The sequence below is a fragment of the Actinomyces mediterranea genome, assembly GCF_900155595.1.
In the GTDB taxonomy this organism is placed as follows: Bacteria; Actinomycetota; Actinomycetes; order Actinomycetales; family Actinomycetaceae; genus Pauljensenia; species Pauljensenia mediterranea.
Window position 1 is genome coordinate 862,600 of the sequence record NZ_FTPB01000004.1, and the last position, 57,377, is coordinate 919,976.

Annotated in this window: 53 protein-coding genes and 2 pseudogenes (2 of these 55 only partly in view); 27 read left to right on the forward strand and 28 right to left on the reverse strand. The window is 64.5% G+C overall.

Features of this window, described 5'->3' with window-relative positions:
* Together BQ7471_RS07865 and BQ7471_RS07870 are read right to left on the reverse strand one after the other, a co-directional pair.
* On the reverse strand, positions 1-1,059 hold the start of the coding sequence (locus BQ7471_RS07865; protein WP_076465403.1) for a DUF6541 family protein. The gene continues 1,230 nt to the left of window position 1, outside the view; only the first 1,059 of its 2,289 coding nucleotides appear in the window; the start codon lies at positions 1,057-1,059; the stop codon falls past the left edge of the window.
* 6 nt (positions 1,060-1,065) lie between these two features.
* Positions 1,066-1,737 carry a DedA family protein gene (locus tag BQ7471_RS07870; RefSeq protein WP_076465405.1) on the reverse strand — a complete coding sequence of 224 codons (672 nt, stop codon included), beginning with the start codon at positions 1,735-1,737 and terminating at the stop codon, positions 1,066-1,068.
* Between the two features lie 96 nt (positions 1,738-1,833).
* On the opposite strand from BQ7471_RS07870, the gene BQ7471_RS07875 reads away from it, so the two are divergent.
* The 8 genes from BQ7471_RS07875 (at position 1,834) to BQ7471_RS07910 (ending at position 10,984) form a co-directional block, all read left to right on the forward strand.
* The gene (locus BQ7471_RS07875) at positions 1,834-4,431 is read left to right on the forward strand and encodes a lysylphosphatidylglycerol synthase transmembrane domain-containing protein (RefSeq protein WP_076465407.1); all 2,598 of its coding nucleotides are present in this window, start codon (positions 1,834-1,836) and stop codon (positions 4,429-4,431) included.
* A gap of 202 nt (positions 4,432-4,633) precedes the next feature.
* Positions 4,634-6,004 carry a uracil-xanthine permease family protein gene (locus BQ7471_RS07880; RefSeq protein ID WP_076465409.1) on the forward strand — a complete coding sequence of 457 codons (1,371 nt, stop codon included), beginning with the start codon at positions 4,634-4,636 and terminating at the stop codon, positions 6,002-6,004.
* Positions 6,005-6,210: 206 nt separating this feature from the next.
* Entirely contained in the window at positions 6,211-6,735 is a 525-nt protein-coding gene (locus tag BQ7471_RS07885) for a MarR family winged helix-turn-helix transcriptional regulator (RefSeq protein WP_076465410.1), read from the forward strand.
* A gap of 8 nt (positions 6,736-6,743) precedes the next feature.
* A complete protein-coding gene (locus BQ7471_RS07890) occupies positions 6,744-7,802 on the forward strand; it encodes a zinc-binding dehydrogenase (RefSeq protein WP_076465412.1) in 1,059 nt (352 codons plus the stop codon).
* On the forward strand, positions 7,799-8,674 hold the full coding sequence (locus BQ7471_RS07895) for an ABC transporter ATP-binding protein (RefSeq protein WP_076465413.1): 876 nt from the start codon (positions 7,799-7,801) through the stop codon (positions 8,672-8,674). The genes BQ7471_RS07890 and BQ7471_RS07895 overlap by 4 nt, the downstream gene beginning before the upstream one ends.
* Positions 8,671-9,354: an ABC transporter permease gene (locus BQ7471_RS07900; protein WP_076465415.1), complete on the forward strand. Its 684-nt coding sequence runs from the start codon at positions 8,671-8,673 to the stop codon at positions 9,352-9,354. Before BQ7471_RS07895 ends, BQ7471_RS07900 begins: the two co-directional genes overlap by 4 nt.
* Positions 9,351-10,073 (forward strand): ABC transporter permease, encoded by a 723-nt coding sequence (locus BQ7471_RS07905; protein ID WP_076465416.1) that lies wholly within the window; start codon positions 9,351-9,353, stop codon positions 10,071-10,073. Before BQ7471_RS07900 ends, BQ7471_RS07905 begins: the two co-directional genes overlap by 4 nt.
* On the forward strand, positions 10,070-10,984 hold the full coding sequence (locus BQ7471_RS07910) for a glycine betaine ABC transporter substrate-binding protein (protein WP_076465418.1): 915 nt from the start codon (positions 10,070-10,072) through the stop codon (positions 10,982-10,984). The genes BQ7471_RS07905 and BQ7471_RS07910 overlap by 4 nt, the downstream gene beginning before the upstream one ends.
* A gap of 80 nt (positions 10,985-11,064) precedes the next feature.
* On the opposite strand, the gene amrS is transcribed toward BQ7471_RS07910, so the two are convergent.
* From amrS to BQ7471_RS07975, 13 genes are all read right to left on the reverse strand, one after another.
* Positions 11,065-12,162 carry an AmmeMemoRadiSam system radical SAM enzyme gene (amrS, locus tag BQ7471_RS07915; protein WP_076465419.1) on the reverse strand — a complete coding sequence of 366 codons (1,098 nt, stop codon included), beginning with the start codon at positions 12,160-12,162 and terminating at the stop codon, positions 11,065-11,067.
* A complete protein-coding gene (gene amrA, locus BQ7471_RS07920) occupies positions 12,159-12,764 on the reverse strand; it encodes an AmmeMemoRadiSam system protein A (protein ID WP_076465421.1) in 606 nt (201 codons plus the stop codon). Before amrA ends, amrS begins: the two co-directional genes overlap by 4 nt.
* Positions 12,761-13,618 (reverse strand): AmmeMemoRadiSam system protein B, encoded by an 858-nt coding sequence (gene amrB / locus BQ7471_RS07925; RefSeq protein WP_076466285.1) that lies wholly within the window; start codon positions 13,616-13,618, stop codon positions 12,761-12,763. The genes amrA and amrB overlap by 4 nt, the downstream gene beginning before the upstream one ends.
* Positions 13,619-13,832: 214 nt before the next feature.
* Positions 13,833-15,752, reverse strand: a complete 1,920-nt coding sequence (locus BQ7471_RS07930; RefSeq protein WP_076465422.1) for a dipeptide ABC transporter ATP-binding protein — start codon at positions 15,750-15,752, stop codon at positions 13,833-13,835.
* Positions 15,749-16,717, reverse strand: a complete 969-nt coding sequence (locus tag BQ7471_RS07935) for an ABC transporter permease (RefSeq protein WP_076465424.1) — start codon at positions 16,715-16,717, stop codon at positions 15,749-15,751. The genes BQ7471_RS07930 and BQ7471_RS07935 overlap by 4 nt, the downstream gene beginning before the upstream one ends.
* Positions 16,710-17,636 carry an ABC transporter permease gene (locus BQ7471_RS07940; RefSeq protein ID WP_076465425.1) on the reverse strand — a complete coding sequence of 309 codons (927 nt, stop codon included), beginning with the start codon at positions 17,634-17,636 and terminating at the stop codon, positions 16,710-16,712. Before BQ7471_RS07940 ends, BQ7471_RS07935 begins: the two co-directional genes overlap by 8 nt.
* Before the next feature lie 267 nt (positions 17,637-17,903).
* Entirely contained in the window at positions 17,904-19,517 is a 1,614-nt protein-coding gene (locus tag BQ7471_RS07945; RefSeq protein WP_076465427.1) for a peptide ABC transporter substrate-binding protein, read from the reverse strand.
* A 184-nt stretch (positions 19,518-19,701) separates the two neighbouring features.
* Positions 19,702-20,436 (reverse strand): HNH endonuclease family protein, encoded by a 735-nt coding sequence (locus tag BQ7471_RS07950; protein ID WP_076465428.1) that lies wholly within the window; start codon positions 20,434-20,436, stop codon positions 19,702-19,704.
* Positions 20,437-20,566: 130 nt separating this feature from the next.
* Positions 20,567-21,550 carry an alpha/beta hydrolase fold domain-containing protein gene (locus BQ7471_RS07955; protein WP_076465430.1) on the reverse strand — a complete coding sequence of 328 codons (984 nt, stop codon included), beginning with the start codon at positions 21,548-21,550 and terminating at the stop codon, positions 20,567-20,569.
* 76 nt (positions 21,551-21,626) lie between these two features.
* Positions 21,627-23,129, reverse strand: a complete 1,503-nt coding sequence (locus tag BQ7471_RS07960; protein WP_076465432.1) for an amino acid permease — start codon at positions 23,127-23,129, stop codon at positions 21,627-21,629.
* An 85-nt stretch (positions 23,130-23,214) separates the two neighbouring features.
* Positions 23,215-23,985 (reverse strand): trimeric intracellular cation channel family protein, encoded by a 771-nt coding sequence (locus BQ7471_RS07965; protein WP_083663319.1) that lies wholly within the window; start codon positions 23,983-23,985, stop codon positions 23,215-23,217.
* Between the two features lie 47 nt (positions 23,986-24,032).
* Entirely contained in the window at positions 24,033-25,175 is a 1,143-nt protein-coding gene (locus tag BQ7471_RS07970; RefSeq protein WP_076465433.1) for a VIT1/CCC1 transporter family protein, read from the reverse strand.
* A gap of 5 nt (positions 25,176-25,180) precedes the next feature.
* On the reverse strand, positions 25,181-25,495 hold the full coding sequence (locus BQ7471_RS07975) for a YtxH domain-containing protein (RefSeq protein WP_076465435.1): 315 nt from the start codon (positions 25,493-25,495) through the stop codon (positions 25,181-25,183).
* Positions 25,496-25,645: 150 nt separating this feature from the next.
* On the opposite strand from BQ7471_RS07975, the gene BQ7471_RS07980 reads away from it, so the two are divergent.
* Positions 25,646-26,425, forward strand: a complete 780-nt coding sequence (locus BQ7471_RS07980) for an alpha/beta hydrolase (RefSeq protein WP_076465436.1) — start codon at positions 25,646-25,648, stop codon at positions 26,423-26,425.
* A 49-nt stretch (positions 26,426-26,474) separates the two neighbouring features.
* Here the strand turns inward: BQ7471_RS07980 and BQ7471_RS07985 are convergent, their stop codons facing one another.
* Positions 26,475-27,497: a carbohydrate kinase family protein gene (locus tag BQ7471_RS07985; protein WP_076466286.1), complete on the reverse strand. Its 1,023-nt coding sequence runs from the start codon at positions 27,495-27,497 to the stop codon at positions 26,475-26,477.
* Positions 27,498-27,668: 171 nt separating this feature from the next.
* On the opposite strand from BQ7471_RS07985, the gene BQ7471_RS07990 reads away from it, so the two are divergent.
* Both BQ7471_RS07990 and BQ7471_RS07995 read left to right on the forward strand, forming a co-directional pair.
* Positions 27,669-28,688 carry a WXG100 family type VII secretion target gene (locus BQ7471_RS07990; protein WP_076465438.1) on the forward strand — a complete coding sequence of 340 codons (1,020 nt, stop codon included), beginning with the start codon at positions 27,669-27,671 and terminating at the stop codon, positions 28,686-28,688.
* 16 nt (positions 28,689-28,704) lie between these two features.
* Complete coding sequence (locus tag BQ7471_RS07995) at positions 28,705-29,157, forward strand: hypothetical protein (RefSeq protein ID WP_076465439.1); 453 nt, start codon at positions 28,705-28,707, stop codon at positions 29,155-29,157.
* 230 nt (positions 29,158-29,387) lie between these two features.
* Here BQ7471_RS07995 and BQ7471_RS11360 read toward each other — a convergent pair whose 3' ends face one another.
* Entirely contained in the window at positions 29,388-29,681 is a 294-nt protein-coding gene (locus BQ7471_RS11360; protein WP_076465441.1) for a hypothetical protein, read from the reverse strand.
* Positions 29,682-29,990: 309 nt separating this feature from the next.
* A complete protein-coding gene (gene rhuM / locus BQ7471_RS08005; RefSeq protein ID WP_205408271.1) occupies positions 29,991-31,154 on the reverse strand; it encodes a RhuM family protein in 1,164 nt (387 codons plus the stop codon).
* Positions 31,155-31,517: 363 nt separating this feature from the next.
* Here rhuM and BQ7471_RS11915 point away from each other — a divergent pair.
* Positions 31,518-31,912, forward strand: a pseudogene (locus BQ7471_RS11915) (transposase).
* On the opposite strand, the gene BQ7471_RS08015 reads toward BQ7471_RS11915, so the two are convergent.
* From BQ7471_RS08015 to BQ7471_RS08025, 3 genes are read right to left on the reverse strand one after another with little or no spacing between them, the layout of a single operon-like run.
* On the reverse strand, positions 31,840-32,403 hold the full coding sequence (locus BQ7471_RS08015; RefSeq protein WP_076465443.1) for a recombinase family protein: 564 nt from the start codon (positions 32,401-32,403) through the stop codon (positions 31,840-31,842). The pseudogene BQ7471_RS11915 and the gene BQ7471_RS08015 sit on opposite strands and share 73 nt — an antisense overlap.
* A 2-nt stretch (positions 32,404-32,405) precedes the next feature.
* Positions 32,406-33,257, reverse strand: a complete 852-nt coding sequence (locus BQ7471_RS08020) for a Fic/DOC family protein (protein ID WP_076465445.1) — start codon at positions 33,255-33,257, stop codon at positions 32,406-32,408.
* Positions 33,257-33,460: an antitoxin VbhA family protein gene (locus BQ7471_RS08025; protein WP_076465446.1), complete on the reverse strand. Its 204-nt coding sequence runs from the start codon at positions 33,458-33,460 to the stop codon at positions 33,257-33,259. Before BQ7471_RS08025 ends, BQ7471_RS08020 begins: the two co-directional genes overlap by 1 nt.
* 307 nt (positions 33,461-33,767) lie before the next feature.
* Here BQ7471_RS08025 and BQ7471_RS08030 point away from each other — a divergent pair, with 307 nt between their 5' ends.
* The 8 genes and pseudogenes from BQ7471_RS08030 to BQ7471_RS08065 all read left to right on the forward strand — a co-directional run bounded on the left by BQ7471_RS08030 (position 33,768) and on the right by BQ7471_RS08065 (position 43,994).
* Positions 33,768-34,007 carry an antitoxin VbhA family protein gene (locus BQ7471_RS08030; RefSeq protein WP_076465448.1) on the forward strand — a complete coding sequence of 80 codons (240 nt, stop codon included), beginning with the start codon at positions 33,768-33,770 and terminating at the stop codon, positions 34,005-34,007.
* A gap of 4 nt (positions 34,008-34,011) precedes the next feature.
* Positions 34,012-34,809 carry a Fic/DOC family protein gene (locus BQ7471_RS08035; RefSeq protein ID WP_076465449.1) on the forward strand — a complete coding sequence of 266 codons (798 nt, stop codon included), beginning with the start codon at positions 34,012-34,014 and terminating at the stop codon, positions 34,807-34,809.
* A 270-nt stretch (positions 34,810-35,079) separates the two neighbouring features.
* Positions 35,080-35,947: pseudogene (locus BQ7471_RS08040) on the forward strand (ADP-ribosylglycohydrolase family protein).
* Between the two features lie 82 nt (positions 35,948-36,029).
* Entirely contained in the window at positions 36,030-41,036 is a 5,007-nt protein-coding gene (locus BQ7471_RS08045; protein WP_076465451.1) for a DUF3418 domain-containing protein, read from the forward strand.
* Between the two features lie 38 nt (positions 41,037-41,074).
* On the forward strand, positions 41,075-41,611 hold the full coding sequence (locus BQ7471_RS08050) for a SprT-like domain-containing protein (RefSeq protein WP_076465452.1): 537 nt from the start codon (positions 41,075-41,077) through the stop codon (positions 41,609-41,611).
* A 77-nt stretch (positions 41,612-41,688) separates the two neighbouring features.
* Positions 41,689-42,408, forward strand: coding sequence for a nitroreductase family protein (locus BQ7471_RS08055; protein ID WP_076466288.1), 720 nt, complete (start codon positions 41,689-41,691; stop codon positions 42,406-42,408).
* A gap of 283 nt (positions 42,409-42,691) precedes the next feature.
* Positions 42,692-43,246 carry a phosphoribosyltransferase gene (locus tag BQ7471_RS08060; RefSeq protein ID WP_076465454.1) on the forward strand — a complete coding sequence of 185 codons (555 nt, stop codon included), beginning with the start codon at positions 42,692-42,694 and terminating at the stop codon, positions 43,244-43,246.
* A gap of 10 nt (positions 43,247-43,256) precedes the next feature.
* A complete protein-coding gene (locus BQ7471_RS08065) occupies positions 43,257-43,994 on the forward strand; it encodes a nucleoside/nucleotide kinase family protein (protein ID WP_205408272.1) in 738 nt (245 codons plus the stop codon).
* Positions 43,995-44,113: 119 nt separating this feature from the next.
* On the opposite strand, the gene BQ7471_RS11920 is transcribed toward BQ7471_RS08065, so the two are convergent.
* Positions 44,114-44,350, reverse strand: coding sequence for a DUF559 domain-containing protein (locus tag BQ7471_RS11920; protein ID WP_407922695.1), 237 nt, complete (start codon positions 44,348-44,350; stop codon positions 44,114-44,116).
* Between BQ7471_RS11920 and BQ7471_RS11680 the strand changes: the two genes are divergently transcribed.
* Positions 44,294-44,437: a hypothetical protein gene (locus BQ7471_RS11680; RefSeq protein WP_235821272.1), complete on the forward strand. Its 144-nt coding sequence runs from the start codon at positions 44,294-44,296 to the stop codon at positions 44,435-44,437. The two genes, BQ7471_RS11920 and BQ7471_RS11680, sit on opposite strands and share 57 nt — an antisense overlap.
* 755 nt (positions 44,438-45,192) lie before the next feature.
* Here BQ7471_RS11680 and BQ7471_RS08075 read toward each other — a convergent pair.
* Genes BQ7471_RS08075 through BQ7471_RS08095 form a run of 5 tightly spaced genes read right to left on the reverse strand, consistent with a single transcriptional unit; the run spans position 45,193 to position 48,579 of the window.
* Positions 45,193-45,678 (reverse strand): low molecular weight protein-tyrosine-phosphatase, encoded by a 486-nt coding sequence (locus BQ7471_RS08075; RefSeq protein ID WP_205408273.1) that lies wholly within the window; start codon positions 45,676-45,678, stop codon positions 45,193-45,195.
* Between the two features lie 23 nt (positions 45,679-45,701).
* Complete coding sequence (mtnN, locus tag BQ7471_RS08080) at positions 45,702-46,463, reverse strand: 5'-methylthioadenosine/S-adenosylhomocysteine nucleosidase (protein WP_076465457.1); 762 nt, start codon at positions 46,461-46,463, stop codon at positions 45,702-45,704.
* 10 nt (positions 46,464-46,473) lie between these two features.
* Positions 46,474-46,755: a DUF6301 family protein gene (locus BQ7471_RS08085; protein ID WP_076465459.1), complete on the reverse strand. Its 282-nt coding sequence runs from the start codon at positions 46,753-46,755 to the stop codon at positions 46,474-46,476.
* A gap of 32 nt (positions 46,756-46,787) precedes the next feature.
* On the reverse strand, positions 46,788-48,197 hold the full coding sequence (locus BQ7471_RS08090; protein WP_129583389.1) for a hypothetical protein: 1,410 nt from the start codon (positions 48,195-48,197) through the stop codon (positions 46,788-46,790).
* Complete coding sequence (locus BQ7471_RS08095; RefSeq protein WP_129583390.1) at positions 48,154-48,579, reverse strand: putative T7SS-secreted protein; 426 nt, start codon at positions 48,577-48,579, stop codon at positions 48,154-48,156. The genes BQ7471_RS08090 and BQ7471_RS08095 overlap by 44 nt, the downstream gene beginning before the upstream one ends.
* Before the next feature lie 270 nt (positions 48,580-48,849).
* Between BQ7471_RS08095 and BQ7471_RS08100 the strand changes: the two genes are divergently transcribed.
* From BQ7471_RS08100 to BQ7471_RS08125, 6 genes are all read left to right on the forward strand, one after another.
* The gene (locus BQ7471_RS08100; RefSeq protein WP_076466293.1) at positions 48,850-50,520 is read left to right on the forward strand and encodes an L-serine ammonia-lyase, iron-sulfur-dependent, subunit alpha; all 1,671 of its coding nucleotides are present in this window, start codon (positions 48,850-48,852) and stop codon (positions 50,518-50,520) included.
* A 490-nt stretch (positions 50,521-51,010) separates the two neighbouring features.
* Positions 51,011-51,271: a glutaredoxin-like protein NrdH gene (gene nrdH / locus BQ7471_RS08105; RefSeq protein ID WP_076465463.1), complete on the forward strand. Its 261-nt coding sequence runs from the start codon at positions 51,011-51,013 to the stop codon at positions 51,269-51,271.
* Positions 51,272-51,356: 85 nt separating this feature from the next.
* A complete protein-coding gene (gene nrdI, locus BQ7471_RS08110; RefSeq protein ID WP_076465465.1) occupies positions 51,357-51,773 on the forward strand; it encodes a class Ib ribonucleoside-diphosphate reductase assembly flavoprotein NrdI in 417 nt (138 codons plus the stop codon).
* The gene (gene nrdE / locus BQ7471_RS08115; protein WP_076465466.1) at positions 51,743-53,899 is read left to right on the forward strand and encodes a class 1b ribonucleoside-diphosphate reductase subunit alpha; all 2,157 of its coding nucleotides are present in this window, start codon (positions 51,743-51,745) and stop codon (positions 53,897-53,899) included. Before nrdI ends, nrdE begins: the two co-directional genes overlap by 31 nt.
* A 412-nt stretch (positions 53,900-54,311) precedes the next feature.
* On the forward strand, positions 54,312-54,881 hold the full coding sequence (locus BQ7471_RS08120) for a hypothetical protein (protein WP_076465468.1): 570 nt from the start codon (positions 54,312-54,314) through the stop codon (positions 54,879-54,881).
* Positions 54,882-54,924: 43 nt separating this feature from the next.
* Positions 54,925-56,661, forward strand: coding sequence for an ABC-ATPase domain-containing protein (locus BQ7471_RS08125; protein WP_076465470.1), 1,737 nt, complete (start codon positions 54,925-54,927; stop codon positions 56,659-56,661).
* A 29-nt stretch (positions 56,662-56,690) separates the two neighbouring features.
* On the opposite strand, the gene BQ7471_RS08130 is transcribed toward BQ7471_RS08125, so the two are convergent.
* On the reverse strand, positions 56,691-57,377 hold the 3' portion of the coding sequence (locus BQ7471_RS08130) for a Fic family protein (protein ID WP_076466294.1). It continues 519 nt past the right edge of the window; only the last 687 of its 1,206 coding nucleotides appear in the window; its start codon lies beyond the right edge, outside the window; its stop codon occupies positions 56,691-56,693.

Genomic DNA, 57,377 nt, shown 5'->3' on the forward strand with positions numbered 1-57,377 from the left:
GGCGGCGATGAGGGCGGCAGCGCGGCGGCGCCTGAACGACGCCCACTCGACGAAACGAATAAGGGAGGCCAGAAGCGGTGCGATGAGCATCACCACGAGGGTGAAAGCAGAGGAGGGGTGTGCCGCCGTTGCGCCCGCAGCTGCGAAGAGGAGTGCGAGGATCGTCGGCGTGTGGCGCACGACTGCGACGGCGCTCCTCTTCCACGCGTCGAGGACGCGTCGGCCGACGATCACCGCGAACGCCGCCACCCCGGGCACTGCGGCGAGTCCCATGGCGAGCGGCCACTGATTGTACATCGTGAGATTGTCGGCGGGCATGTTGAGCAGAGTGCCCGCCAGCACCGGAGCCGCGAGGATCGCACCGCGCTTATCCGTCAGAACGGAGGTGAAGGCGGTCGCCCCGATGACCCACACCGCCATGAGGAGGATCGATGAGGCATTCGACACTTCGATGACGCTCGTCGGCGTGGCGAAGAGCGCCGCGAAGGCGTGCCAGGTCGTCGGGTAGAAGACCTCCCGACCGCCGTAGAGCTCCGACAATCCCCCGAAGGGGGAAGCGACCCGCGTCGACAGCATGGACCACACGCCGTTGAGGTGGAATGTCGAGTCCCACTGCTGTGCGGGCATGCGCGGATCGGCATTCGTGAGCATGGGGAGCGCAGCGAGGAGGGTGCCGACTGCGATCATCCCCCACGTCGATGCGCGCACGCGGCTCTGCAATTCCCCGAGAGGCCTGCGAGGGCCCAAAGAGGCGACGATCCCACCGGGCTGGAGACTCCCGCCACCGGACCTGCGAGCCTCGACGAATAGCCAGGTGATCGCTCCGAGGGCTGAGAGGAGACCGAGAATGGGGAAGACCTTCGCCTTTTCCCAGGGGACATTCGCCGCATCGAAGAGGACGGACAGGCCCATGATGATGGCGAATGTGATCGCCGGGGCGACACCCACTGCGACCACGGAGGACTTCACCCACGCGCGGACCCATAAGCAGGTCGGCAGGATCGCCACGATCGCCATCGCGCCGATGGTTGGAAGGAGGGTCCACCACAGGCCGAGCATGTCGGATCACTTCACCATGGTGGAGGATTCGTCGGAAGAATCCTGGTGCGCTGAGGAGCGTCTGTGGAGAAGGATCTCCACGAGCATCGGCACCAACGACACTGCGACGATGGCGAGGATAATGAGGGAGAGATGGTCGTGCACGAATTGCACGCCCCCGAGGACCGAACCCAACCATGTGATGCCCGCCCCCCACAGCAGTGATCCGAGGGAGTTGAAGAGGAGGAACTTCGGGTATGGATAGCGGGCGATGCCTGCGGCGAGGGGGATGAACGTGCGGACGAATGGGATGAACCGGCCGATGACGAGCGAGCGACCGCCATAATTCTCGAAGTAGTGCTCGGCCTTGTCCAGATGCTCCGTCTTGAGGAAACGCGCAGTGTCGGAGAAGAGGCGCCTGCCGAACTGCGCACCCAGCCAGTATCCGATCTGGGCGCCGATGAAAGCGGCGATGAATGTCAAGACAATGAGCGTCGGCAGGTGCAGGCCGAGGCGGTCGTGGAGGAGGCCCGCCGTGAACAGGAGGGAGTCGCCGGGAAGGACCGGGAAGAGGACTCCCGACTCGACGAGGACGATTGCGAGGGTCCCCCACAGCACCCACGGCCCCATGGCGAGAAGCAGGGACTCCGGATCGTGGAACCATCCGATGAAGGTCTCCAGCCAAGAAGTGTCGGCCATCGGGGCCAGGGTCGGCACACTCACGCATACTCCATTCACATGACGAGCAATCATCTCAACCCTACCCGTCAATAGTGCGCAGTTAGGATTAAGAACATGGAGCAACGCGAGGACGATGTCACATCGGCGACTGAAGACACCGCTCTCGGACCCCTTCCAACTGATGAAAGACCCGATGGCGCCGCAGTCGCAGAACCGAGAAGGCGCGCGACCTGCGTCCACTTCGCGGACCGGGAGCGGCCCCGGCAGCGCCGCCGCGAGGATGTGCTCGATGTCGTCGTCTCCGCCCTTGGCATCATCGTCGTGTGGATCATCGGCGTCTTCGCCAACGCCACAACTCAGGGCGTCACCGAAGACGTTCTGCGCTTCCGCTTCATCAGGGAAGTGCTCCTCCTGCCCGTCACTCTCGCCGAGGGGATGGTCGTCCTCGTCGCGCCGATCGCAATCGTCGTCGCCCTCGCACTGAGACGACGGCTCAACGCCATCATCCAGGCGGTCGGCACCGGCATCGCAGCCGCCCTCGTCGGCTGGGCGATCCTTGTCGGAGCTTCACTCCTCCCCCCCGACATCACCGCTCCCCTGCGCGTCGCAAAGGCCGTCGCCGTTCAGGGCAACACGACCTCCACCGCGATCGGCATCAACCTCGTCATCGTGACCCTGTGCGCTTTTGTCACCGCCGCCGGCGAAGCGCAGAATATGAAGACCGTGCGATGGTCGTGGGGGGGCCTGTGGGCGATCGTGTTCCTCGGCGTCATGCGCTCGTCCATGACACTGCCAGGGGCTTTCATCTCGATCTTCATCGGCCGCATCGTCGGCTCCGCCGCACGATGGATCTTCGGCTTCGAGGACAGACGGGCCTCTGGGATCGACCTCGTGGCGGCTCTGGAGTCCATCGGGATCGCCCCGTCGCGCCTCGTGCGCACCGACCTCGATACATCCTCCCAACCGTTGTCGACCTGGCAGATCACCACCGATTCGCGCGGGCGGCTCCGCCAATCGCCAACGGATATGGGGGCGACGGAGTACACGGTGACCCGACGCCCCGACCCGGATGGGAACCGTCACTATCAGGCGTGGGATTCAACGGGGTCCGTCTTAGAAGTGGTGGTCCTCGATCCGGGCAGGGAGATCATGGGGACCCTCGTCGACGTGTGGAACAACATCCGTCTGCGGGGCATCAGCCGCTGGGTGACGCTGTCCCTCAAAGCGACGGCAGAGCGGGCGACACTGACGGCGCTGGCCGTGCGCCGATCCGGAGTGCGCACTCCCGATGTCGTGGGGATCGCGCAGGCGGGCGACTCCTTCATCTGCGTCTCACAGGCCCTGCCGCCCACCACTCCCCTCACGCAGCTCGCCGCCGACGACATCACCGATGACATGCTCGACGAGGCGTGGAATCAGCTGAGGGCCTCCCACGCCTGGGGGATCAGCCATCGCGACCTCACCTGCAACAGCGTCGTCATCGACGAGGACGGCCACGTGTGGATCGTCGACTGGGAGCGCGGAGACATCGCAACGACGGAGCTTAACCGGAGGATCGACATCGCCCAGATGCTCGTACTCCAGGCGATCGCGGTCGGAACTGATCGTGCTCTCGCATCGGCGCGCCGATGCCTCGACGAGCGCACCCTCACGGCATGCGCAGCCGTCATCCAGGGGGTCGCCCTCCCCCTGTCCGTCCGCCAGCAGGTGCGCCGCACCGACCTCGTGGAGGACCTGAGAACGCGCGTCATGGGGGCCGAGTCCTCAGATGATGTCGAGGTGACCAATCTGCAGCGCTTCCAGCCCCGGACCGTCATCATGGTGACTGTCCTCTTCTCGGCACTGGTCATCGTCCTCGGCTCTCTCAACTTCTCCGAAATCATCGCCGCGGTCACTGCGGCGAACCCCATGTGGATGGGCATCTCCTTCGCGCTGGCGTGCCTGACCTGGGTGGGCGGCGCGATCCCCCTCATGGCGCTCAGCCCGGTCAAGCTGCGCATGAGGGACGCGGTGATGGCGCAGGTCGCCGCATCGATCGCCACGATCGTCGCGCCCGCAGGAGTGGGGCCCGCCGTCGTGAATCTGCGCCTGCTGCGCAAGAAGAAGGTGAATACCGTCGTCGCGGCGACGACTGTGACGCTCCAGCAGCTGCTCCAGCTGATCATCATGATCTCCTTCCTCCTGCTCGTCATGGTGGTCTCCGGGAACTCCTTGTCCGTCCAGCTCCCCTATGGCACGATCCTCGCGGTCGCAGCCGTTGTCATCAGTGCGATCGGCGCCGCCCTGTCCATCCCGAAACTGCGCAAGTGGATATGGTCGAAGGTATCGCCCACGTGGAACCAGGTGTTTCCTCGCCTCGTGTGGATCATCGGGCAGCCGCGCCGCATCGCAGCGATCATCGGCGGCAATATCGTGATGAATATCGGCTTCGTGGGAGCATTCTGGGCGGCTCTGGCGGCCCTGGGCGGTTCCCTGGACTTCCTGTCGGTGGCGCTGACCTATCTCGCGTCGAATTCCCTCGGCTCGGTCATTCCCTCTCCCGGCGGCATCGGCCCCGTCGAGGCGGCGTTGACGGCGGGCCTGCAAGTGGCGGGCATCCCCCTGTCGATCGGCCTACCCACTGCAGTCCTCTACAGGCTCGTCACCTTCTACGGCCGTATTCCCTTCGGCTGGCTCGCCATGAAATACATGGAGAAGAAGGATCTGCTGTGACGCTCCTCCCCCACGGTCAATGACATGCTGTCACCTGCTGGTTTGACCCTATGTCAATGATGCGGGGACACGGAGCGGGGGTTTCGGGACACGCATCACTAAACGCGGTCACCGGCACAGTCGGTGCGCGTCCTGCCGCTATCGTGGTGTTTCGACCGGTGAAACGGCCACATGCCCATTCAACTGATCGGAGAGCTCTGTGATGAGCGAAACCCCCCGCGGATTTTTCCGTTGGACCCTGCACGGCGATGGCACCACTATTTCCCCGGGCGAGGTCGTCGCCGCGGGTGAGCGCCTGTCATGGCCCCGCACTATTGGAATCGGCGCCCAGCACGTTGTCGCAATGTTCGGCGCGACATTCCTCGTCCCCCTCCTCACCGGCTTCGACCCGGCGACGACTCTGTTCTTCAGTGCGCTCGGCACGCTCCTCTTCTTCCTCGTGACCGCGGGCAGGCTGCCGTCCTACCTCGGGTCCTCCTTCGCCCTCATTGCACCGATCACCGCGGTCAATGAGCAGCTGGGGATGAATTTCGCGCAGGGCGGCATCATCGCCACCGGCGCGACCCTCGCCCTCATCGGCGCGATCGTCCACTTTGCGGGCGTCCGCTGGATCGATGTGCTCATGCCCCCGGTCGTTACCGGCGCGATCGTCGCCCTCATCGGACTCAACCTCGCCCCCGCAGCGTGGAACAACGTCCAGACGGCCCCTCTGACTGCCGTCATCACGATCGTGTCGATCTGCCTCATCACGGTCCTCTTCAAGGGGATCATCGGGCGACTGTCGATCCTCTTCGGCGTCCTCATCGGCTACGGGGCCGCCGTCGTTCAGAATCAGGTGGACTTCTCCGCGATCTCCGAGGCCGCATGGTTCGGCCTGCCCCAATTCCGGGCCCCCGCCTTCGACCCCTCCACCTTGGGGTTGTTCATCCCGGTCGTCTTCGTCCTCGTCGCCGAGAACGTCGGGCATGTGAAGTCCGTTGCCGCGATGACGGGTGAGAATCTCGACGATGTGACGGGCCGAGCGCTCTTCGCCGACGGCGTGTCGACTGTCCTTGCGGGCACCGGCGGCGGTTCGGGCACGACGACTTACGCTGAGAACATCGGCGTCATGGCGGCGACCCGCGTGTATTCGACTGCGGCCTACGTGGTCGCCGCTGTCGTCGCCTTCGCCCTGTCGCTCCTGCCCAAGTTCGGCGCGATCATTGCGACGATCCCGGCGGGCGTCCTCGGTGGGGCGGGCACGGTCCTCTACGGCATGATCGGCATGCTCGGCGTGCGCATCTGGGTGCAGAACCGCGTTGATTTCTCCAACCCGGTGAATCTCAATACGGCTGCCGTGTCCCTCGTCGTCGCGATCGCGAACTTCACCTGGTCTCCCTTCGGCATGACCTTCGAGGGGATCGCCCTGGGAACCGCCGCCGCACTGCTCGTCTACCACGTGATGAGGTGGATCTCGAAGATCCGCGGCACGAACCTCGAACAGGCGTCCCCGGCCTCTGCCCCTGCGGGCACCGAACTCGAGGGTGAGGCATACGCCACGCGCCACCGCTCAGCGGGGACTGCCAAGAGCTGAGTCCACTAATCCTTCACTCCTGATCGGGGAGGCGGTTGCCGACTGACACGTCGGCAACCGCTTTTTTCAGTGATGCGCGTCATGAATCCAGTCGGCGGGCCGCGCCGAATCTCCCAGTGATAGTCCGATTCTGCACCGGAGGAACCCGTGTACCACTCGCCACAAAATCTTCCCCCACAATTAGTTGATCTGTAAAGTGTCGGCTGATGAAGAATCCACTGCTCGCCCAGGCGCTCTTCTCAGCGCTCATCCATGCGGAAATCGCGGTGTGGAACCGCCTCGAACACGAATTGTGGGCAACGCCTAATGCTGCGACGCTCGGCCGCTTCCTCACGCTGAAAACCATCGCCGCTGCGGCGCCGCACGCGGTGCGGATCAACGATATCGCCGTCGCCCAGCACATCACCCTGTCCGCTGCATCGCGCCTCGTCGACCGGCTCGTCACAGACGGACTCGTCGACCGTGAGCCCGATCCGACTGACCGGCGTGCGACCGCCCTGCGCATCACGGATGAGGGGCGCATCCGCCTGGACGCTTCCTCCGTCGTATTCGAGCGCGCGGTGCACGACCTTGTCGAAGATTTCGACCCGGACGTGATCTCCTCGCTCACTGACTCGCTCACCCGCCTGGCGGTGACAGCAGAATCCGCTTTCTCCTCCGCATCTCGAACTCCTGCGGCGAATAAGCGGAGCCGCAGCCGTGCGATCACCCGCCCCGCACTATCCCACTGAAAACCGCCATGACGACCATCCCGCACTCCATGCGCGCTGTGCGCCTCGACACCTACGGGGGCCCCGACGCCCTCCACATCCACACGCTTCCCGTCCCTGCTCCGTCAGACGGCGAGCTCCTCATCCGAATCGAGGCATTCGGAGTCAACCGCTCGGAGCAACACTTCAGGAAGGGACTCGGCTCTTTCGGGACCCTGCCCCGCGTTCCCGGTCTTGAAGCGGTCGGCACCGTGTGCGCCACCGGGTCGACGACAGCTCACGAGTGGAGTACCGGACAGCAGGTCTGCGCACTCATGGGCGGCATGGGCAGGCTCTTCGACGGCGGATACGCCGAATACGTGTGTGTTCCCGAAGGGATTGTCATCCCCTTCAAGTCCTCCCTCGATTGGGGACTCCTCGGTGCGATCCCGGAGATGCTGCAGACCGCGAATGACTCGCTCACCGTGGGAACCGACTCTCACGAGGGCGATTGGCTCCTCATCCGCGGCGGTACCTCATCCATCGGGCTCGCCTGCATCGCCCTCGCCGCGTCGAAGGGCATTCGGGTCATCGCAACCAGCCGCAAGGCCGAGCGACTCCCTCTCCTTCGCGATGCGGGCGCCGAGGTCGCACTCGTCGATGATGGGAGCATCGAGCCCGCAGTCCGCGCGGCGACAGGCGGGCGAGGAGTCGACGGGGCCGTCGAATTGGTCGGCGTCAATACCCTGCGCGATACCCTCGCTGCAACGAGGAGAGGCGGCACCGTCTGCTTCACCGGCATGCTGTCGGACCAGTGGACCATACCGGATTTCTATCCGATGGATTGGATCCCCACGGGTGTGCGCCTCACCGTGTACTCCGGTGAGGCCGTGGATCTGCCCGTCTATACCCTCCAGCAATACCTCGATGGGATCGAGGTCGGCGCGATCACGCCGCCGCGGATCCGCGTGTACGAGGGGCTTGAATCCGTGTGGCGTGCACACGCCGACATGGACGCGAACACCGGGGTGGGCAAACAGGTCGTCAGGGTCGTCCACGCCGACTCAGGACCCAGTGCGCCGTCCGCCGTTTCACAGGAGGCCTCATGATCGAATTCGACCACGTGAGCAAGGTGTACCCGGGCGGAACGACCGCCGTCGGGGACGTCAGCCTGTACGTACCCGAACACACGACAACCGTCCTCGTCGGAACCTCCGGTTCCGGGAAGACGACTCTCATGCGGATGGTGAACCGCATGGTGACGCCGACGTCCGGCCGCGTCCTCGTCAGGGGCGAGGACGCGGCGGATCTCGACCCCGTGACACTGCGCCGATCCATCGGCTACGTCCTTCAAGACGGGGGGCTCTTCCCCCACCGCACCGTGCTCGACAATATCGCCACGGTCCCTGTCCTCGAGGGGGCGAAGCGGAGGGATGCGCGTCGGCGCGCCTCACAGCTCCTCGAACTCGTCGGCCTCGACGAGGACACGGGCAGGCGCTTCCCCTCACAATTGTCCGGCGGACAGCGGCAAAGGGTCGGCGTCGCCCGGGCGCTCGCCAATGAGGCGGACATCCTCCTCATGGACGAGCCCTTCGGTGCCCTCGATCCTCTGGTGCGCCGTGATCTGCAGCGCGAACTCGCCCAGTTGCGCGACCGCATCGGAGCGACGATCCTCTTCGTCACCCACGACATTGATGAGGCCTTCCTCCTCGGCGATCAGGTCGTCGTCCTCAAGACGGGCGGCGAGGTCGCGCAGATCGGATCGCCCGCGCAGATCCTCGCCCGACCGGCGGATGCTTTCGTGTCCGACTTCGTTGGCGCCTGCGCCGCCAGGCGCCGCCTGCGCGTGACAACCGAGGATGGGATCGAGGTCGTCACCGACCACGAGGGGCGGACTCTCGGAGTCCTCGCCGCCGACGGGGATCCCCCCGCCCCCTGTACGGACTCCCCCGCCCGTGGCGGCGAAGGACGGCGCCCATGACGTGGCTCAACCAGAACTGGGGTCTTATTGCGGAGCTCACCCTCACGCACCTGTCGATCGCCCTTCCCGCGATCCTCGCATCCATCGCGCTGGCGATTCCGCTGGGATGGTGGGCACAGCGCTCGAAGCGGGCGGGCGGCGCGCTCCTGACGGGATTGTCGGTGCTCTACGCAATCCCCTCTCTCCCGATGCTCATCGCCATCCCCGTCATCGTCGGCGTCGCTTTGCGGTCGAACCTCAATATGATCATCGTGCTCACGGTGTACGGCGTTGCCGTCCTCGTCCGTCAGGTAGCCGAGGCATTCACAGCCGTCCCCTCCGCCGTCCTCGAGTCCGCCGACGCCGCAGGATTCGCGCCGATGCGCCGCTTTTGGACGGTCGAGCTCCCCCTTGCCCTTCCCGTCATCGTCGCAGGTGTGCGCGTCGTCATTGTGTCGACGGTGTCCCTCGTGACGGTCGGGGCTTTTATCGGTGTGCGCTCCTTGGGGACCCTGTTCACTGACGGCTTCCAGCGGGGCCTCGTTTCCGAAGTCGTATGCGGACTGGTCGCAACGGTCCTCCTCGCCCTCGCTCTCGACCTCATCGCCATTGGTGTCGGCTACGCCGCGACCCCGTGGACGCGGGTGCGCGCCGAAGCCGATTCCATCTCCCGATCCCCTGTGACGGGGGCAGTCGCATGAATCTCATCCTCGATGCATTCGCGTGGCTGTCAGATCCCACCGCCTGGAGCGGGCCCACCGGAGTGTGGTGGAGGACCGTTCAGCACCTCGGCGTCACCGGCCTCGTCGTCCTCCTCGCCTGCCTCATCGCCCTGCCCATCGGCATTGCGATCGGGCACACGGGGCGCTGGCGTAACGAGGTGACGCTCGCAACCGGGGCGGTCCGCGCCGTCCCGACCCTGGGAGTGCTGACCCTGCTCGGCCTGTGGTTGGGAATCGGGCTGGCGGCTCCCGTCATCGCGCTCCTCGTCCTCGCCATCCCTCCGATGCTCGCAGGAACCTACTCGGGCATTGCCTCCGCCAATCCCACGACTGTTGACGGGGCGAGGGCGATTGGCCTCACCGAAGCGCAGATCGTCTCTCAGGTGGAATTGCCCGCAGCGCTTCCCATCATCATGGGCGGGCTGCGCTCGACAGTCCTCCAGGTCATCGCAACCGCAACGCTGGCCGCCTACACCGCCGATGTGGGGCTGGGGAGGTTCTTGTACACGGGGCTCAAGACCCGTGACTACGGGCAGATGATCGGCGGTGCGATCGTCATCGTCGTCCTCGCCCTCGTCTGTGATCTGATCCTCGCCCGGTGCCAGAGTGCGCTCACCCGCAGGGCCGATCCATCCGTCTCGGCCCGCCCCTCCGCATCGTCATCCACCCGATCCGATTCTGAAGGAGCGTTCGCATGAAACGCCTCACCACCGCCGCCATCGCACTGGTCTGCGCCCTCGCGCTGGGCGCCTGCGGAGATGCCTCCGCTCTATCCGACAGCGACTCGGATTCCCCCTCGGGCGCCGCCCGGGACCGTGCGATCGTCGTCGGATCGCAGGACTACTACTCGAATGAGATCATTGCCGAGGTCTACGCTCAGGCTCTGGAATCCTCCGGGTACAAGGTGGATCGTCAGCTGCGCATCGGGCAGCGCGAGGTCTATATGCCGGAGATCCAGTCCGGTTCGATCGACGTGTTCCCCGAATACACTGGCAACCTCCTCCAGTACCTCGACCCCGCCGCCACGCAGACCTCCTCCGGGGATGTCTATGCTGCTCTGAGCGGCGCTCTGCCCAATGGGCTGCGCGTCCTCGACCAGGCCGATGCATCCGACCAGGACACCTATGTGGTGACGACCGCGTTCGCCCGCAAACACTCGCTGACCTCGATCGGCGATCTCGCCGGGATCGGGGATCTGACACTGGGCGGCAACTCGGAGTTGGAGACCCGCCCCTATGGGCCCGCGGGGCTGCAGTCCGTCTACGGGGTGTCGGTCGCGTTCACGCCGATCGAGGATTCCGGCGGGTCATTGACCGTTAAGGCCCTGCGCGACGGAGCTGTGCAGCTCGTCGACATCTACTCATCCGATCCCGTGCTCGCAGGCGGGGAGCTGACCGTCCTGGAAGACCCGCAGGGCCTGTTCCTCGCCTCCCGGGTGGTGCCCGTCGTGTCGGACCGCATCGACGAGGGCGCAGCCGATGTCATCAACCGCGTCTCCGCGGCACTGGGCGCATCCGACCTGGTGGAGATGAACCGCCAGTCCACCGAGGAGGCCAAGTCCGCGGGAGTTATCGCCGCCGACTGGCTTAAGGCGAAGGGCGTGAAGTAAGTACCGACTGACATGGTCAGAGCGCGAAACGGGGCTCCGACCCATCGAGGACGGTGTCGACAGCACACGCGACTTGCGGATCACAAGGAGAATCGCACGCCCGGCGCCATCCGAAAAGGAGTGTCGGTGTATGCCAAACCCGCCCCCACTCCGAAGCGCCCCGGAAGCGGCGTCCCACAGCACGGGCACGCCCCGGAAGTAGTGAGTCGGTAGGCGGACACGACATACCCTTCCCGCTCGATGAGCGCCTCACCGCATCCTGCGCACCGTGTCACCGAACCCTCGGGGTCGACAACGTTGCCGGTATAAACGTGATGGAGCCCTTCCTCGAGCGCCAGCGCACGCGCTCGGATGAGCGTCGAGACCGGTGTTGGCGAGATACCGGTCATCCGGTGGGCGGGGTGGAAGGCAGTGAAGTGGAGGGGGACCTCGGGGCCGAGCTCGCTACGAATCCACTCGGCCTCCCGCCGGATCTCATCATCGGAGTCGTTGAGCCCGGGAATGAGCAGGGTGGTCAGCTCCATCCACGTCCGACCCCGACGCGCGACCCAGGCGATCGTCTCGAGCACATCGGTGAGCGACGCTCCCGTGATCCTCCGGTAGAACTCTTCGTTGAATCCCTTGAGGTCGATGTTCGTCGCATCCATGACATCGAAAAATTCCTCGCGGGCGCCGCTGCCGATCCAACCGGCGGTCACGGCGACCGAACGGATGCCCTCAGATCTGCAGGCACGCGCGGTGTCGATCGCATACTCGGCGAAAACGACCGGGTCGTTGTACGTGAAGGCGACCTGCGGAACGCCGTTGTCGACGCACCATCGGGCAATCGCGTCGGGGGTCGCGGCTGCGGCGAGGCGATCCCATTCTCGCGAGGTCGAGATCTCCCAGTTTTGGCAGAATCGGCATCCGAGATTACACCCCGCCGTCCCGAAGGAGAAGACCGCCGTCCCCGGGTGGAAGTGGAAGAGGGGCTTCTTCTCAATGGGGTCGACGGCGAAGCCGGAGGAGCGGCCCCAAGTCGTGAGCTCAATCCCGCCGTCGGTGCCCCGTCGGATGAAGCAGTACCCGCGCTGTCCCGGCCGCAGTCGACACCTCCTAGGGCAGAGGTCACACTGAATGCGTCCGTCGGGAAGGGGCGTCGACCAGCGCCCGGGCGCACCGACCTGGGCGCCGTTCATCGGGCGCCTGTCTCCCGATCGGGTTCGGACGCAGCCCCAATCTCGTAGACGAGGAGTCGCGTGCCGGGGCCCCAATGCCCGGGGGCGAGACCCGCCTTACGGGCGAGATGAGCAAGGAAGTCATTGGGATCAGGGAGTCCCTCCCACACCTGGGGGAGGAAGGTTGCGCGGTGGCATCCGTCTTCGAGGACGACCCCGTCGACCCCCGGGCGCAGGATACCAAGTGCCTCTTCACGTGAGCGGGCCCCGAGGGGACGCTGCGGCGAGAGGACGGAGATTTCGATCCGAAGGTCGGCGAGTTCGCCGGGTACGACGGGAAGAAAGCGCGGGTCCCGCGTGGCGGCGGCGACAGCGTTCGCTGACACGTCCTCGATGAGGGGGCGGTATGCCTCGAGCGAGCCGATGCACCCACGCAGGTGCCCGGCCTTCGTGAGGGTGACGAAGGATGCGCCCGGTGCGTTGAAATCAACGGGGGCGTCCTCAAGCCCGGCAGCAGATCCCGCGCTCATCCCAGGCGCCCCGACGGCCTCCTCGATCGCCGCGCGCGCAATGCTTAAGAGCGCCGCGCCGAGCTGCGGGTCAAGGGGAGTGGGCGCGCTCATGATACCTCCCTGATGTGGAAGGCCGCGTAGCCGACGACGCGCGAGTAATCACCGGTGCGGGCACCAGAATGAGAGACCCCGAGGAGCTCCGGGTGCAGTCCGCGCCGTCGACAGGCGCACAGAAGCCCCGCGAGAGGGAATGCTCCGCAGGCGCGCTCGTGGTCGATTCGCTCCTCCGCTGAGAGGATCCATTCGATTGTCTCGGCGTCAATGCGGGTCGCCTCGGGCGCCGGGCGGTAGTGGGAGAGGTCGGTGGACACGGCGATCGCGGTATCGGGTCCTCCCCACAGGGCATCGATGAGATCGGCGATCTGCTCCGCATCTACGCCGCCAACGTTGAAGGGGACGAGTTCGACCTCCCCGAGGACGAGCCGGAGGAAAGGGGCATGCACTTCAAGGGCGTGCTCTTTGACGTGGGTATACCGATCGATCGAGATCGGGATCTGCAACCCTCGGGTTTCTTCGATGACGGCGTCAACGGGGATGGGGAGAGGACCGAGGGGCGTATCGAAGGCGTCGGCGCTCGGCAGGGCGGCGCCGTGTACCGCGACGTAGTGGGTGGGACCGAGAAGGACAACTCTGCGGACGGTCCCAGTCAGGGGCGCGAGGCGACTCCACGCGAGGGCCGCAAGGTCACCGGAATACTCCCACCCCGCGTGAGGCGCGATGATCGCTTTCGGGGCGTATGCCCGGGCCTCGTCCTCGTCGGTGGGAAGCGGGTATTCGGCGAGCGCTCGGTCGAGCAGCTCCTGCGCCATGGCCCGCGTCTCCTCCGGATCAGCGGGGTAGAACCGTCCAGCGACCGCGCACCGGCGCGTCCCCCGTCCACCGCCATCGGGTGCCAGAGTAGTCATCGCGACCTCCCAGCGTTCAACTGCCCCCTCGCCTGTAGTCCCCACCTTATCGCCGGAAACCGTCGTTTTGCGCTCCTTCACGCGGCCCACTTTGACGCTCCTGTTCGCCCTCACGGCTGTCCGCAAGCCGGTGCCATTGTCTCGCAATGATCCATCGGGAGTCAGGAGCTGTGGGGGACGAGGACGCTGTCGGACGGTCCACGAGTGGAAGGGGTTACAGGTTGAGCTGGATGTGCCGCCCGGGCACCGCCTCGATGAGCTCGCGCGTGTAGTCCTGAATCGGATTGGCGAAGAGCTCATCCGTCGTGTTCTGCTCGACGAGCTTGCCCTTCTCCATGACGACCACGTCGTCGGCGATCTGACGGACGACCGCCAAGTCGTGGGTGATGAACAGGTAGGACAGCCCCAGCTGCGCCTGCAGGTCGTTGAGCAGGTAGAGGATCTGATTCTGGACGAGAACGTCGAGGGCCGACACCGCCTCGTCGAGAACGATGACCTCGGGGTTGAGGGCGAGGGCGCGGGCCACCGCGACTCGTTGCCGCTGCCCACCCGACAGCTCATTGGGGTAGCGTCGCATTGCAGAGCGGGGCAGGGCCACCATGTCGAGCAGTTCGGACACGCGCTTGATGCGCAGCCTCTTGGGGTGGAATTCCTTCTTCTCCTGCGCACTCAGCTCGCGACCGGCCTTCCTCGCATCGACGAGAGTCCGGATCCACTCCTCCGGTTCGCGTCCGGTCCGCTTTGCCCGCGCAAACTCCTGCTCGGCGTAGGCGAAGGTACCGTATCCGTGGACGCGCAGGGGCTCTTCGACGACTCGGAAGATGGAGAACATCGGGTCGAGGGAGCCGTAGGGGTTCTGGAAGACCGCCTGGAGGCGGCGCCGAAGGGCGAAGAGTTCCTTATCCGACAGCATGGACGTGTCCTGGCCGTCGAAGAAGACCCTTCCCGAGGTCGGGTGGAGCAGGTGGAGCACCATATTCGCAGCCGTCGACTTGCCCGAACCGGATTCGCCGACGACGGCGAGGGTGGTTCCCCGACGCAAGGCGAAGGAGACGTCGTCAACGGCGAGGAGCTTCTTCGCCTCGCCTTTCGACCCGCGGATGTCGAACTCCTTGGTGAGGTGCTCGACGCGGACGATCTCCTCTGTCGAGGTCGATCCGTATCCTGCACCCGTGAGTTCTTCGTCGGTCACTTGGATGCCCCGGGCGTGGGCGGACTCGATGCGCGCGGATGCGAGCGACGGGGCCGCTGAGACGAGGCGCTTCGTGTACGGGTGCTGGGGGCGCTGGAGGATCTCCAGGGCGGGGCCTGATTCGACGATGCGGCCGCGGTGCATGACGACGAGCTGCTCGGCGCGCTCGGCGGCCAAGCCGAGGTCGTGGGTGATGAAGAGGACGGCCGTACCCAGATCGTGGGTGAGGGTGTCGAGGTGGTCAAGGATGCGGCGCTGAACCGTCACGTCGAGTGCGGAGGTCGGCTCGTCTGCGATGAGGAGCTTGGGACGGGCCGCCATGCCGATGGCGATGAGGACGCGCTGGCGCATGCCGCCGGAGAACTCGTGGGGGAACTGCTTGGCGCGGCGCTGTGCATCCGGCAGGCCCGCCTCTTCGAGCAGTTCGGATACGCGCGCACCGACGTCGGATCCGGGGACGATGTTGTTGGCGACGAGTGCCTCCTTGACCTGCGTGCCGATGCGCAGCACGGGGTTGAGGTTCGTCATCGGGTCTTGCGGGACGAGGCCGATGCCGGAACCCCTCAGGCGCACCCATTCTTTCGTCGTCAGGTGCGTAATGTCTTCGCCGTCGAATTCGATGGAGCCCGCTGTCACCTGTCCGGTGCCGGGCAGCAGGCCGATGACGGCGGCGGCGGTCGTCGACTTTCCCGAGCCGGACTCGCCGACGATGGCGACGGTCTGTCCGGGGTAGATCGTGAGGTTGGCTCCGCGCACTGCGGGGACGACGCCCGTCGATGTCGTGAATGTGACTTCGAGGTCGGTGATCTTCAGCAGCGGATTCTGGTCGTCCGGGTGGACGTCCTCGACCGGGGCGGGGGCGTCCTCGCCGCCGAGGACTGCGCGGGTGACGGCCTCTTCGAGGGCGTCCTCGTTCAGTGGGAGATTGTTCTGCTCATTCACTTGCGTGCCTTCGGGTCGAGGGCGTCGCGCACCGCGTCGCCCATCATGATGAAGCTGAGGACGGTGAGGGCGAGGGCGAGCGCCGGGTAGAAGAGGACCATCGGGTTGGTGCGCAACGAGGCCTGCGCCGCCGAGATATCGGCGCCCCAGGACACGATCGTCGGGGGCAGGCCGATGCCCATGAAGGACAGGGACGCTTCGGAGACGATGAAGGTGCCGAGTGCGACCGTCGCGTAGACGATGATCGGGGCCATTGAATTGGGGATGATGTGGCTGAGCAGGATGCGCGCCTTGGAGGCTCCCGTTGCTCGCGCCGCGGTCACGAATTCCTCATTCTTCGCGGTCATGACGGCACCGCGGGTGATGCGGGCGATCTGAGTCCACCCGAAGCATGACAGGACGAGGATGACCATCCAGATATTGCGGCCCTCCTTGAACATCTGCATGAAGACGATCGCGGCGAGGAGCAGCGGAATCGCGAAGAAGATATCGGTGATGCGCGACAGGAGGGCGTCGAACCAACCGCCGAAGTAGCCTGCGACGGCGCCGATGACGCCGCCGATGATGACGACGGCGATAGTGGTGAGGACGCCGACGGACACGGATGCGCGTGCGCCGTAGATGACGCGCGCATAAATGTCGCAGCCCTGGCGGTTGAACCCGAAGGGGTGTCCCTCGGCGGGGCCCTTGAGGGAGTTCGTCAATTCGCAGAACCTGGGGTCCTGGGCGGTGAACACGCCGGGGAAGACTGAGATCGCGATGGCGACCAGGATGATGACGAGGGCGACCCAGAAGATGGGGCGCCTACGCAGCCTCTTCCACGCCTCTCCCCATACTGATGAGGGCGCTGACTCGTCGGCGACGGCGTCGACTGCGCCGAGGCCGGTCTCATCGATGTCTGAGACGTAGTGGCGCTGTCCTGCGCGGGTGCGTTCGATGCGTGCGGAAGGAATGTAATCACTCATAGCGGATCCTCGGGTCGAGCACGGCGTACAGCAGGTCAACGATGAGGTTGGCGATGATGTACACGAGCACCAGGACAGTGGTGACGGAGACGACGGTGGCTGGTTCGCCCTTGGTGATGGCCTGCCACAGGGTGCCGCCGACACCGGAGATATTGAAGATTCCTTCGGTGATGATGGCGCCGCCCATGAGGGCGCCGAGGTCGCCGCCGAGGAAGGTCGCCACGGGGATGAGGGAGTTGCGCAGGATGTGGCGGGTCATGACCTGTCCATTGGACAGGCCCTTGGCGCGGGCGGTGCGCACATAGTCGGCGGAGACGTTCTCGGACACGGATTGGCGGGTGAGGCGGATGACGTAGGCGAGGGAGACGCCGCCCAGCACGATCGCCGGCATGGTGAGGGACTGGATCGAGACATTGACGCCGACTGTCGTGGGGAACACTCCGAGTTTGACGCCGAGGATGAATTGGAGGACGAAGCCGAGGACGAAGGTCGGAACCGAGATGAGCAGGAGGGACAGGACAAGGATTGTCGAGTCGAAGAAGCCTCCCCTGCGAACGCCTGCGATGACGCCGGCGACGATGCCGAGGAATGCTTCGATTGCGAGGGCGTAGAGGGCGAGGCGGATGGTGATCGGGAAGGCGTGCGCCATCACCTCGGTGACGGGGCGTCCCGAGAAGGTGGTGCCGAAGTCGAGGGTGACGACGCCTTTGAGGTAGAGCAGGTACTGCATCCAGAAGGGCTTGTCCAAGTTGTACTTGGCCGCGATTTCGGCATAAGCGGCTTCGGTGAGGCCCCGGTCTCCACCGAGGGCTGCGACGGGGTCACCCGGCATGAGGTACACCATCGCGAAGATCAGGAACGTGGCTCCGAAGAAGACCGGTATGGTCTGTAGAAGCCGCCGTCCGATGTAGCGCAGCATGGACAGTCCTTCGAGAATCGGAACGGGAGGAGTCTCCCGCATCTGGAGTATTCAGAGCCACAGAGCTCTGACAGTGGGCGCGCATGAGCGCAGCGGCACTTCCGGCATCATAGGGTAAAAAGACGGCAAACGGGATATCGTGCGCCTGAGTTCTTCACCGTCAGGGCGCACCATCAGTGAAAACACGCCGGTGGCGGATGGGCTGCACCCATCCGCCACCGGGATGTGTCGCACTGTCTGCGTCACCGCTTCGACTCAGTCGTCGAATCACTCGGCCTTGGTGATGGCCTGGTATTCCGGGACGGACTTCCAGTTGAACACCACATTCGAGACCTTCTCGGACCAACCGCCGTTGACATTGGCGTACCACAGCGGGACGACCGGAAGTTCCTTGAAGAGGATCTCCTGGGCCTTGTCGAGAATCTTCGCGCTCTCCTCGGGCGAGGTTGCAGCAGCGGCCTGCGTCATGAGGGAATCGAACTCGGGGTTCGAGTAGTCGGTGTCATTCGAGCCCGCACCGGTCTGATAGAGCGGGGCGAGGAAGTTGTACTTGCCCGGGTAGTCGGCCTGCCATCCGGTGCGGAAGGCAGTGGTGATGGTGCGGTTCGTGATCTCGTCCCGCAGGGACTTGAATTCCGGGTAGGGGTTGCCGACCGCTTCAATGCCGAGCGCGTTCTTGATCGAGTTGGTCGTCGCGTCCACCCACGCCTGGTGACCGCCATCGGAGTTGTAGGCGATCTGGAAAGTGCCGGACCACGGCGAAATGGCATCGGCCTGCGCCCACAGTTCCTTCGCCTTGTCGGGGTTGTAGGTCAGAACCTCGGAACCGGGGACGTGGTCGTTGAAGCCGGGGAGGACCGGGGAGGTGAAGTCCTTCGCGGGTGTGCGGGTGCCGCCGAAGATCGTCTCGGTGATGGTCTCGCGGTCGATTGCGTAGGACAGTGCCTGGCGACGGAGGTTGCCCTCTTCACCGGAGAAATGCTCGAGGGTCGCCGGGATCGCGAAGGATTGGAAGATCGCCGCGGCCTGGTTGACTGAGCGACCGGATAGTTCCTGCTCATAGGTGGCAAAAGCGGAATCCGGGATCGCGTCGAGGATATCGAGGTTGCCGGATAGCAGATCCTGGTAGGCGGCATCCTGCGAGGAGTAGAAGATAATGGTGACGCCACCGTTCTTCGCGACGTTATCGCCCTTGTACTCGGGGTTCGGGATCAGCTTGATCTGAGTGTTGTGCTCCCAGCCGCCCTCGGCGACCATGTAGGGGCCATTGCCGACGGGCTTCTCGCCGCCGGTCTTCGGATCGGCGAGAGTCGAATCCGGGAGGGCGAAGTATGCGGAGTAGCCGAGACGATCCGCCCAGTCGGGGGTCGTCTCCTTCAGCGCCATCGTAAAGGTGTAGTCATCAACGACCTCGAGACCGGTGAGATCACCGGCGCCCTCGTCATCAGAGCCGACGATCGGCTGGTAGAAGTTGACGGCAAGCGCGGCCGCCTTGGCGCCCGCCTTCCACGCCTCGACGAAGTTCTTGGCCTTGACCTCGGTGCCATCGGAGAATGTCACGCCCTTCTTGAGCGTGGCGGTCCACACGGTGTAGTCCTCATTCGGTTTGATGGACTCTGCGACGCCCATCTTCGTATTGCCTTTGGCGTCGTAGTACACGAGGCCCTCGAAGATGAGGTCGAGGATCTTGCCGCCGCCGGTCTCATTCGTATTCGCGGGGATGAGCGGGTTCTGGGGCTCAGAGCCGTTGGCCGTGATGACAGCCGTCGACGAAGTCGCAGTGCTGCCGGAGGAAGCGGTGCCACCGGTGCCGCCGGAGCATGCGGCGAGGCCGAGTGCCAGGACGGCCGGTACGACCAGCCAAGTCCTCTTGAGGTTCATGAATGACTCCTCTTTAGTTGATGGATTCGTCCTGCGCCATCATGGCCGCAAGATATGCGTGCGAGCATAACGGGAATCACCGAGCATTTCTTTCCTTGTCCGTCACGTGTACGTTGCTATTCGGTTACAAAATGTCAAGAAACCTATATAAACGGCAAAATAATCGTCATGTGACATGTGGATGCTACTCACAGGACGCGAGGACCTTGATCATCGCATCGCGTTCGGCCTCGGTAATGGACAAACCCCATTGCGTCTTCACGGAAATCTGCCGCTTGACGTACTCGCAGTGGAACCCGGTGTTCTCCGGGAGCCATGCATCGGCAGAGGCGGCTTCCTTGTCCTGATTCGCCTGACCGTTGACGGCGAGTAGATTCGATTGGTCGTTCGCGAATCGTTGACGCGTCGCCGTGTCCCACGCCCAGGCACCCGACTTCCACGCATCGGCAAGGGCGACGACATGATCGATCTGGACGAGGCCGGAGGTGTTCTGTCCGCGCTGAAACTCGATAATCGTCCCCGTGTACGGCTCTGCGAGGGTTCCCGACAGGACCACGCATCCATGTGTTCCCTCTTTGAATGTCGGGCGGGCCAAGTCGCGCGCGAGGACATCATTGCGGGTGTCGCAGCCGTTGTGGTCCTCATCCGCCCAGGTTTGACCGAAGGCCTGGCGATCATATCGGGGGATCTGGTCCTCATCCCGAGCAGTGCGGATGGGAAGGGTCTCCAATTGATGCGATTCTTCAGAATCGGGGAGGGAACGCGCGTGCGGGCGAGTTCCAGGAATAGGGATTTGCGCCCGAGCTGTATCGATCGCGACACGGAAGGCGGGGCTTAGCGCCCAGGCGATGATGAGGAGGATCACCAGCGCGACGATCCCATCGCCGATGTCGACTCCCCGACGTCGCTTGCGCCCCACTGCTGCTCCCTCCCCCTCAGGCGGTCCCCACGGCCGACATGCCGGATGGTCGCACTCACGACCACTCGGCCATTGTCGATCACCCCGTGCTCATTTGCATGCGCCGAGCAGTCGTCCTGTGGATAAGTTCTCAGTGGCTCCGAATGATGCGGATCATCTCCCGCACCGCGCTCTTCGCCTCGGGGGTGGGGAACAGGGGGTACACATGCGGCAGCGCCCGGCCGACGTGGAGGCACTCCTCGACGCCCGCAGCGCGGAGCCCATCATGAAGCGCCTGTACATCGGGGAACAGCACCTCGTAGGCGCCGACGAAGGAGGTGACCCTCGTGCCCGGCGCGCTCAGCGGCGACAGGTCCGCATTGATCGGCGATAGATGCCAGTCGTCGTACGCGGTCGTCCCCGCCCAACCGCGGGCGAACACTGCGAGGGTCGGTCGGCCCAGCCACGGGTCGAGCGCCTCATACTCCGGAATCCGAGGATTCGTGCAGGTCAGATCGACCCACGGGGAGATGAGGATCAACTCGTCGGGGATCGTCACGCCCGCCTCGGCGGCTTCGAGTGCGAGGGCGAGGGCGAAGCCCCCGCCGGCGCTGTCCCCCATGAGGATGATCCGCGCACCCGGGTTCTCATCAAGGACCTTCGCGTACAGGCGGAACACCTCGCTATGCGCCTGTTCCCACGTGAATCCGGGTGCGAGAGGGTAGGCGGGGGCGTAGATGCGGGCATCGGTGTCGGCACTCAGGGATTCGAGGAGCTTGCCGTGCGCAGCGGACATGGGGTAGGTGTAGCCGCCTCCGTGCAGAAAGACGATCACCGTCGACGCCGGTGGAGGGTCTCCCAGAACGGCCACCGGCATGTCGCCGAATAGCCGGGCGATCCCCGGCTTTCGCAATGAACGGGGCAGGCTCGCACCGAAAGAGGGCGCTAATACAACCGCCATACGGGGGATGAGGCGGTCCTTGCGCATGGCGTGCGACGCCGCGCGCAGCAGTCCGTCACATGCGCTCGCCCTGAGCGACCTTCCCCACCGCGACCTCGAGTAGAGCGAACAGGCTGCGCCTCCCGCGCCAATGAGGACTCCGAGAGCCGCTGCCCCAAGGACTTTCTTCATCATCGTTCCTTCGCCGGTCTACGACAGAATACCGGCCCGCCCCCTTCAGGCACGTCGCACTGAGCGCTCACGCAGGAGGTCAGACCCGGCCGCTGCGCGAGAGCCACCACCGTCTGACGGCGTAGATCGCGACGATGATGACGGTGAGAGCCGTCATCGCGATGAGTTGGCGGCGCGCCACCGGATCCCACGCCATGAGGCCGCCCACTCCCGCGAGGGAGGCGAGGACGACCCAGTCGAGCCACGGCCACCCCGGCATCATGACGCGGTCGATGCCCTCCGCATCGAGGCGGGGACGAAGGCGGATGTGCGACACGACGATGAACACCCACGCGACGAGGAGGACCATGCCGATCGCATTGATGAGGATCCCGAGGAGCACTTCGGGCAGATACCAGTTGAGGGCGACCGAGACGAGGGCGAGGGCGATCGACACGGACACTGCGCGTCTCGGCGTGCGTCCTCGGGCGATGTCTCCGACGGCCCCCTCCTCGTCCACGATCTCCGATACGCGGTGCCCGCCCTCGTCAGTCGAAAGGCGCGCCGCAGGTGCGGCGGAGCCGAGCAACCATGTCCAGCCCATGCCGCGCGCCGACAATGAGTACGCCATGCGCGAGGACGCGAAGACGATGGCGCTGAATGCGCTGATCAGCGCGACGAAGACGACCGCTTCCATGATGACGCCGACGGCGGGGACGCCCGCCATGGTGAGTACCGCGGCAAAGGGGGACTGCCTCATCTGCTCGGAGTCCCAGGGCAGCAGGCACACGAGGAGAACGACGGAACCGACGTAGAAGACGAGGATGCGGCCGATCACCGAACGGATCGCGCGGCTCATCGCCTCACGGGCGTCCTCAGCCTCGGCGGCTGCGATCGTCACCGTCTCGATGCCCCCGAAGGAGGTGATGATGGCGAGCAGCCCGACTGCGACTCCGGACATCCCCGTCGGCATGAGCCCGCCGTGTCCGAGGAGATTATCGGCGATGGAGCCCGCTCTGCCGGGAATGACGCTCGTCACGAGGCCGATCGCGATGATCATGAACACGATGATCGCTGTGACTTTGATTCCGGCGAGCCAGGCCTCGACCTCGCCGAAGTCTCCCGCCGCCATGAGGTTGATGCCCCCGAAGACGATCACAATGACGAGGGCGACGCTCCACTGCGGAACACCGGGGAACCATCCGGTGAAGATCCTCGCGGCGCCGGTGATCTCCATGCCGAGGACGAGGATCAGCATGAACCAGTAGAGCCATCCGACGGTGAAACCCGCCCACCTGCCGATGCCGACCTCGGCATAGGTCGAGAAGGAGCCCGTGGAGGGCAGGGCGCTGGCGATCTCTGCGAGCGCGTACATCACCGAGACCGCGACGAATGCGGCGAGGATGTAGCTGATGAGCACTGCGGGCCCCGCTTGGGCAATCGCCTCCCCCGTGCCGAGGAAGAAGCCCGCCCCGATGGCGCTGCCGAGCGCCATCATCGACAGGTGCCTGGTTGTGAAGCGGCGCGGTTGCGCGTTCCCTGCTGCGTGCCCGGAGGTGGTGGGCTGTGATGCGGCAGGCACGGTTCGACTGGTCGTCACCATATGCCTTTCGTCATGCGCGGCCCTCCCGGCGGGGTGGTTCGGGGTGGCGCGTCAGTGAGCGTGAGATGAATAGTGAGAACACTACTCACATGCGCTGGTGGGGGCCCGCCTCGTCCGCACTGAGAACGCTCGGCTCCACGGGGGCGCGCCGCCCATCGCACCCGGATTTCACCGCCCGCTCTCCGAATAGTGCTCTCAGTTGCGTCGACGTGATCGTCAGCGTCCAGTCCCCCGCCTGCGGCAATTGCCAGCGCCTCCAATGAGCGATGACGGTGAATCCCGAGCCGATGATCGTCGCGACGAGCATCCCGATGGTCGGCTGATCCCATTGCCAGCACACGATCATGATCAACGCGGATGCGAGGGCGGGCGTCGCGTAGAGGTTGTTGCCTCCGAACACGTGGGGAACGTTCCCCGCGGAAACGTCTCGGATCGCGCCGCCGCCGACTGCAGTGACGATTCCGAGCATGATCGCGGGGAGGATTCCGAACCCGGCTTGCAAAGTTTTGAGGGCTCCCGTGGCCGCCCAGCATCCCAGGACGATTCCGTCGGCGATGATGAGGGCGATGCGCCAGGGGCGGGACTCCAGTTTCCACAGCATCGCGATCGCCGCTCCGACGAGGGCGGTGCCCAGGTAGTAGGGGTCCGTCAGCGCGACGGGCGGCCCCGCCTGAAGGAGGACGTCGCGCAGCATTCCCCCTGCGAGGGCGGACATGATCGCGAGTACCGCGAATCCGACGGCGTCGAAGCGCTTCGTACGGGCGAGACGCCCGCCGATGATGCCGTTGAAGACAACACCGAGGAGGTCAATAGCGCGGAAGACGTCGGGCAATGCGTCATTGAGGGCGTCGAGCACGCCCCCTATTGTCGGCCATCACCGGCCGTTTTCGCACCTCTCCCCTCTCAGCCCACGGCTGTGCCGAAGGCGAGGCCGAGGAGGTAGGTGATCGCAGCAGCACCGTATCCGATGAAGAGCTGGCGGATCGCCCTGGGAAGCGGGGCCTGTCCCGACAGGACGCCGACGACGCCGCCGGTCCCGAGCAGAGCGAGGCCGACAACAAGCGCGGCGAGGATGATCGCCGTGAACCCCGATAGTCCGAGCAGGTAGGGGATGAGAGGGAAGAAGGCTCCGATGGCGAAGAAACAGAATGAGGAGGAGGCGGCACCCCATGGCGTCCCCACCTGTTCGGTGGCGCCCTCCATGTGCTGGGGACCGCTTTCGAAGGCGGAGCGCACCGCGATGACCCCGGAGTCGGTGGACGCGGGGCTGGAGATCTGTGCGAACACTCTCGCCGCATGCTCATCCGCTTCCTCGGGCGACTCCCCGCGCGCCTGGAACACGAGGGCCAACTCATTGGCATTCACATCGAGGGCGGGAACCGCCTGATGCGCCTCGGGGTCGGGGATGGAGGCGTCGAGGAGTTCGCGTTGAGAGGTGACGGACACCCACTCGCCCGCCGCCATTGACAGCGCCCCGGCGAGCAGGCCGGCGACGCCGGTGGCCAGCACCATCGATGGCGCCATGCCCGTCGCAGCAACGCCGAGTACGAGGGCGAGGTTGGAGACGAGGCCGTCATTGGCTCCGAAGACTGCGGCGCGGAAGGTGCCCGCGAGTGCCTCTCGTGAGCGTGCGGTCAGTCCGCGGATCACCTCGCCGTGGATGTGCTCGTCCGCCGCCATTTGCGCGGGGGCGTCCTCGTCGATGTCGTAGATGGTGCGCTGTTCTGCGCGCTGGGCCATTGCGAGGATGAAGATCGTCCCGAATACCTGTGCGAGCCATGCGCTCACGCGCACTCGGATCGAGGGGCGGGGCGCTGGGAGAGCCTTGTCTCCGAGGAGTGCCAGCCAGTACTCCTCATGACGGCGCTCCGCGTCGGCCAATTGCAAAAGAACTTCGCGTTCCCACCCGGTGCGGCGCTCTGCGAGTGCCCTGTAGGTGCGCGCCTCCATGCGCTCTTCAGCGAGGTGTCGGCGCCAGCGGCGGATCTGGGCGCGCGTGGGCTCGGGACGGTCGACGGGGATGTCGATCGGTGTGAACGATGGCATTCGGTTCAGGAGTGCGTTTCGGCCGACATATGGGCATCTGTCCCGACGGCGCCGACGTCACTCGCCTGCGAAGGCGAGGCGGGGGCGCCGAAGAGGCGCTCCTTCACAGCATCGGCGACTTTGTCGGTGACTCGCTCGCCCTGTTGGCGTACGACGTCGGACACCCTTTCGCCCGCAGAGTCGAGGGGGGCGGCGATGACGGGGATCCGGCGCAGCTTCGACGCCGCTTCGCGGATCTTCTCGTACTGTTCGCGGCCCGCGCGGGCGCCGAGAATATAGCCCGCTGCGAGGCCGACTGCCAGTCCGAACTTCGTTCCCATGACCATTCCTTCACTTCGAAGCGGCACAGTGTCTGTCCACTACCCTACCGTTCGCACCGAACGGCGGATACACCGCATCGGAGAATTCACACACGTGCATGTTGCGGAATACGGGTCGCACGAGGTCAAGACCACCGGTAGCGTAGTGGGGTGAGTGAAATCAGGATCCCCACTCCCCGGGGCGTGAGCCTTGCAGGGACGTATATCGCACCCGTGGACAGCGTTGATGCGGCGGTCCTGTTCTCTCATTCCTTCCTCGCCGACCGACATTCTGCGGAGCACTTCGACCGGCTCGGGCGGCTGTATCGCGCCAGCGGGTATGCGACCCTCGAGTTCGACTATTCAGGGCACGGGGAATCGGGCGACGAGATCATCACCCTCGACGCTGAGATCGAGGATCTTCGCGCGGCCTCCGGCTGGCTCGCCGATCAGGGGTACGGTCGGCAGGTCATCCATGCGCATTCCTTCGGGGCGACCGTTGCGCTGGCGGCCAAGCCTGTCGCCGCACTCACCTATATCCTGTCGTCGCCCTCGATCGGCCCGATGTCGGTGGATTGGACCGCGATCTTCTCCGATGTGCAACTCTCCGACCTTGAGCAGTACGGGGTGACGACTATCCCCGATGATTCGGCATCGATCCGCAACCAGTTCACGATCTCGAAGCAGACCCTCATGGACTTGTCGATGGGCGATGCTGAGAAGCTGCTGAGCGGCCTCGATAAGCCGACTCTCATCATTCACGACGCCGCCGATGTCGAATTCGGCCTATTGGCGGCGACACAGGAGGCGTTCCACCTGCTGCCCGACGGGTCGCGCGTCGAGGTTGCCGGCCGGGCCCAGTTCGGCGCGGGCATCAGAGTCGAGGACTTGGATGCCCCATCGTTGGAGTGGGCGCACCGGTGGGTGCCCGTCGTGCGCCGATCCGAGTAGCCGATAGGCGGACAGCCGCACCGACAGCGCCTCTTCGATGCGGCGAGCGCTAGTCGGCGCCGTTGAGGTAGTCGCGCACCGCCTGCGCTGTGCGCTCGTCCTCGATCCATGTGCGCGTCCCGAATAGCGTCGTCGAGATGCCCGCGATGCGTGCGGCGAAGCGGATCTGCTTCGTCGGCTCCCCGATCGACTCTCCCGCCGCATGGGCGAGTCCGAAGGCCCAGGCGAGAGCACCGTGGAAGACGTCTCCCGCGCCGAGGGTGGAGGTCGCGATATCGTCGCTGGCGGGCGTCTCGCCGCACTCGGCGTCCCACCACCATTGGATCGGCCCGGGTCCTTGTGTGCGGATCACCCGGGTGATGCCGAAACCGGCGAGGAAACGGGCGATCGCGCCCCCATCTGGGGTCGACATGAGGGGTGGGCAGAAGTCGGCGGAGAGGACGGCGACGTCAATGAGGGGCAGCAGCGGAGTGAACCAGTCCTTCCACGACCCGCCGTCGAGCAGTCGCAGGTGAGACGGTTTCACATCGATGTCCGCGAAGGGATCGTCGTCGACCCCGGGGGATGGGGCGACGCCGAGGCGAAGGGCGAGGTCAGCGAGCTTCGGATTATGTCCGTCGACGAGGACGACATCGGGCGCACCATGAGCGGCCAGGGCGGCGTCGAGCATCCGCTCCGCTGTTTCCGCATCGACGTCAATGCGCGCATTCGTGGAGGCGACCATGCGCCCGTCAGGGTGTTCAATGATGGAGGAGACGGCCGCCCTCGCGGCGCTATCCCCGGGCCGTGTCGCATCGAGGAGGCCGACTGCGCACTCGTCGAGGTCGGCGCGGATGACGGACGCGATGGCGCCCCCTCCGACGGCGCTGAGCAGCGTCACTGCGCAGGCTCCGTCCTCGTCGATAGCGGAAACGATGGCACCCAGCGCTGCGACGGTGACGGCGGCGTTCGTCGACGGGCCGCCAGCCGCCATGAGGTGCTGCGTCGACGTCGTCTTCGTCGTGAGGCTCGGAGCGTGGTCGAGGGCGTGGATGACGTCAAGGGTCGTCAGGCCAGCGAACAAAGCATGCATGACACCCATTGTCGCTGATCGGGGCGTCGCAACGAGGGCGGACCCACAGCGGCGACAGCGCAATGGGGACGATTCCCCATTGAAACGGAACACTCGCCACATCAATACTGATATCAGTACCCGTCTCGCCATTTACGATCGGAACGAGGAACAGCGATGCCAGTGCTTGGAATGGATACTGAACAGGCACGATCACTCGCGCAACAGTTCGCGAAGACCGCCGACGAACTCGATGCCCAGATCGTCAGCACACTGGGCAAACAGATCGCAGCCAGTCCGTGGAAAGGAATGGCGGCTGACACATTCCGCCACCAGTGGCTCAGTATCTTCGCTCCGAATGTGCGCGCAGTCGCCACCGAGTTGCGCTCCGCCTCGGAAACGCTGAACAAAAATCTCGCAGCGCAGGAGCAGACCTCGGCCGACGACGGTGCTTCGAGTAGCACGAGTACGAGCGGCAGTGGCTCATCCTCAACAGACGGCAGTGCCTCATCCTCAACAGACGGAGGAACACATGGGGCGGTTCCAACAAACGGAGGCACACCAGCCCCCGCCTCTCCCGGAAATCGTCCTTCACTCGATGACGTGCTCCGAGACAATCAGGTCTCTGACGACACAATGGTCGACTGGGAGCCCGGCTTCCCGTTCAGTCTCGCAACTGACCCGAAGAAGATCACGGCGGGCGAGGCTAGTATGCTCGACGATCTGTGGCCATGGCAGCAAAATGACTTCAAGGACATCCACGACGAAGCCTTCGCCGAAGCTGACGAGGTGTTTCCTCCCACAGGGGACCCTAATGACCCCGGCAGTCGGAATGACAACCATAACGACGCATACCGACATGCACTCTGGAGCGCTAAGCTGGCTCAGACATTCGGAGCCGATTGGGCGCAGAAATACACCACCGCCCACGAACGGATTCCTGGAAACGAGCCTCAGCGAGAAGCCATGGATTTGCACAATAACAATCTCGGGATTCAATTAGTCCGCAATAATCCGAATGCATCGCCGGAAGAAATCGCGCGTATGATTGAGGATGCCATCAACAATGGCGATGCGGTCGTTGTGGATTCCAACGGTAACCTTGCATGGAGTGATCAGGTGCCGCAGGGTCAAACAGGACACCCCGCCGACGGACAGCCTCCTCTCCCCGGCAAGGATCCCGGTGAGCCGAATTCCGACGGAGAATCGTAAGAAGGAGTGACCAGCGATGCGCAGTCTCGTCACCAGGGTGCTGGCGGCATACCTGCTTGCCGCTTCCGTATTCGTCCTCGCATCCTGTCAACTGGGAGGGAATTCAATGCTGACATCCAATGACACGCTCGACAAATGGCTCGTGTCCATCATCGACTCGAAGGATGAGCCCGTTCCATTGACATCTCTTACGGACTTCGAATGGGACGAATTCGGCTTCGCGACTGAGGGGACGACTGCCGACGACATCAAACGAGTCTTCGGTGAGCGAATCATCAAGGACAACCGCTACTCCAGTTCAACGAACCTCTTCGTTTTCAAGAAGGACGGCGCAGTCATCCACGCGATCATGGTCTCCGTCGACTACTTCGACGCCGACGAGGCGCTCACGTTGTACTCCGATGAGGTCACCATCGGTTTCAGAGAAACGACTGCCCGCCCCGACTTGCTCCACTTCGTTGATGAGTGACGGGTGATAGAGGCGTTGATCGGCGAGTGCCCACAGCCCGTCGTCGGCGAGTACTCAACTCCGAAGTCGTGAGAATAGCCTGTTCCGATGCTGTCTGACGAGACCCTTTCTCGTCAGGGGAGCGAACTTCCATCTCTCCCACTCAGTCCGAGATCTTCATGTAGTGGACGCTGAAATCCGATCTGACGAGTCGAAACTCCTGATGATGTCGTCCGAAGCTGAAAGGACTATCACTCGGTTTCTGCCAGATATCGAGCCCCGCGGATGTTCCGATAGACGCCGGGTGCATTAGAGGCGAAGTCGTCCATTGCACGGGTGAATATCCAGAGGACGAAGTCGTCGACGGACGGGGCGTCACTCCGGTAGCCGTATATGTCATGCAAGCCCGACCAGAAGAAGTCGTCAAGATCGAATGCCCGGAACTCGTCGATTTTCGCATCGCAATCGTCGGCGGCATTGAGTAGGATCTCTCGCGTAATCTCTCGGAGATCCTGTGATTGGAGGACTTGAGGAGGACCTGGCACATCTTCGTCCGAAGGAGTGCCGGATCGTCGTCTTCGGCGAGTAGCTTCTCGAGTGCTTGTTGCAGAAGGCCGCCGCGAAGAACTTCGGGTGGGCTTCGATAACGCGCAGGAGTAGCGGGTTCTCGATTCCGAGTTCCTAATCGAACAACCAATTGCCGGTACCTGTAGGGATCTCACCCGTGCGGTACACAAGGTGCTTGCTCTCGTGGTCGGTGAGTAGGCGGTGCTTGATGCCGAACTCGTCGCCTTGGACCCACATGAGCACGACGTCCTCGGGGACGTAAGTCTCGACGCTATCGTTGTAATTCCCTACACCGTCGTGCCAGAAGAGGATCTTCTGCGTAGTCGAGGCATGGTGACGATCCGATCGAGTTCTGTGATTTCGGCTGCCGCCAGGTAGTTCTTCGGAGTCATCATGTCACGTTTGCGAACGACGGTTCCGCTCCATGAGGTGAGACCCATATTCGAGGCCTCGGGGTTGGAGCGCACGGAGATGATTTCCGCTGCGGTCTGTCCTGTCACAGCCCAGAGCATCTTGTTCTGAACTGTCGCGAAGAAGGCCTTCGCGGCCCGGCTCGACGAGTCGTAGTCGATCGCTGTCGCGTAGAGGTCGCGAACCTTCTGGTAGAAGCGCTTCTCCGAGGCTCGGATGTCTCGGATCCGCTCCAAGCACTCGTCGAAGTAGTCCCAGCCGTCCGAGCCCTTGAGTTTCGCGTCGTCCATAGCGAAGCCCTTGACGAGGTAGTCCTTGAGAACGCTCGTCGCCCACTGCCGGAACTGGACCGCACGAGGAGTCGTCACGCGGTAACCGACAGCAAGGATCATGTCGAGGTTGTAGACCGTGATGTGCCGACGAACGTCTCGCTCGCCTTCTCGGCGAACTATTAACTCTGAGTGAATAGTTGCCTCGTCGACCTCTCGATCATCAAGAACGCGCCTGATGATCTGCGCAATGTTGGGAACCGAAGTGCCGTACAGTTCCGCCATTTCGGCTTGAGTCAGCCACACGGTTCCCTCCGATGCACGCAGTTGCATCTGCGCCCCGTCGTCGGCGTTGTAGAGGATCACCTCACTGTTCATCCGCTTGCTCCTCCGATTTTCGTCAGTTGTCTGCTTTTTTGAGCCCTTTGATGCGTGTGAGTGCATCCCGAACTTCGGGTAGTTGATCCGCACGCCATCATCGAGGTCGATCTCGATGTTCTCCGTCGCTTTCGGGAAGAGGACGTCGTGCTCGTACTCGTTGAGTTCGATGAGGACTGCGCGCAAACGATCCGCTTCCTTCGCATCATTGTCACGCTCGGCATGGGCAAGTGCGGACTCGAGCTTCGTCACGTACTCGCGCAGGTAGGTGAGGACTCTCGACACCGTCGAAGGCGTGTAGCGGTGGGCTAGCGGCAGAAATGTGTGTACAGGATTGACATTTTTGGGCGTAATTGCAGTGGAAATGACGGTGTAAACATGCTCTGAGAGCATGTTCGGGGTGTGTTTGATGGTTTGTGTAGGTCGTACTGAGAGGAGCGGTGAGAGTCATGATCGTGGTCGGGGAGAAGATGTGGGCGGGGCTTTCGGGTCGGGAGTTGGTTGAGTATTTGAAAGCGAGCGGGCAGTTGGACGTCCTGTTCGCTCAGATCGATGTCGGTCAGGTGTAGCTGACTGGGGATGGCGGGTTCGTGCCCGCGCTGGTCAAGGCCGCGGTTGAGTGAGGATTACAGGCCGAGCTGTGCAGTCATCTTGGCTATGTGAAGGGCTCACGTGAGGCACCGCGCTCCCCCAACTCCCGTAACGCAACGACATCGAAGGACGGTACAGACCGAGGTCGGGCCGGTCGTCCTGGAGGTGTCCAGGTGCCGGGAGGGGGCGTTCACCCCGCGCCTGGTACCCAAGGGCCAGCGGCGCCTGGGGGCGTGGACGAGATGATCATCAACCTCGACGCCAAAGGGATGACGGTCCGTAATATCCAGCACCACCTGGCCTCCACGATCGGCACGGACTTGTCGCACGAGACGATCTTGCACATCACCGACGCCGTGCTCGAGGAAGTCGCCGCGTGGCAGGCGCGGCCACAGGAGGAGTTCTACCCGAAGGGCGCTGCGCGTCGCTACGCGATGCGACAAGCGGCACCCTTGACAGCTCCCTTCCGCCCACCTTCTGGCTACTATCAGGACGAAGGAGAAGACTGCACGCGGTTTAGCGCCCGGATCACGCTGGAGCGGCCAACGCCGAGCAGCTGAGCGATCTCCTGGAAGCTCTGCCCCTCGGCCCGCAGGCGCACGGCCTCGGCCGTGCGCGCCGGGGTCATCACGCTCGGACGACCGCCCACCCGGCCGCGCGATCGCGCGGCCGCTAGACCCACCATGGTTCGCTCGCGCACCAGATCCCGCTCGAACTGAGCAAAGGCCCCAGCGACATGGAACAGCAGCCGCCCCGTCGGGGTCGTGGTATCGATCGCTTCCGTCAACGAACGGAACTGCACTCCCCTCTCCCCCAAGCCCTGAACAAGCTCGATCAGATGTGGCAACGACCGCCCCAGGCGGTCCAGCCGCCACACCACGAGCACGTCACCCTCGCGCAGATAGTCCAGCGCGGCCTCCAACTCAGGCCGCGCTCTCTTAACCCCCGAGACATGATCCGTGAACACCCGCAAGCAACCTGCCGCAGCCAGCGCATCAAGCTGGCCTCCCAGCTCCTGCTCAGCAGTAGACACTCGTGCGTACCCGATCATGCTCACCGCAACGGCCCGCCTCGTCGTGGCCGCGTCGGCCCCAGCTCCGTCGGCTTCGAGCCACGCTCGGCTATCCGTCGGCTAATCTCCTCGCCCAAATACTTACGGGTCGCGGCCCGCTGCGCCGCCAACGTCTGAGCGGGTGGCGCATGCAACGGCACAACTTCCTTGCGAAGCACGTCAACCAAACGTGAGTTGTCCCCCGTGGCCTGGCTATAAAACCTCGCGGCCACGAACTCCTCGCGTGCCCGACTGCTCGGCAGAAAGCGGGTAGGCTCGATCTTCCAACCTGCCTGTGCCGCCAGTTGCGTGAAAAACGCGAACTGGCTGCGAGTGTTTCCCTCCCGGAAGACGTGGATGACGTTCAGCTCGCCCCAGATCTCCCCCAGCTCGCGCACGAAGGTCTCATGGTCGAGCCCCTGCAACAAGTTCTTGCCCGCCAGCTTGGCGTATTGGGCCTCGGCCGCCGACTCCATCGCCGGACCGGCCGGGTAGTACGAATAGGAGCGCCACGGCGCAGACGGGTCGCCCACGGCGTAGCTCACCACATCCGGCCCCATCTTAGTCATTGGCCCATGCGTCGGCGCCACCCGCGCCTGTCCGGCCCACTCGTAAACGTCCTGGAAGATATACCCGTGGATCGCCTTCATGTGGGCGTAATCGAACCGACCTTGGATCGGAGCGGCTGTCAGCTCACCCAAACGTTGGGCGGTCATGGCTTCTTCCAGCCGCTTCAGCGTGGCGGCATCAGGCTCACCGAACGGCTTGCCCGGCGCGATGAACTTGTTCCTCAACACAGACGTACCTGGGATGAAATAGTCATCCCAGGTACGAAAGGTATACAAGCCAGGCATCAGCCTTGAATGTGTCGGCGCAGCGCCTCGCGCGCCTCGTCACCGCACAACTCGCCGCGAGCGTTCCGCTCCAGGATGTCAAGCGCGACCGGGTCAATGATCTCGTGCCCAGCCACCGCTAGGGCAGCCAAAGCGAAGTCCATCCGTTCCTTGGCCTCAGCCTCAGTGAAGCGAGCCGGGGGTGCCGCCAGGTTAACAGTCATAGGAGCTACCTCCTTCTCCTAGGTCTCTATTTTACCAGCCCAGACCGAAACCCGTCTATGTAAGGTTTCGGTCAGTCTTGGTTTCGGTCGGGGGTTTCGGTCGATTCCGACTACGGATTTTGGGTGGCCGACGCGCATCAGCGCTCACCGCCCGCTAACGATCGTTTGCGGGGTCGGCAGCTCCGCGGTCGCGGTGAGGACGTGGCACGCTGGACCGAAACCGATACTGCCCAAAACGGTCGCTAGATCGTTTTCGGGCAAAATGGTAGAACGAGAGATCAGAGTACCGAGAAGGGGAGGCCCTGTCATGGCTGAGAAGTTCGACGTCGAGGACCGTTGGCCTGAACTGTTCGCGCAGCTCGACGGTGCACAGCGCAACGCCGTGCGGCAGGCGCTTGTGGCTGCCTGGCACGAGGGTTGGAAGCCGAACCGTGAGGACGTAGAGAACCTGACCGACGAGGCATGCGGAGCGATTGACGAGACCGAGTACCTGCGTCGGGTACGTGAGGCAGCTCGACGGACCACGCCGGCCGCGATCGCCCACTGAGACCGTGACAACCTTCGACACCTGGGAGTCGTACTTCTACCCGCCCCCGGTCGACACGACGATGCGCAACGTCCAGGACATACGGGACCCCCATGCGTTGCGGGTGTTCGAGTACGGAGCCACGGCTCTGCGGCAGAAACAGCTCTACATGGACCCCTCGATCGTGGCTCACACCTACGACGCCGCCCACGTCCGTGCGATCCACTCTTACCTGTTCCAGGACGTCTACGAGTGGGCCGGTCAGTACCGGAGCGTTAACATGTCGAAGAACTTTTCTTCCTTCGCCGACATCCACACTGGCGAGATTGACCGGTACCTGGTTGACGTGCGTCGTCTTGTTGAGGGCACCAGTTGGGCGAGGCTGGACCGTGACGGCTTCGCACGAGCCAGCGCTGAGGTCTTCGCCTACCTGAACTGGGCACACCCGTTCAGGGAGGGCAACGGACGCACGTCCAAGGTCTTCATGGAGCACGTGGCTGAGCAGTCGCGTTTTACTCTCGATTTCGGTCAGGTAAGTCCCGAGGTGTGGAACCAGGCCAGCATGCTATCAGGGCCCGACCTCGGACACTACGAACCCGTGCCCGACTCACTCGTGCCGGTGTTCCATGCGATCGCGCTCGATCGGCCCACTAGTTTTCGGGCGGTCGGGCCGGGCAGCGTCAGCCATACGCGGTCGCCGCTGAGTGCGAGCTATCCGCAGTCGCCCTCGCAGGCCACCGGGCGGTCTGTCGTCGGCCCGCAACAGCAGCGCGGCGCCTATCGCGCCGGCTATGGAACTGGGTCTCAGGGAGCGGAGCGGTGAACGATTATATGTGAGGCATCAAGATCGTCGCAAAGAAACCAAATGCCTCCACCATGCCGAAATCACCTTTTGCTCAGCTCATCTTCCTCCCGCCCGCCGGACTGCAGGGTAGCGAGGACCGCAGATGCGCATGCCCGCCGATATCCTCTTCCTATGGGGGATCCGGACGCCGCCCACCGGGCGCGGGCTGGGGGATCCCCACCGGAACGGACTGCAGGAAGCGAGAACGCGATGAGCGATGACACGACCCTTGAGGAGCGCGCGCGGGGGATGCTCCTCGGACTCGCGTGCTGCGACGCCCTCGGGACGACGAACGAATTCCTCCCCCGGGAGGAGGCCCTCCGCCTCGCCGGGATCGTCGGCGGCGGCCCTTTCGAACTCGATGCCGGGAAGTGGACGGATGACACCTCGATGGCGCTGTGCCTCGCGGACGCCCTCCTCGACACCGGGCGCTACGACTCCGAGGCCGTGATGAACGCCTACGCCGACTGGCGGTTCAGGGGGCGACGCTCCTCGACGGGGAAGTGCTTCGATATCGGCGCGCAAGTCGCCGCCGCGATCGACGGCTTCCTCGAATCCCGGGGGGCGCTCATCTCAGTGAGCGAACCGCGCACGGACTCCGCCGGCAACGGCTGCATCATGCGCCTCGCGCCGGTCATCATCGCTGGCTTCGCCTCGCGCAGACCGGGAGACATCGTGAAAATGGCGCGCGTGTCCGCTCGTGAGACCCACTACTCATTCGAGGCAGAGGCCGCGACCGAGGTCTTCGCAGCCCTGCTCGTCAACGCCATGCGAGGCCTGAGGAAGGACGCGATCATCGAGGTCTCGTGGGCGCGCCGAGGCCGAGGCCCGCACGACGGGATACGTCATCCACGGCCTTGCACTGGCCGTGCACGGGCTCATGGACTTCGACTCCTTCGAATCGGGCGCCCTGGCGATCGCGAGCCTCGGCGGCGATGCGGATACCAACGCGGCGATCTACGGACAGCTCGCCGGCGCCCACTACGGGGTCGAGGCGATCCCCCGGACCTGGAGGGAGACCGTCTTCGAGGGCGGGGAGATCCTCTCCCTCGCCGATGATCTTCTGGCTTGTCGCATCTGCGAAGAGCTGAGGACCCGCTTCGCCGAAGACCTCTGAGCAGGCACGCACGCTCGTCTTCGCCGGTCGAGGAGGCGGTGCGCGGCGAGCCGCCTCCTTCGCCTTTCGGTAGACTTTCAGGGTGCGAAACGCCCCTGAACCCCGTCGCTCCCGAACCTCGCGCGGCAGCGCCCGGGGCGCTGGCGGCTCTCACCCGAATCGACCGGTCGGCGAGGACGGGCGTCCTCGTCGATCACGAGGCAGGGAACCCGCCCGCACCGAAAAACCCCGCAGACTGCGCCGCGATCTGGCCCGAGCCTTCAAGCCCTTCACCCCTGAACAGCTCGCCGCCCGAGCCGCCGCGATCCCGGTCATCGACTTCCCCGATCTGCCGGTCTCCGCGCGCAAAGATGAGATCGCCGCAGCGATCCGCGACCATCAGGTCGTCATCGTGTCCGGTGAGACCGGGTCGGGCAAAACGACGCAGCTGCCGAAGATCTGCATGCAATTGGGGCGCGGCGTTACCGGCATGATCGGGCACACCCAGCCCAGGCGCATTGCCGCCCGCTCGGTCGCCGACCGCATCGCGCACGAGCTCGGCCAGACGGTTGGCCGAGAGGCGGGGAAGGTCATCGGCTACCAGGTGCGCTTCACCGACGAGGTCGGAGAGACAACCCTCGTCAAGCTGATGACCGACGGGATTCTGCTAGCTGAGATCCAATCCGATCCACTGCTGCGTCGCTACGACACCCTCATCATCGACGAGGCGCACGAGCGCAGCCTCAATATCGATTTCATCCTCGGATACCTGGCGCGCCTGCTGCCCGCCCGCCCCGACCTCAAAGTCATCATCACGTCGGCGACGATCGACTCGACGCGCTTCGCCGCCCACTTCGGCCGCTGGGAGGGGACGCCCGGGCGGGGGATCCTCCTCGAAGCGGCTCCCGTCATTGAGGTGTCGGGGCGTACTTTCCCCGTCGAAGTGCGCTACCGGCCGCTCGCCGCAGACGCCCCCTCCTCGTATACGAGTCAGTCCTCCGATGCTGTGGATGAGGGTGACGCTGAGGCGGGGATGATCCCGGGCCCCGAGCAGTTCGTCCTCGAAGACCCCGATGACGATCTACCGACCCTGGGGTACGGGCTGGGCGACGACATCGACGTCGAACAGGCAATCTGCCACGCCGTCGACGAATTGTGCTCCGAAGGTGACGGCGACATCCTCGTCTTCCTTCCGGGCGAGCGCGACATCCGCGACACCGAGCAGGCCCTCCTCGACCATCTCGGGCCCCGCGCAGTGCGCGCGGGCGACACTGCGAAGGCGCGCTCCTCGGATATCGAGATCGTGCCGCTGTTCGCGCGCTTGTCAGCAGCAGAACAGCAGCGGGTCTTCGAGGACCACCGGCTGCGCCGCATCGTCCTCGCCACGAATGTCGCCGAAACGTCGCTGACCGTACCGGGAATCCGCTACGTCATCGACCCCGGTCTGGCCAGGGTGTCGCGCTATTCGAATCGGACGAAGGTTCAGCGCCTCCCCATTGAGCCCATATCCCAGGCGAGTGCGAACCAAAGGGCGGGCCGATGCGGGCGCGTCGCCGACGGCATCGCGATCCGCCTCTATTCGCAGCGCGACTACGAGTCCCGGCCCCGCTTCACTGAACCGGAGATCCTGCGCACCTCGCTCGCCTCCGTCATATTGCAGATGGCGGCCCTCGGCCTGGGCTCCATCGCAGATTTCCCCTTCCTCGACGCCCCCGATTCGCGGGCCGTGCGCGATGGAATCTCCCAGCTCGTGGAGATCGGAGCGCTCGAGGACGAATCCTCGCCGTCTTCGCGGCGCGACCGTGCTCCCCGTCGTGCATCTGCGCTGCGCCCGGATTCGGCGAGCCACCGTCTCACCGCGATTGGCCGGGATCTCGCGCATCTCCCGATCGATCCACGCCTGGGGAGGATACTGTTTGAAGGCGATGCGAATGGATGCGCGTCAGAGGTCCTCGTCATTGTGGCGGCCCTGTCGATCCAGGACGTCCGCGAGCGCCCCCTCGATCATCAGGCGGCGGCAGATGCCGCACACGCCCGTTTCGCGGACCCGCATTCGGATTTCATCACCTATCTCAACCTGTGGCGCTATCTCAGCGTGTGTCAGCGCGACCTGTCGGGTGCGGCCTTTCGGCGCATGTGTCGCGCAGAGTTCCTCCACTACCTGCGTTTTCGCGAGTGGCGTGACGTGGTCATCCAGCTTACGCAGATGGCCAGGCCACTCGACCTCGATATTCATCCGATCGGGGAGCCCAGCGCCCGCGACGTCATCGAGGCGGCGTCGATCGGAGGCCTCGAAGGGGCGGCGGCGAGAGCCGTCGTCGCCTACACGCAGGGCCACGAGTCTGTGGACGCTGATGAGATTCACCGGTCCCTGCTCGTCGGACTCTTGTCGAACCTGGGGTCCTGGGATGAAGGCAAGCGGGATTATGAGGGCGCCCGCGGCACTCATTTCACGATCTGGCCGGGCTCCGGTCTGGCGAAGTCTCACCCCGCATGGGTGATGACTGCGGAGCTTGTGGAGACCAGCCGCCTTTTCGCGCGCACCGTTGCGCGCATCAAGCCCGAATGGATCGAGCCCCTCGCGAAGAACCTCGTCAAGCGCGTGTATTCGGAGCCGTTCTGGTCATCCTCTAAGGGCGCCGCAATGGTGAAGGAAAAGGTTCTCCTCTACGGGTTGACGCTTGTGGCGGATCGGTCGGTCCTGCTCGGGCGCCTCGACCTCATCATCGACGAGGGCTCGGGAGTGCGCAGGTCGGTCGCTGCGGCGGGCACCCTCGCGGGGATCGCTCAGGGCCTGATCGGCGGCGGTGAGGACGAGGGCCCTCACGATCTGGGTTCTGTGGGCCGTGACTTCCTCGCGATGGCCGAGTGCGGTGAGTGCGACGTGGCAGGTAGTGCCGACGGTTCCACCGCAAAAACGCACACAGTTTCCAGCGGCGAACAGGTAAACGCGGACCAGCACACCGCTCTGACCAGCGACAACACCGACAGCGCTCCGTCAGAGTTGATAGCAAGCGGCGAAACTGTGTGCATTTCTGCGTCTCCGACCGCGCTAACCGCACGCGAGCTTGCCCGCGAGATGTTCATCCGCCACGCCCTCGTCGAGGGTCAGTGGAGGGAGCGCCACCGCTTCCAGTCCCGCAACGACGAGCTCCTCGAACAGGCCCGTGAAGTCGAGCGCCGTTCGCGCACGCACGGACTCGTCGCCGACGAGGAGGCGCGCGCACGATTCTTCGACGACATCCTCCCCGACGACATCGTGTCGGCCGTTCATTTCAACCGCTGGTGGAAGCGCGAGCGCGAGACGCACCCCGATCTGCTCACCTACACCTCCCAACTGCTGCTCCCCCGCGGGACGGGTGGGGACTCCGACGGATTCCCCGACTACTGGGAGTGCGCCGAGCTGCGCCTGCCGCTGTCCTACGAGTTCACACCGGGTTCGGCGCGCGACGGTGTCACGGTGAGGATCCCCATTGAAGTGCTCGAACGCATCAGTGACGAGGGGATGGACTGGCTGGTCCCCGGGATGCTCGACGACCTCGTGACGGAAACGATCCGCGCCCTCACCAAGGCGAAGCGCCGCCTCCTCGCCCCCGCCCCGCAGGTGGGCGCCCAAGCGGCCGAGTGGATGCGCTGCGCCCTCGCGGGCGAGATCGACGAGGAGGAGGCCGCCCCCGTTGGCGCCCCGCCCGAGGAGGCTGATCCGATGAGCCTGTCGGCTGCGATGGACCGTCTCGCAGCGTGGAGTGCGACGACCAGGAAGGCGCGCGCCGACTCGGCGGAGGACACTACCGGAGTTCCCGATGCGCCGCAGGCCGCCCCGACCTCGGGCGTCGACTGGAGCGGGGAGCGCCCCGCCTTCGCCGACGCGTTCCGCACCGCGATGCGCATCCTGCGCGGCGTCGACGTCACCCCCGAAGAGGCGAAGTCTGCTCTCGACCACCTGCCCGACCACCTCAAGATGACCCTCGTCGTCGTCGACCGCACCGGTCGCGAACTCGGCTCGGGGAGCGACCTCGTCGCATTGCAGCGCAAGCTCGCCCGCCGCGCCGATGACGCGATCCGCACGGCGGTGCGCGGAGCGGTCGCCGACGCGATGGAGGACGCGCGCGATCGGAAGGACACGCGCGGCCGTCCCTCGACGGCCAAACCTGACAAGACTTCTTCGACAATGCCACAGGAACTCGATGCGACTGGTTCCCTCCACCTCGACGGGCTCACATCCTTCCCGGATACTCCCCTCCCCCGGTCGATTGACTCCCCGGGGACCCAGATGACGCTGCGCGGATACCCCGCCCTCGTCGCCCAGGGCAGCGCAAACGCCCCCGCTGCGGGCGTGCGCGTCATGGCGAATGCTCAGGAGGCGGATCGTCGCTACCGCGAGGGCCTGGCCCGCCTGCTGCTCCTGCGCGTGCGCCTCGCCGATAAGCGCGTGACGACGCGCTGGACGGGCAGGCAGGCGCTCATGCTCGCCGCCTCGCCTTACGCCGGGATCGGTGCCCTTGTCGCGGATGCACAGTGGGCATCCGCACTCTCCCTCGTTGACGAGCTCTGCGCCGCAGGACCGTCCTCGATTCGCGACGCCGCCGCCTTCGAGGAGGTGGCGGCGCGTGCGCGCAACCTCCACGAAGACCGGGTCTTTGAGATCCTCTCCCACGTGGTGCGCGCCCTCGACGCCCAGTCGGAAGCGGAGTCGGCGATGCGCACCCACACGGAGCCTTCCGTGTCAGAGGTGGTGGCCGATGTGCGCACACAGGTGAGCGCCCTCGTCTACGAGGGGTTCGTCGGCGCCACTCCGGCGTGGGCGCTGCCCCATCTGGCGCGTTATCTGCGTGCGGGCGCTGTGCGCATCGACAGGGCATCCTCGTCTGCGGGGGCCCTGGGACGGGACGTGGAGGATATGGATCGCATCCACTCAGTTGCCGAGAGCCTCGCGGGTGCGCGCGACGACGCCGCTGCGCGCCCCTACGATGCTGCGCTGGCAGCGAGGCTGGAGCAGGCGCGGTGGATGCTCGAGGAACTGCGGGTCTCCTGCTTCGCCCAGCAACTCGGCACCCCTCACAAGGTGTCCTTCAAGCGAGTCCTCAGTCTCATCGAGCAGGCCCGATGAGGGGCGCACCGGCGCGCCGCTCCCTCAGGTGAGCTGCGATGAATCGTGATGAGGCGCGTCTCCAGGCCCGCGCGCTGATGGACGCCGCCGAATTGCACCAGTGGCGTTTCCGCTTCGACTCCGCCAAGCGCAGGGCTGGCTCGTGCGCGCATCGCACGAGGACGATCACCCTGTCCGGGCCGCTCACCGACCTGTACGACGCCGACACTGTACGCGAGGTGATCCTCCACGAGATCGCCCACGCCCTCGTCGGCCCGGAGCACCATCACGACGCCGTCTGGAAGGAGACGGCGCGCAGCCTCGGAGCCCCCGATGATGCCCGGCTGCCCGCGCACCTTCCGACTCCGGCGGCGCCATGGGTGGGGACCTGCCCCGTCTGCGGGTCACGAAAGACGCTGTACCGCGCACCCCGCAGGGTCGTCGCTTGCGGAGCGTGCGCCTGCGCTTTCGACCCCGAGCGGATTCTGCGCTGGACGTTCAATGGCAAAGCGGCAGAACCCGGCGGGGCGTACGCGAAGGAGTTGCGCCGACTGACCGGCCATCGCAGATGGGGGCGGCGCCGCTTGGGGCGCTGATGTCCGCGACTGCCTCCTATCGTCTCCAGCCCGCTTCCTCCCTTTTACCACCGGGCCCGACGACATATAGTGCATTCATGGATTCCGCCGCCTTCTCCGCGCTCGCCGCTTCGCGTCGATCCACTCGCGATTTCCTTCCCGATCCTGTCCCCCATGACGTCCTCGATGAGATCCTCGCGGATGCGACGACGGCTCCGAGCTGGTCGAATACGAGGCCGTACATGCTGGCTCTGGCGACCGGCGAGCGGGCGGACCGTCTGCGCACCGCCTACGTCGCCGCGTGGGAGAAGTCCGCGCCGCTTCACGGCCGCAATAAGGCCGCCGCCGCGAAATCGTTGGCGACGGGGGGCCTGCCGGATGGGGATTTCAAGGCCTGGCACCCCTACCCCGCTGATCTCAAGCCCCGCAGTGTCGAAGTCGGAGTGGGCCTGTACGCCCACCTCGGTATCGGACGCGAAGACAGGGAGCGCAGAGACGCACTGACGCGACGCAACTGTGAGGGCTTCGGCGCACCCGTCATGGGTTTCGTCTTCGGTCACGGCGACTTCATGCCGTGGGCCGCGATGGATGCGGGCCTCATGCTTCAAACCCTGTTCCTCTCCGCGAAGGCGCACGGCGTGGATTCGTGCCCGCTGGGGGTGCTGTCCTACTGGCGCAGTCCCCTTGATGCCGAGTTCGACATCCCATCGCACTACAAGCTGTTGACGGGCTTCGCCCTCGGATATGCATCCGATGAGAGCATCAACGCTTTCGCGGCGCCGCGCCATCCGATCGTCCTCGTCCCGGAGAAGGCCTGACCTGCTCCGGGACATACCAGGTTCCGCCCTCATTGTCACCTTCGGTCAACGGCGGAGCCACGTCGTAAGAACCAACGGTGTTCTCGCACCGATGATGTCAGTCACTGAAGCCAGTGTGATGCTGGTGAGCTGAGCGACCGAAAACATGCCTACGCACCTGACGCTGTTCCTTGTGCTGCGGCGAGTCGCGTGTGCACCGACGGGAGGGCAGTAGGCTGGGTCGTAAGTACCCCGTCGAGTCGGGGCGCGACTCGACATTCAAAGGCACAGCCTCAGGAGCGTCATGACCGACCAACCGACAACGAGCCACCCGGAGAGGAACAAGGACGCCTCGGATGCGCCCGACCGTGAGATTCTCACGTGGACGCTTTTCGGTGAGGCGTCACGCGAACTCACCCGGCAGATCGTTGAGTCCGGGTGGATCCCGGACCTCATCGTCGCGATCGCCCGCGGCGGCCTGATCCCCGCGGGGACGATCTCCTATGCGATGGACGTCAAGGCCTGCGGGACGATGAATGTCGAGTTCTACACCGGTGTCGGTGAGACCCTCGACGAGCCGGTCCTGCTGCCCCCGCTCATGGACGTGTCCGCGATGAACGGCAAGCGCGTCCTCGTCGTCGACGACGTCGCCGATTCGGGCAAGACCCTCAAGATGGTGATGGATCTTATCGACGAGCACGGCCTTTCTCTCGACGGCGAGACCCAGGTGAAGGTCGATGCCCGCTGCGCCGTCGTCTACAAGAAGCCCGTGTCCATCATCGAACCGGACTACGTGTGGCGTGAGACCTCCAAGTGGATCAACTTCCCCTGGTCGACGCTCCCCGTCATCACCGCCTGACCCCTTCACAATGATGAGGAACGAGGACGAGGCGGGGCGCCCCTTCGAGGAGGGGAAGCGCAGCTGCAGCGAGGTGACCGCCCCGCGCGCTCATTCGGGTGAGCGCGCCCTCGCCTCCCTGTCAGTCGCTCAGCAGGTCGCCGACCTTGTCCTCCACCGGCTCGCCCGAGGCGAGGAACTCCGCATCCTCGGGATCACCGGGCCTCCGGGTACAGGGAAGACGACTGTTGCCCAGCTCACTGCGGAGATCCTCGTATCCGTGGGTGTCGAAGTCGCGGGTCTCGCCCCGATGGACGGCTTCCACCTGTCGAATGCTGTCCTCGACGACCTCGATCGACATGGGCGCAAGGGGGCGCCCGATACTTTCGACGTGTGGGGATTCGCGGCGATGCTGCGCCGCATCCACGAGGCTGAACACCCGGTCCTCGCCCCCGATTACAGGCGCGACCTGCACGAGCCGATCGCTGCTGGGATTCTGCTCGACACTAGGGGGATCGTCATCACCGAGGGCAATTATCTTGCCCTCGACCTGCCCGGATGGTCGGGTGCCCGCGAGTCGATCGATTTCCTCGTCCATATCGATACCCCCGACGTCGCCGTCTACCGGCGCCTCATCGCTCGCCACGAGGCCTTCGGGAAGGACCGGGCGGCTGCGGCTCATTGGGTGCGCACAGTGGACGCGCCGAATATTGCCCTCGTGCAGTCCTGCGCGAGCCGTGCGGACGCCGTCGTCTCCGCCGACCGCTAAAACGCACACAGTTTCCCGGCTACGGGTGTGCTGATGCAGATCCTCGATCTATGGTCGAGCAGTTCAAGGCATGTTTGTGTCACGTGCTCGTCTGCTGTTGGCAAGAAACTGTGTGCGTTTTAGCGGAGAGCCCCGGCTGACATGCTGGTCGTGAGTGCATGTGAGCGCACCGCGAGCACCTCTGTGACGAACCGATTCGAGTTCATCACCGTGTCGAAGTCGAATCTCAACACTACGTACCCGAGCGCGCTCAAACGCCTATCCCGCGCAAGATCCTTCTCCCTCTGTTCCTTCGATTGATGAAAGCGCCATCCGTCAAGCTCAATGACGACGCAGTCGAAAACCACCAGATCCACTTCACCGACTCCGGGAATAACGACAGCGACTCGACTGCTGATCCCCGCATCCTCGAGCTGCATGCGCGCGCACGTCTCGAGGATTGATCGCGATCCGCTAACCGACCTCGATACTGCGACGCGAAGAGAGGGAACCGACGGCCCGCGCTCAGGAATGCGCAGTTCTGAGATGTCGCACAGCCCCTGAGTTCTCGCAGAATCGAGCATGGCAACAGCGCTTTGTAGCGACACACACTGACAGGCTCGCTCGAGGACACTCCCGATGTCGGCGAGCCACGGGCGTGCGGCATCCTCATCAATCTTGCTCTCCCGATGGATTCGAACATCGTCCAAGCGTCGACTCCGACTCATATGAATCGCTCGATTCCGAGGCACCGCGAGATGCGTATGTGGATCACGATCCTGCGGTAGTAGAGGGAGGTCAAACAATGCTGCGGCGCTGCAGCAGGTGACCACTGCGTTGTACACGGACGCTCTGACCCTGTCGATTCCAATACTCCCCTCCAGAAAGATCCACCCGCGGTAGACACCGATTCCTGGCGGGATCGATTGAAGCGACAGCCCATTATGAACAAGCGGGGCCAATCGCATAATGCCGCCGCTCGCAATCAGTTTCTCGAAGAGCTCCATACTTCGATCATGACGAGGAATTGAGCGTAGCGCACTACTCGGATGACGGCTGTGGATAATTCTGTCATCAGCGTCGTCTCCGCCGACCGCTAAAACGCACACAGTTTCCCGGCTACGGGTGTGCTGATGCAGATCCTCGATCTATGGTCGAGCAGCTCAAGGCATGTTTGTGTCACGTGCTCGTCTGCTGTTGGCAAGAAACTGTGTGCGTTTTAGCGGGTGAGGGAGCGCAGGTGGCCGGCGAGATACGGGGTAGTCCGCTCGATTACAGCGAGTGTCTCCACGAAATCGTCATGTCCCCCGTACCACGGGTCAGGCAGGTCCAGGTCCATCCGAGTCGCCTCGGGGTCGAAGTCGCGGAACATGCGCACATCCGTCACGGGCCCGCTGCTCCCCGGCGGATTGTTGAACGCATTGAGGATGCGCCGGTGCCGGTCGGTCATGGCGAGGACGAGGTCCCACGAGCCCATTTCCGCGGGGCTGATCCGACGCGCACGACGGTCGGGCACCCCGTGTCCCGCTTCGCGCAGGACTCGCGCGGCCCGAGGATCGATCGGGTTGCCCTCCTCCTCATCAGAAACCCCCGCCGAATCGACTTCCACATCGAGCCCGGCTTCGGCCACGGCTTCGGCGAGCACCTGGTGTGCCATGGCGGACCGACAGATATTGCCGGTGCAGACCATGAGGACGCGGATCATGTCGAGACCTTTCCGGGGTCGATTCAGCGGGTGAGGGCGAGGAAGGATCGGACGGCGTGCGCGCTGCGGGCGGCCGCAGCCCCGCCATCCATGTGGAAGTCCTGGTCGGCCTGCGGTCCGCACAGGTCCGACACGGCGCGCAGGCTCACCCAGTCCACTGCCGACGCCCATGCGACTTGCGCCATTGCGCAGGTCTCCATATCCGCTGCGATCGCGTCGGGGAACCTGTCGCGCACGGCGTCTGCAAAGGGCGCAGTGACGAACGAGTCCGAGGATACGATCCTGCCGGTCATCATCGGGACGTCGATGTGTTCGCTCAGCTGTTCGAGGGCTGCGCCCACGGTAGCGGAGGAGCGGTAGTCGACGGGCATCTGCGGCACCTGCCCCCTCTCGTATCCGAAGGCGGTGGCGTCCGCCGCCCCGTAGATCGCGGTGGTCCCCGCAGCGATGTCGCCAACATTGATGGTGCGCGCGAGTCCGCCGGTGGTCCCCGCTGCGATGACGATGGGCGCGTCGACGAGGCCGAGAGCGCGTGCGGTTGCGCTGGCGGCGTTGGCGAGGCCGATCCCCGAGGTGATGACGAGGACGCGCGCGGAGTCGAGGCGCCCGAGGACTCCTCGTTGTACGGCGCGCCCATCCGCGCCCCACGTGATGGTTCGCGGCTTAGTGTGCGGGCTGTCCGAATCGGCGGCGAGCACGTCGAGGAGGGGGGCGGCCTCCATACTCATGGCGCACTGGATGACGGCGTCGACTCGTGCGCGGGCAGGAGGTGGCGCACTGGTCATGGGCGTCAGTTTACGGGACGCAGACCACCTGGTTAGCCTCGCACCCCCGATCAGCCAGAGTCGTGAGCTGAAACTCCACATCGCCGGGTTCGCCGTTGAACATGGCGAATCCGCAGTCGACTTCTGTGTCTGCAAGATCGCTGTAGTAGTTCTCCGGATCGTCACTTGCTCGCCAGCCCACCGACACAGCAATCGCCTGCCCCTGCTCACGCGTTAAAGGCCAGGGGGCGTTGGTCCACGCGTGGATGAGCTCGAGACACCGAGCAGCGGGCAGTGTGCGGAAGTCGGTCATGAGGTGTTCTCCTTGATGGTGGGGGGCAGGGGTTAGGGGTGGAGGTGGGTGGTGACTCGGGGGTGGAGGTGGGTGGTGACTCGGGTGGTGAGTTCGGCAAGGACGCTGGTGGGCATATCGAACGGTAGAACATCTATGGGGGTAATCTCAGGGGTCTTGGTGTAAATGACCCGCAGCTCCACCGCAAGCCTCCCATCAGCCAGCCTGTCCCACACCTGTGGGGAGTCGGCCATGTACTGAATGACCCGGGGATCTGTGAGCATCCGGTCCCTGGTATACGCGGCACTTCCCTGGCAGGCGTGTCCCTCCAACAGGGACGTCACCGGTGTGGTGCTCAATGTCGAGGTCACTCCTTTGAACTCCCCAACGATCAATGTGCTCTGATCAGCTGACAGTGCTAACCCATCAATACGCAACCGCCCCGGAGAACTCGCCGTAAAGGAAGGGACCGCGCTAGCGTCCAGGCTGTCCAGGTGAGCCCACCCGCCCACCTCACCAATCCTCTCCGACACGCCCGTCAGGCCAGCACGCGCCGAGGATGCAGCATCCGCAAGATCAGCGAGACGGTCGCGGGTACGCGGGCTGACGCCGTCTTTCTTGAGGCGTTCGAGTGTGTCGGCGACCCTGGTGCGGGTGAAGTCTGTGAGGGTATAGCCCTCGGGGAGGGCGTCGGCGAGGGTGTGTTGGGCGTGGTCGCGGGCAGCGATGAGGGTCTCACGCTTAGCGAATAGGGCCGCGACTTTCCCTTCGCCTGAGGATACGATGATGCGGCTGGCGCGCAGGTGGGCGACCAGGGTCGACATGCTATGAGCGACCCGCGACATCACCCCAGTCGTCGTCGACACCGGTCGGGCGAGTGCACCCGCTACTGTGGATGTTCCTGTTCGTACTACCGTCAGCGTGCGGACGCCCACACCTGCTAGACCGCCAGCCGCTGTCCACGCGCCACGCACACCCCTCAGGCCCTTCAGGCCCCCCACAACACCGCGGACGCCGCCCAATCCGATGCATCCGAGGGCGGCGAAGATGATGGATACGATGGCGTGTGTCCAGGATTGTTCTCCGGTGGCGGCCAAGATGATGTTCGCGATGGCGGCAATAATCCCTGCCAGTGCGGCAATAGATAACAACGCCCCCGCAAGGGCTTGCCCGATGACGGGGATCCAGCACACGAGCAAGGCGAGGATGCCCGCAATAGCGGCAACGGCTTCACTGATCTTCGCGATCCACCCAAGAGCCGCAGCACCCCAGTTGTCCCACCACGAATCATGGAGCCCATCAGCGCCGGTCGCCGCCTCGATGGCGTCAATGGCCTGTTGGGCCGCGGTGTCTCGGTCGGCTACCGCCTGGTCAACAATCTGCCGCTGCGCATCAAGCCGCCCCTGGGCAACAGCGGCCTCATCCGCCTGCGCCGACGCCAAGCGCGTGTAGCGCACACTCACCCCCACCACTGTCATCGGTGGCGGTGCGGTATTCGTCAGCGAGCCCCTGATAGTGGGCTTTCATCCGGTTCGCCTCATCCAACTCCGATTTTGCGTCCCTGGCCGCATACAACGCGTTCAACGTGTCGGTCTGGACCCGATCCAACACCTTCGCGTAAGAATCCAACGCATCCGCGGCCACCCGAAACCGGTTCTCCGCCTTCACCACCCCATCAACAATCATGTCACGCGACTCCAACAGTGCCGCAACTGACTCCGCGCGACTCGACCCGGCCTCCAATGCTCGAAGGCTCTGCGCGCACCGATTGATCACATCCGCCACCTGCCGATACCGCGCCGCCCCATCAGCGACCACCACCGGATCACCCGGAACAGGATCCACACTTCGCCCCACCACCGACCAATCAGAAGACCGAACCGACACCCACACCCACCCCGACTCCTTCCAACCAATCGAAAACCCGCCAACAACCTAATACAGGACAACACCACCCCCACCACCACGGAAAAGAAGAAACAGACACCGCAGAGGACAAACAGAACCACCACATACACCGTAATCATCCCACACCCACCCTCACAAGACTGCCCCCGCGCAGACACAACAGACGACAAGAACAGATGCCTTGACGGGCAGTGGACAATGGTCGGCATGGATTATCCGGCAACCGGCCGGGCGGCCGCACCCGACCTCTTCGCCCCCGGCTCCCCCACTCCCGCCGCCCTCGTCTCGGGGGAGGTGCCCTCGTCGAAGGCCGCCCATCCGCTGTCGGTATTCGACATGTTCCGCATCGGTATCGGCCCGTCCTCGTCGCACACCGTCGGCCCGATGCGAGCGGCCCTCGCCTTCACCGCTGAACTGGCCGCCCTGGGCTCGCCCTCTCGGATCACTATCGACTTCTTCGGCTCTCTTGGGGCGACGGGGCGCGGCCACTCGACGGATCGCGCGGTACTGCTCGGACTGGCGGGCCACGACCCGGAGTCCGTCGACATCACCACCGTTGAATCGACCCTTCCGCTGCTCGCCGACACCGGACGGCTGTGCCTGCCCGGCGACAGGAGCGTCCCCTTCGACATCGACCGCGATATCCGCTTCCTTCCGCGCACAGTCCTGCCCTACCACGTCAATGCGTTGACGATCAGCGCTTTCGACGCCGAGCGCGTCATTCTGGCCCGGACCTATTACTCGGTCGGCGGCGGCTTCGTCATGATGCAGACGAATGACGACCCCTCCCGTCCCGAAGTCGCCTCCCTGGCCTCCCCCCGCATCGGCGCCTCCATTGACGTCGAGGCGCCTCACCCCTTCTCCACGGGGGCGCAACTGCTCGCGCACTGCGCGGCCTCCGGCCTGCGCGTCTCGGATGTCGTGCGGGCGAACGAAGAAGCGATCCGTCCTCGGCAGGTTCTCAACGACTATCTCGACCTCGTCGCAGACACCATGTTCGACTGTGTCAACGAGGGGGCGAGCGCTCAGGGGATGCTGCCGGGCGGACTCGACGTTCCGCGGCGCGCACGCGCACTGTCCGCGAAGCTCGCGGCGAGGGCGGCGTCGACGATGATCCCCACGGCGGGGTCGGCGTGGGCGGCGACACCGGACGATCCGATGCGCGCGATGGACTGGGTGAATCTGTTCGCCCTGGCGGTCAATGAGGAGAATGCGGCGGGTCATCGGGTGGTGACGGCTCCGACGAATGGTGCCGCCGGGGTGATCCCCGCAGTCCTGGGCTATCTCGTGACCTTCTGCCCAGAGGCGGGCGTGAGTGTCGGAGCGGGGGCCGGGCCATGTGATGCCGTCGCGGCGCGCACGCCGCTCGCCCCCTATAGGCTCGCCTCCCCCGGCAGCCCCCGCGGACGGACCCGGGGGGAGGCGCATGCCCGGCGGCGCCGGGTCGTCCACGACTTCCTCCTCGCTGCGACCGCCATCGGCGGGCTCATTAAGACGAATGCATCGATTGCGGGAGCCGAGGTCGGCTGTCAGGGCGAGGTCGGCTCGGCCTCGGCGATGGCGGCGGCGGGTCTGGTCGATGCCCTGGGCGGCAGTCCCGAACAGGTGGAGAACGCCGCGGAGATCGCGATGGAGCATTCTTTGGGCCTGACTTGTGATCCGGTGGCGGGCCTCGTGCAGATCCCCTGCATTGAGCGCAATGCGATCGCGGCGGTGAAGGCGATCAATGCGGCGCGCATGGCCCTGTGGAGTGACGGGCGCCATACGGTGTCCTTCGACGCCGTCATCGAGACGATGCGCCAGACCGGCAACGACATGTTGTCGAAGTACAAGGAGACCTCTGCGGGCGGCCTCGCCGTTAATGTCGTCGAATGCTGAGGTGCCACTGCATCTAGGGGGAGGTCGTATTAGCGGACCACTAGATGTAGGGGCGCGCGGGCGCGACACGCCGGTGTCGACGAAGACTTCCCGAGCTCTTCACAGGGACTCGCCATCGAATTATCCACATGGTTGTGCACTAACTGTGCACACTCCCTCCACAAGTGCGGAGAGAAACCGACGCAGCGAACCGAGTTTCCGAATCGGCTGTTTTCTGCGCCGCTGAGATGGTGCCGGGGATACCCGCGCCGTTCGGAACAGTCGTTCCATGCGCGCTCGGTCACTGAATTCACACGGTGTCCACAAGCCTCGTGACAGCGACCCACAACCCTCTCCGCGCGACACGCCAAACACAATATCTTGGGGTCGTAGCACTCGCCCACCACGAGGTGTAGTGTTATCCCTATCTTCGCGGAGCCGACGAGCACCGCGACGCCCGCCCGGCGGATATGTCCCATATCCGCTTCCGCTGTGAACACAGGAGACACCGATGACGATCACCGTCTACTCCAAGCCCCGCTGCCCCCAGTGCGACGCCACCTACCGCGCCCTCGACAAGCAGGGGCTGGATTACACCAGCATCGATGTCACCGAGGACACCGACGCTCTCGTCTACATCAAGGACCTCGGCTACCAGCAGGCCCCCGTCGTCATCGCGGGCGACAACCACTGGAGCGGTTTCCGCCCCGACCGCATCAAGGCGGTCGCTGCAATGGTTGAAGCAGCCCCTGTCGCAGTCGGTCAGATCTGACAGCCCTGTCCCGGCCGCTGCGCGGCCGGGACTTCGTGCGTTCACGCCCCGACGGGTGTGCCGACCCTTGTACGGAAGGATTCGAATGGTTCACGTCGTCTACTTCTCGTCCGCGACCGGCAACACCCACCGTTTCGTTGAGAAGCTCAATGTCACGGCCGACCGCATCCCCCTGCGCCGCACGGATGAGCCGTTGCACGTATCGGAGCCCTACGTCCTCATCGTGCCGACCTACGGCGGGGGAAATCTCAAGGGCGCGGTCCCCAAGCAGGTCATCGCCTTCCTCAACGACCCGGAGAACCGCCGTCATTGCGTCGGCGTGATCTCCTCGGGGAACACGAACTTCGGCACCGCGTACTGCCTCGCCGGAGACATCGTCGCGGCGAAACTGGGCATCCCCCACATGTACAAGTTCGAACTCCTCGGCACCTCCGAGGACGTCTTACGAGTTCGCGAAGGACTGGAACAATTTTGGCAGAGAATCTCACCGACACAGGCGTAGAAGACATCCGCAGCCCCGAGCTGGACTATCACGCGCTCAACGCTCGACTCAACCTCTACGACGCGGATGGGCGCATCCAATTCGATGCGGACCGCATGGCTGCGCGTCAGTACTTCCTCCAGCACGTCAACCAGAACACCGTGTTCTTCCACGACCTCGAGGAGAAGCTCGCCTACCTGGTCGAAGAGGGCTACTACGAGGCCGAAGTCCTCGCCCAATACGACCCCGAAGACGTCAAGGCCCTGTTCAAGCAGGCCTACGCCCACAAGTTCCGCTTCCCGACATTCCTCGGCGCATTCAAGTACTACACCTCGTACACCCTCAAGACCTTCGACGGCAAGCGCTACCTCGAACGCTTCGAGGACCGCGTCACCATGGTCGCCCTCTACCTCGCGCGCGGCGACGTGGAACTCGCGAAGAACCTCGTCGATGAGATGATGACGGGCCGCTTCCAGCCCGCCACCCCGACCTTCCTCAATGCGGGCAAGGCGGCGCGCGGCGAACTCGTCTCCTGTTTCCTCCTGCGCATCGAGGACAATATGGAGTCGATCGCCCGCGGCATCAACTCGGCCCTGCAGCTGTCTAAGCGGGGCGGCGGCGTCGCCCTGTCCCTGACGAATCTTCGCGAGGCCGGTGCGCCGATCAAGAAGATCGAGAACCAGTCGAGCGGCGTCGTGCCGGTCATGAAGCTCCTCGAAGACTCCTTCTCCTATGCGAACCAGCTCGGGGCCCGTCAGGGTGCGGGCGCCGTGTACCTGCACGCCCACCACCCCGACATCATGAGCTTCCTCGACACCAAGCGCGAGAACGCCGACGAGAAGATCCGCATTAAGACGCTCTCCCTCGGCGTCGTCATCCCGGACATCACCTTCGAGTTGGCGCGCAATAACGAGGACATGTACCTCTTCAGCCCCTACGACGTTGAACGCGTCTACGGGGTACCCTTCACGGAGATCTCCGTGACCGAGAAATACCGGGAGATGGTCGACGACGGGCGCATCCACAAGAAGAAGATCAACGCCCGCCGTTTCTTCCAGACCCTCGCCGAAATTCAATTCGAGTCCGGCTACCCCTACATCCTCTTCGAAGACACGGTGAACCGCGCGAACCCCATTAAGGGCCGCATCACCATGTCGAACCTGTGCTCGGAGATCCTGCAGGTCTCCGAGGCCTCGACCTACAACGATGACCTGTCCTACTCCCACATCGGCAAGGACATCTCCTGCAACCTCGGCTCGCTCAATATTGCGAAGACCATGGACTCCGAGGACTTCTCGAAGACCGTGGAGACCGCGATCCGCGGCCTCACCGCCGTCTCCGACCTCTCCGACATCCAGTCGGTGCCTTCCATCGCCCGCGGCAATGCGATGAGCCACGCGATCGGCCTGGGGCAGATGAACCTGCACGGCTACCTCGCACGCGAACACGTCATGTACGGCTCACCCGAAGCCCTCGACTTCACGAACATGTACTTCCTCACCATCGCCTACGAGGCAATCAAGGCGTCCTGCCTCATCGCTAAGGAGCGGGGCGTGCGCTTCGAGGGCTTCGAGGATTCGACCTATGCGAGCGGCGAATACTTCGACACGTACATCAACGGCATGTGGGAGCCGACGACGGACAAGTGCCGCGAACTGCTCGCCAAATCCTCGATCCGCGTCCCCACAGCCGATGATTGGCGGGCGCTCGCCGCAGACGTCAAAGAGTTCGGCATGTACAACCAGAACCTCCAGGCGATCCCGCCGACCGGTTCGATCTCGTATATCAACAACTCGACCTCGTCGATCCACCCGATCGTGTCGCGCATCGAGATCCGCAAGGAGGGCAAGATCGGGCGCGTCTACTACCCGGCGCCGTATATGACGAATGAGAATCTCGACTACTACGTGGACGCTTACGAGGTCGGCCCCGAGGCGATCATCGACACGTACGCGGTGGCGACGCAGCACGTCGATCAGGGTCTGTCCCTCACGCTGTTCTACCCGGACACGGTGACGACTCGCGACCTCAACAAGTCCTATATCTACGCGTGGCGCAAGGGCATCAAGACGATGTACTACGTGCGCCTGCGCCAGATGGCCCTCGAGGGCACCGAAGTCGCCGGCTGCGTGTCCTGTATGCTGTGACGTCTGGTGACATTTGTCAACAGATAATCGAGATTGGAAAGGAGGGGCGATGAGCGGATCTGGAAGCAGGACATGTTCCATTTGCGGACAATCCGGACACGACAGGCGGACTTGCGATGTTCCAGCGAATGCTGGGCGCTGTAGCGTTTGTGATTATCGGGGTCACGACAAGTGGAACTGTCCAAATAAGGTAAGTAACTTCGGAATAGGGCTTCTCGTCTCGGGGGTTTCCCCGGACAAGAAACCGTTTCTACGAACAACAGTCGGTCCCGTCCTCGTTACGAGGGCGGGACCGCCGCTGTCAGGGTCGCCGTCGGGGAGCGGAATCCGGGCACGATCAGGGGGATTCCCAATGGTGAGGGCGAATCCTCGTTAATAGGATGGTGACAGTCCTCTTGAGAAAGGCATTCACATGTCCACCCCGCAGCCCGCCTCCTCCCCCATTGAAGAACCGGGCGTCCCCCCGACGACCCAGTACCCCACCGATCAGGTGCCGCCGACCCAGCAGATGCCCGCCGACCAGAACGCGGCACCGCAGGGTCCCGACGCGCCACCGGTCTTCACCCAGCACGCCGACGGGGCTGGAACCTCGCCCTCCTCCCACGCCTACGATCCTCACGGCGGCATGCCCCAGTGGGATCAGCCCCCGTACACGGGGGCCGCGTACACCCCGCGCCCGGGCTGGAACACGGTTGAGCGCCTGCGCAACAACTCCGTCATCTGCCTCGTTCTCGGAATCCTCAGCTTCGTGGGATTCGGCCCCCTGACGGGTATCCCCGCGTGGATCTGGGGACACTCCATCATCAACGAGGCGCGCTCCCTGGGCATCGGCGACGATGTCGTGTCGAATGCGAAGATCGGCAAGATCCTCGGCATCGTTTCCACGGTGATCTTCATCGGTCTGATCCTCATCAGCGTGTTCTTTCTGGTGATCATGTTCGGCCTGATTGCCGCATCGGCATCGCAGGGCTTCATCCTGTGAGCCGATGACGCTCAGCCATGGCGTAGGTGACTAATGTAAGGGTATGACGCCTCGCTCAGACTTCGACCGCCTCCGACGACGCAGCGGCTCCGACCAGGATCTCATCTCCTCCCTGCGCCGCATGGATTCGCGCCCCTATGGGACTTACAAGTCGGTGACGGGAGACTGGGACTACGGGGACTTCACCCTGTCCATTGATCGCGTCCAGTCCGACCCTTACGCCCCGCCCTCGCACCTGCGGGCGAGCACGAAACCCGCGACGATGGGTCTGCCCGACGAGGCCCTCGCTTCATCGGCGGCGCGCCTGGCGACCGCAGATTTCCTCGTACGCAGTTTCGAGACGGCGATCAGGAACCGCGAGTGCGGGGGCACCGTCCGGATCGCCCACCCCGGCCAGGAGATCCTCCAGCGCTCGGCGGCCACCGTTATGCCCGATCATGTGGAGATCCGCTTCCAGGTGCAGCTACCCGCCAGGGGTCGCTCCATCCGGGGGCACGAGGCCGCCCGCCTTTTCGACGTCGATGTGCCCAATATTGTGATGGACTGCTTCGACTTCGTGTCCGACGATGAGATCACCGACCTGTCCCGCAAGGCGCTCCTCGCCCACATCGGAGCATACGAGGACCACCGCGCCCTCCAGGACGCGCTGGCCGATAAGGGGTGGGTGGCATTCGTCGCCGACGGGTCCGTCCTCGCCCGCAAGTCCGGGATCTCGCAGCTGCCGATGGACTCCGACCAGGCCATTGCCTTCGAATCGCCCGACTCGATGCGCGCCACCGTCTCCTTGCCCCATGCGGGCGAGGTGTCGGGCATGGCGATCACCCCGGGTGTCACTCTGATCGTCGGAGGCGGCTACCACGGCAAATCAACCCTGCTCGGCGCCCTCCAGCGCGGCGTCTACGCCCACGTCCCGGGCGACGGGCGCGAACTCGTCGCAACAACGCCCGACGCCATGAAGATCCGCGCCGCCGACGGGCGCTCTGTGACGGGCGTCGACGTGTCTCCCTTCATCATGCACCTGCCCGGCGGCGCCGATACGACGCGCTTCTCCACTCAGAACGCCTCGGGGTCGACGTCTCAGGCCGCGTCGATCATGGAGGCGGTCGAACTGGGCTCTCCGCTGCTCCTCATCGACGAGGACACCTCTGCGACGAATCTGCTGATCCGCGATGCGCGCATGCGCGCCCTCGTCGCCGCCGACAGGGAGCCGATCACACCGCTGGTTGACCGCATCGGCGCCCTCTCGTCGGAGAAGCAGGTGTCGACGATCCTCGTCATGGGCGGCTCGGGCGACTACTTGGACGTCGCCGACCGCGTCCTCATGCTCGACACCTACCGGTGCGTCGATGTCACCGACCGTGCACGCGAGGTCGTCGCCGAAATGCCGCGAGAACGCAACGACGAAGGCGGCCTCGCATCGGCGGCCCCGCGTTGCCCGACCAGGATTCGCGGCGGAGAGTCCCGCCCGAAGACGAAGTCCTCGGGACTCGACGAAGTCGTTCTCGACCGGCAGATCGTCTCCCTGGCGGACGTCGAGCAGATCGTCGACCCCGGCCAGACGGAGGCCATTGCGTGGATGATGCGCGGGATCCTCGAACAATTCGCCAATGGCGAGCTCCCCGTTCCGGAGTTGCTCACGCGTGTGGAGCGGCGGGTGAATTCCGAGGGTTTGGACGCCGTCGTCAAATTCGGGGCCAGGGAGTTCCCCGCGCATCTGGCGAGGCCCCGCCTGGTGGATGTGGGTGCGGCGATCAACCGATACCGGGCGCTCCACCTCTGAGCCCCGTATTCTGAGCCGACGCCGTTCAGTCAGGAGAGTCCTCGCTGCAGGAGGACGGTGAGAACCTCCGGCGCTGTGAAGAGCCGAGGCTGTGCATACGGATTGATCGCCTCCAGGATTCCCAGATCGACGAGTTGTTTCACAAGACCGTTGACTCGCGAATACGACAGCCCCGTCGCGACCTCGGCGCGGCGGATCGTGAATGAGGGATTCGCGACGGCGAAGTCGACGAGTTCGAGCGCGTGGGAGGAGCGCAGGTTCGATTCTCGAATCCGCTCTTTCAGATGCTCTTGAACCTCGACGAGTGCAAGCATCTGCCGACAAGTCGCCCTCGCTGAGGCGGCGAGGCCCTTGGCGAAGAATGAGAGGAACGAGTCCCAGTCGCCTTTGGTACTGACGCCGAGAAGGGTGTCGTAGTACTCGCTTCGCCTTGCCTCGAACCACGGGGATACGGTGAGAGTCGGTTCGGACAACACACCGTTGTGCAGCAGGGTCAAAATGATGAGGTAGCGACCGAGTCGGCCATTCCCATCTCTGAACGGGTGGAGGGTCTCGAGCTGATAGTGGGCCATGCCCGCTTCGATCACCGGATCGATCATGCCGTCATGATCTGCTTGAATCCAGGAGAGCAATGAATCGACGCCCGCGCGCAAACGATCCCCCGGCGGAGCGGGTACGAATCGCGCGCTCATAATCGCCGGATCGGAGGGGCTTGC

Excerpts from the sequence above, each read along its gene's own strand:
- BQ7471_RS08100 (WP_076466293.1), top strand. The coding sequence starts at position 48,850 with ATGGATTATCCGGCAACCGGCCGGGCGGCCGCACCCGACCTCTTCGCC.
- BQ7471_RS07975 (WP_076465435.1), bottom strand. The coding sequence starts at position 25,495 with ATGGGAACGAAGTTCGGACTGGCAGTCGGCCTCGCAGCGGGCTATATT.
- BQ7471_RS08025 (WP_076465446.1), bottom strand. The coding sequence starts at position 33,460 with ATGACTGTTAACCTGGCGGCACCCCCGGCTCGCTTCACTGAGGCTGAG.
- BQ7471_RS08020 (WP_076465445.1), bottom strand. The coding sequence starts at position 33,257 with ATGCCTGGCTTGTATACCTTTCGTACCTGGGATGACTATTTCATCCCA.
- BQ7471_RS07875 (WP_076465407.1), top strand. The coding sequence starts at position 1,834 with ATGGAGCAACGCGAGGACGATGTCACATCGGCGACTGAAGACACCGCT.
- amrA (WP_076465421.1), bottom strand. The coding sequence starts at position 12,764 with ATGAGCGCGCCCACTCCCCTTGACCCGCAGCTCGGCGCGGCGCTCTTA.
- BQ7471_RS07895 (WP_076465413.1), top strand. The coding sequence starts at position 7,799 with ATGATCGAATTCGACCACGTGAGCAAGGTGTACCCGGGCGGAACGACC.
- BQ7471_RS08060 (WP_076465454.1), top strand. The coding sequence starts at position 42,692 with ATGACCGACCAACCGACAACGAGCCACCCGGAGAGGAACAAGGACGCC.
- BQ7471_RS07955 (WP_076465430.1), bottom strand. The coding sequence starts at position 21,550 with ATGATGAAGAAAGTCCTTGGGGCAGCGGCTCTCGGAGTCCTCATTGGC.
- BQ7471_RS07985 (WP_076466286.1), bottom strand. The coding sequence starts at position 27,497 with ATGCATGCTTTGTTCGCTGGCCTGACGACCCTTGACGTCATCCACGCC.
- BQ7471_RS07900 (WP_076465415.1), top strand. The coding sequence starts at position 8,671 with ATGACGTGGCTCAACCAGAACTGGGGTCTTATTGCGGAGCTCACCCTC.
- BQ7471_RS11680 (WP_235821272.1), top strand. The coding sequence starts at position 44,294 with ATGAAAGCGCCATCCGTCAAGCTCAATGACGACGCAGTCGAAAACCAC.
- BQ7471_RS07890 (WP_076465412.1), top strand. The coding sequence starts at position 6,744 with ATGACGACCATCCCGCACTCCATGCGCGCTGTGCGCCTCGACACCTAC.
- BQ7471_RS07960 (WP_076465432.1), bottom strand. The coding sequence starts at position 23,129 with ATGGTGACGACCAGTCGAACCGTGCCTGCCGCATCACAGCCCACCACC.
- BQ7471_RS07870 (WP_076465405.1), bottom strand. The coding sequence starts at position 1,737 with ATGGCCGACACTTCTTGGCTGGAGACCTTCATCGGATGGTTCCACGAT.
- BQ7471_RS07910 (WP_076465418.1), top strand. The coding sequence starts at position 10,070 with ATGAAACGCCTCACCACCGCCGCCATCGCACTGGTCTGCGCCCTCGCG.
- BQ7471_RS07970 (WP_076465433.1), bottom strand. The coding sequence starts at position 25,175 with ATGCCATCGTTCACACCGATCGACATCCCCGTCGACCGTCCCGAGCCC.
- BQ7471_RS08075 (WP_205408273.1), bottom strand. The coding sequence starts at position 45,678 with ATGATCCGCGTCCTCATGGTCTGCACCGGCAATATCTGTCGGTCCGCC.
- BQ7471_RS07880 (WP_076465409.1), top strand. The coding sequence starts at position 4,634 with ATGAGCGAAACCCCCCGCGGATTTTTCCGTTGGACCCTGCACGGCGAT.
- BQ7471_RS08085 (WP_076465459.1), bottom strand. The coding sequence starts at position 46,755 with ATGACCGACTTCCGCACACTGCCCGCTGCTCGGTGTCTCGAGCTCATC.
- BQ7471_RS08065 (WP_205408272.1), top strand. The coding sequence starts at position 43,257 with ATGATGAGGAACGAGGACGAGGCGGGGCGCCCCTTCGAGGAGGGGAAG.
- BQ7471_RS08030 (WP_076465448.1), top strand. The coding sequence starts at position 33,768 with ATGGCTGAGAAGTTCGACGTCGAGGACCGTTGGCCTGAACTGTTCGCG.
- nrdI (WP_076465465.1), top strand. The coding sequence starts at position 51,357 with ATGGTTCACGTCGTCTACTTCTCGTCCGCGACCGGCAACACCCACCGT.
- BQ7471_RS07945 (WP_076465427.1), bottom strand. The coding sequence starts at position 19,517 with ATGAACCTCAAGAGGACTTGGCTGGTCGTACCGGCCGTCCTGGCACTC.
- BQ7471_RS08120 (WP_076465468.1), top strand. The coding sequence starts at position 54,312 with ATGTCCACCCCGCAGCCCGCCTCCTCCCCCATTGAAGAACCGGGCGTC.
- amrB (WP_076466285.1), bottom strand. The coding sequence starts at position 13,618 with ATGACTACTCTGGCACCCGATGGCGGTGGACGGGGGACGCGCCGGTGC.
- BQ7471_RS07885 (WP_076465410.1), top strand. The coding sequence starts at position 6,211 with ATGAAGAATCCACTGCTCGCCCAGGCGCTCTTCTCAGCGCTCATCCAT.
- nrdH (WP_076465463.1), top strand. The coding sequence starts at position 51,011 with ATGACGATCACCGTCTACTCCAAGCCCCGCTGCCCCCAGTGCGACGCC.
- BQ7471_RS08015 (WP_076465443.1), bottom strand. The coding sequence starts at position 32,403 with ATGATCGGGTACGCACGAGTGTCTACTGCTGAGCAGGAGCTGGGAGGC.
- BQ7471_RS08125 (WP_076465470.1), top strand. The coding sequence starts at position 54,925 with ATGACGCCTCGCTCAGACTTCGACCGCCTCCGACGACGCAGCGGCTCC.
- rhuM (WP_205408271.1), bottom strand. The coding sequence starts at position 31,154 with ATGCTCTCAGAGCATGTTTACACCGTCATTTCCACTGCAATTACGCCC.
- BQ7471_RS07905 (WP_076465416.1), top strand. The coding sequence starts at position 9,351 with ATGAATCTCATCCTCGATGCATTCGCGTGGCTGTCAGATCCCACCGCC.
- BQ7471_RS07940 (WP_076465425.1), bottom strand. The coding sequence starts at position 17,636 with ATGCTGCGCTACATCGGACGGCGGCTTCTACAGACCATACCGGTCTTC.
- amrS (WP_076465419.1), bottom strand. The coding sequence starts at position 12,162 with ATGAACGGCGCCCAGGTCGGTGCGCCCGGGCGCTGGTCGACGCCCCTT.
- BQ7471_RS07990 (WP_076465438.1), top strand. The coding sequence starts at position 27,669 with ATGGATACTGAACAGGCACGATCACTCGCGCAACAGTTCGCGAAGACC.
- BQ7471_RS07935 (WP_076465424.1), bottom strand. The coding sequence starts at position 16,717 with ATGAGTGATTACATTCCTTCCGCACGCATCGAACGCACCCGCGCAGGA.
- BQ7471_RS08050 (WP_076465452.1), top strand. The coding sequence starts at position 41,075 with ATGAATCGTGATGAGGCGCGTCTCCAGGCCCGCGCGCTGATGGACGCC.
- BQ7471_RS07995 (WP_076465439.1), top strand. The coding sequence starts at position 28,705 with ATGCGCAGTCTCGTCACCAGGGTGCTGGCGGCATACCTGCTTGCCGCT.
- mtnN (WP_076465457.1), bottom strand. The coding sequence starts at position 46,463 with ATGACCAGTGCGCCACCTCCTGCCCGCGCACGAGTCGACGCCGTCATC.
- BQ7471_RS08055 (WP_076466288.1), top strand. The coding sequence starts at position 41,689 with ATGGATTCCGCCGCCTTCTCCGCGCTCGCCGCTTCGCGTCGATCCACT.